This is a genomic window from Okeania sp. KiyG1, assembly GCF_014132355.1.
In the GTDB taxonomy this organism is placed as follows: domain Bacteria; phylum Cyanobacteriota; class Cyanobacteriia; order Cyanobacteriales; family Microcoleaceae; genus Okeania.
In genome coordinates this window covers 115,343-158,057 of sequence record NZ_BLZO01000025.1, presented here as the reverse complement: position 1 = coordinate 158,057, position 42,715 = coordinate 115,343, and the positions used below count along the sequence as shown (strand labels likewise).

46 protein-coding genes and 2 pseudogenes are annotated in these 42,715 nt (G+C 35.1%); 9 read left to right on the top strand and 39 right to left on the bottom strand.

Features of this window, described 5'->3' with window-relative positions:
• Positions 1-889 precede the first annotated feature (889 nt).
• Positions 890-1,048: a hypothetical protein gene (locus SAGCYANO_RS03430; protein ID WP_202218792.1), complete on the top strand. Its 159-nt coding sequence runs from the start codon at positions 890-892 to the stop codon at positions 1,046-1,048.
• A 465-nt stretch (positions 1,049-1,513) separates the two neighbouring features.
• Here SAGCYANO_RS03430 and SAGCYANO_RS03420 read toward each other — a convergent pair whose 3' ends face one another.
• The 18 genes from SAGCYANO_RS03420 to SAGCYANO_RS48975 form a co-directional block, all read right to left on the bottom strand.
• Entirely contained in the window at positions 1,514-2,758 is a 1,245-nt protein-coding gene (locus SAGCYANO_RS03420) for a transposase (protein ID WP_237395698.1), read from the bottom strand.
• Positions 2,759-3,628: 870 nt separating this feature from the next.
• On the bottom strand, positions 3,629-4,459 hold the full coding sequence (gene murI / locus SAGCYANO_RS03415; RefSeq protein WP_202218790.1) for a glutamate racemase: 831 nt from the start codon (positions 4,457-4,459) through the stop codon (positions 3,629-3,631).
• A 565-nt stretch (positions 4,460-5,024) separates the two neighbouring features.
• Positions 5,025-5,594 (bottom strand): peroxiredoxin, encoded by a 570-nt coding sequence (locus SAGCYANO_RS03410; RefSeq protein WP_202218789.1) that lies wholly within the window; start codon positions 5,592-5,594, stop codon positions 5,025-5,027.
• A 218-nt stretch (positions 5,595-5,812) separates the two neighbouring features.
• On the bottom strand, positions 5,813-6,322 hold the full coding sequence (locus SAGCYANO_RS49005) for a zinc ribbon domain-containing protein (RefSeq protein ID WP_307785816.1): 510 nt from the start codon (positions 6,320-6,322) through the stop codon (positions 5,813-5,815).
• Positions 6,241-6,480: a transposase gene (locus tag SAGCYANO_RS49000; protein ID WP_307785815.1), complete on the bottom strand. Its 240-nt coding sequence runs from the start codon at positions 6,478-6,480 to the stop codon at positions 6,241-6,243. The genes SAGCYANO_RS49005 and SAGCYANO_RS49000 overlap by 82 nt, the downstream gene beginning before the upstream one ends.
• Before the next feature lie 87 nt (positions 6,481-6,567).
• Positions 6,568-7,194: a transposase gene (locus tag SAGCYANO_RS48995; protein WP_307785814.1), complete on the bottom strand. Its 627-nt coding sequence runs from the start codon at positions 7,192-7,194 to the stop codon at positions 6,568-6,570.
• Positions 7,163-7,261 (bottom strand): helix-turn-helix domain-containing protein, encoded by a 99-nt coding sequence (locus SAGCYANO_RS48990; RefSeq protein WP_307785813.1) that lies wholly within the window; start codon positions 7,259-7,261, stop codon positions 7,163-7,165. The genes SAGCYANO_RS48995 and SAGCYANO_RS48990 overlap by 32 nt, the downstream gene beginning before the upstream one ends.
• Before the next feature lie 198 nt (positions 7,262-7,459).
• Positions 7,460-7,582: a hypothetical protein gene (locus tag SAGCYANO_RS47270; protein WP_255502448.1), complete on the bottom strand. Its 123-nt coding sequence runs from the start codon at positions 7,580-7,582 to the stop codon at positions 7,460-7,462.
• A gap of 529 nt (positions 7,583-8,111) precedes the next feature.
• Positions 8,112-8,726, bottom strand: a complete 615-nt coding sequence (locus SAGCYANO_RS03395) for a nucleoside triphosphate pyrophosphatase (protein WP_202218787.1) — start codon at positions 8,724-8,726, stop codon at positions 8,112-8,114.
• A 132-nt stretch (positions 8,727-8,858) separates the two neighbouring features.
• Complete coding sequence (gene psbP, locus SAGCYANO_RS03390; protein ID WP_202218786.1) at positions 8,859-9,401, bottom strand: photosystem II reaction center PsbP; 543 nt, start codon at positions 9,399-9,401, stop codon at positions 8,859-8,861.
• A gap of 970 nt (positions 9,402-10,371) precedes the next feature.
• On the bottom strand, positions 10,372-10,557 hold the full coding sequence (locus tag SAGCYANO_RS03375) for a hypothetical protein (RefSeq protein ID WP_202218783.1): 186 nt from the start codon (positions 10,555-10,557) through the stop codon (positions 10,372-10,374).
• Positions 10,558-10,593: 36 nt separating this feature from the next.
• On the bottom strand, positions 10,594-10,779 hold the full coding sequence (locus SAGCYANO_RS03370; RefSeq protein ID WP_202218782.1) for a hypothetical protein: 186 nt from the start codon (positions 10,777-10,779) through the stop codon (positions 10,594-10,596).
• 8 nt (positions 10,780-10,787) lie between these two features.
• Complete coding sequence (locus tag SAGCYANO_RS03365; RefSeq protein ID WP_202218781.1) at positions 10,788-10,973, bottom strand: hypothetical protein; 186 nt, start codon at positions 10,971-10,973, stop codon at positions 10,788-10,790.
• A gap of 22 nt (positions 10,974-10,995) precedes the next feature.
• Complete coding sequence (locus SAGCYANO_RS03360; RefSeq protein WP_202218780.1) at positions 10,996-11,181, bottom strand: hypothetical protein; 186 nt, start codon at positions 11,179-11,181, stop codon at positions 10,996-10,998.
• Positions 11,182-11,224: 43 nt separating this feature from the next.
• Complete coding sequence (locus SAGCYANO_RS03355; protein WP_202218779.1) at positions 11,225-11,431, bottom strand: hypothetical protein; 207 nt, start codon at positions 11,429-11,431, stop codon at positions 11,225-11,227.
• Between the two features lie 544 nt (positions 11,432-11,975).
• Positions 11,976-12,569 (bottom strand): MFS transporter, encoded by a 594-nt coding sequence (locus tag SAGCYANO_RS48985; protein WP_307785819.1) that lies wholly within the window; start codon positions 12,567-12,569, stop codon positions 11,976-11,978.
• Between the two features lie 82 nt (positions 12,570-12,651).
• Positions 12,652-13,098, bottom strand: a complete 447-nt coding sequence (locus SAGCYANO_RS48980) for an MFS transporter (RefSeq protein WP_307785818.1) — start codon at positions 13,096-13,098, stop codon at positions 12,652-12,654.
• Positions 13,089-13,265 carry a hypothetical protein gene (locus tag SAGCYANO_RS48975; protein WP_307785812.1) on the bottom strand — a complete coding sequence of 59 codons (177 nt, stop codon included), beginning with the start codon at positions 13,263-13,265 and terminating at the stop codon, positions 13,089-13,091. The genes SAGCYANO_RS48980 and SAGCYANO_RS48975 overlap by 10 nt, the downstream gene beginning before the upstream one ends.
• Before the next feature lie 1,596 nt (positions 13,266-14,861).
• Between SAGCYANO_RS48975 and ruvA the strand changes: the two genes are divergently transcribed.
• The 4 genes from ruvA (at position 14,862) to aroF (ending at position 18,431) form a co-directional block, all read left to right on the top strand.
• A complete protein-coding gene (gene ruvA / locus SAGCYANO_RS03345; protein WP_202218778.1) occupies positions 14,862-15,497 on the top strand; it encodes a Holliday junction branch migration protein RuvA in 636 nt (211 codons plus the stop codon).
• Between the two features lie 729 nt (positions 15,498-16,226).
• The gene (gene rpsO, locus SAGCYANO_RS03340; protein WP_202218777.1) at positions 16,227-16,496 is read left to right on the top strand and encodes a 30S ribosomal protein S15; all 270 of its coding nucleotides are present in this window, start codon (positions 16,227-16,229) and stop codon (positions 16,494-16,496) included.
• Positions 16,497-16,506: 10 nt separating this feature from the next.
• A complete protein-coding gene (locus SAGCYANO_RS03335) occupies positions 16,507-17,004 on the top strand; it encodes a PAM68 family protein (RefSeq protein ID WP_202218776.1) in 498 nt (165 codons plus the stop codon).
• Between the two features lie 365 nt (positions 17,005-17,369).
• Complete coding sequence (gene aroF, locus SAGCYANO_RS03330; protein WP_202218775.1) at positions 17,370-18,431, top strand: 3-deoxy-7-phosphoheptulonate synthase; 1,062 nt, start codon at positions 17,370-17,372, stop codon at positions 18,429-18,431.
• A 288-nt stretch (positions 18,432-18,719) separates the two neighbouring features.
• Here the strand turns inward: aroF and SAGCYANO_RS43915 are convergent, their stop codons facing one another.
• The 6 genes from SAGCYANO_RS43915 to SAGCYANO_RS03310 all read right to left on the bottom strand — a co-directional run bounded on the left by SAGCYANO_RS43915 (position 18,720) and on the right by SAGCYANO_RS03310 (position 23,233).
• The gene (locus SAGCYANO_RS43915; protein WP_237395696.1) at positions 18,720-18,986 is read right to left on the bottom strand and encodes a hypothetical protein; all 267 of its coding nucleotides are present in this window, start codon (positions 18,984-18,986) and stop codon (positions 18,720-18,722) included.
• 82 nt (positions 18,987-19,068) lie between these two features.
• Positions 19,069-19,791, bottom strand: a complete 723-nt coding sequence (locus tag SAGCYANO_RS03325) for a hypothetical protein (RefSeq protein ID WP_237395694.1) — start codon at positions 19,789-19,791, stop codon at positions 19,069-19,071.
• Between the two features lie 306 nt (positions 19,792-20,097).
• Positions 20,098-20,610 (bottom strand): RNA-guided endonuclease InsQ/TnpB family protein, encoded by a 513-nt coding sequence (locus tag SAGCYANO_RS49900; protein WP_375339859.1) that lies wholly within the window; start codon positions 20,608-20,610, stop codon positions 20,098-20,100.
• Positions 20,588-21,445 carry an RNA-guided endonuclease InsQ/TnpB family protein gene (locus SAGCYANO_RS03320; RefSeq protein WP_375339858.1) on the bottom strand — a complete coding sequence of 286 codons (858 nt, stop codon included), beginning with the start codon at positions 21,443-21,445 and terminating at the stop codon, positions 20,588-20,590. The genes SAGCYANO_RS49900 and SAGCYANO_RS03320 overlap by 23 nt, the downstream gene beginning before the upstream one ends.
• Before the next feature lie 174 nt (positions 21,446-21,619).
• Positions 21,620-22,750, bottom strand: coding sequence for a HetZ-related protein 2 (locus SAGCYANO_RS03315; protein ID WP_202218774.1), 1,131 nt, complete (start codon positions 22,748-22,750; stop codon positions 21,620-21,622).
• A 336-nt stretch (positions 22,751-23,086) separates the two neighbouring features.
• The gene (locus SAGCYANO_RS03310; RefSeq protein WP_202218773.1) at positions 23,087-23,233 is read right to left on the bottom strand and encodes a hypothetical protein; all 147 of its coding nucleotides are present in this window, start codon (positions 23,231-23,233) and stop codon (positions 23,087-23,089) included.
• A gap of 856 nt (positions 23,234-24,089) precedes the next feature.
• Between SAGCYANO_RS03310 and SAGCYANO_RS03305 the strand changes: the two genes are divergently transcribed.
• Positions 24,090-26,825 carry a COR domain-containing protein gene (locus SAGCYANO_RS03305; RefSeq protein ID WP_202218772.1) on the top strand — a complete coding sequence of 912 codons (2,736 nt, stop codon included), beginning with the start codon at positions 24,090-24,092 and terminating at the stop codon, positions 26,823-26,825.
• 642 nt (positions 26,826-27,467) lie between these two features.
• On the opposite strand, the gene SAGCYANO_RS03300 is transcribed toward SAGCYANO_RS03305, so the two are convergent.
• The 4 genes and pseudogenes from SAGCYANO_RS03300 to SAGCYANO_RS03285 all read right to left on the bottom strand — a co-directional run bounded on the left by SAGCYANO_RS03300 (position 27,468) and on the right by SAGCYANO_RS03285 (position 32,252).
• On the bottom strand, positions 27,468-28,340 hold the full coding sequence (locus tag SAGCYANO_RS03300; RefSeq protein WP_202218771.1) for a fructosamine kinase family protein: 873 nt from the start codon (positions 28,338-28,340) through the stop codon (positions 27,468-27,470).
• Between the two features lie 205 nt (positions 28,341-28,545).
• A pseudogene (locus tag SAGCYANO_RS03295) lies at positions 28,546-29,689 on the bottom strand (RNA-guided endonuclease InsQ/TnpB family protein).
• Between the two features lie 218 nt (positions 29,690-29,907).
• Positions 29,908-31,284 (bottom strand): cytochrome P450, encoded by a 1,377-nt coding sequence (locus SAGCYANO_RS03290; RefSeq protein WP_202218770.1) that lies wholly within the window; start codon positions 31,282-31,284, stop codon positions 29,908-29,910.
• Between the two features lie 476 nt (positions 31,285-31,760).
• Positions 31,761-32,252 carry a hypothetical protein gene (locus SAGCYANO_RS03285; RefSeq protein WP_202218769.1) on the bottom strand — a complete coding sequence of 164 codons (492 nt, stop codon included), beginning with the start codon at positions 32,250-32,252 and terminating at the stop codon, positions 31,761-31,763.
• Between the two features lie 117 nt (positions 32,253-32,369).
• On the opposite strand from SAGCYANO_RS03285, the gene SAGCYANO_RS47265 reads away from it, so the two are divergent.
• Positions 32,370-32,492, top strand: a complete 123-nt coding sequence (locus SAGCYANO_RS47265) for a hypothetical protein (RefSeq protein WP_255502447.1) — start codon at positions 32,370-32,372, stop codon at positions 32,490-32,492.
• Between the two features lie 595 nt (positions 32,493-33,087).
• Here SAGCYANO_RS47265 and SAGCYANO_RS03280 read toward each other — a convergent pair.
• Positions 33,088-33,579, bottom strand: a complete 492-nt coding sequence (locus SAGCYANO_RS03280) for a hypothetical protein (RefSeq protein ID WP_202218768.1) — start codon at positions 33,577-33,579, stop codon at positions 33,088-33,090.
• 442 nt (positions 33,580-34,021) lie between these two features.
• On the bottom strand, positions 34,022-35,098 hold the full coding sequence (leuB, locus tag SAGCYANO_RS03275) for a 3-isopropylmalate dehydrogenase (protein WP_202218767.1): 1,077 nt from the start codon (positions 35,096-35,098) through the stop codon (positions 34,022-34,024).
• A 631-nt stretch (positions 35,099-35,729) separates the two neighbouring features.
• Between leuB and SAGCYANO_RS03270 the strand changes: the two genes are divergently transcribed.
• On the top strand, positions 35,730-36,116 hold the full coding sequence (locus SAGCYANO_RS03270) for a hypothetical protein (RefSeq protein ID WP_202218766.1): 387 nt from the start codon (positions 35,730-35,732) through the stop codon (positions 36,114-36,116).
• Positions 36,117-36,446: 330 nt separating this feature from the next.
• Positions 36,447-36,824: an SH3 domain-containing protein gene (locus tag SAGCYANO_RS03265; RefSeq protein WP_202218765.1), complete on the top strand. Its 378-nt coding sequence runs from the start codon at positions 36,447-36,449 to the stop codon at positions 36,822-36,824.
• Between the two features lie 426 nt (positions 36,825-37,250).
• Here the strand turns inward: SAGCYANO_RS03265 and SAGCYANO_RS03260 are convergent, their stop codons facing one another.
• From SAGCYANO_RS03260 to SAGCYANO_RS03220, 9 genes and pseudogenes are all read right to left on the bottom strand, one after another.
• On the bottom strand, positions 37,251-37,565 hold the full coding sequence (locus tag SAGCYANO_RS03260) for a Uma2 family endonuclease (RefSeq protein WP_202218764.1): 315 nt from the start codon (positions 37,563-37,565) through the stop codon (positions 37,251-37,253).
• Positions 37,566-37,633: 68 nt separating this feature from the next.
• Positions 37,634-37,948, bottom strand: a complete 315-nt coding sequence (locus SAGCYANO_RS03255) for a Uma2 family endonuclease (RefSeq protein ID WP_202218762.1) — start codon at positions 37,946-37,948, stop codon at positions 37,634-37,636.
• A 209-nt stretch (positions 37,949-38,157) separates the two neighbouring features.
• Positions 38,158-38,472, bottom strand: a complete 315-nt coding sequence (locus SAGCYANO_RS03250; protein ID WP_202218763.1) for a Uma2 family endonuclease — start codon at positions 38,470-38,472, stop codon at positions 38,158-38,160.
• Positions 38,473-38,540: 68 nt separating this feature from the next.
• Positions 38,541-38,855, bottom strand: a complete 315-nt coding sequence (locus tag SAGCYANO_RS03245) for a Uma2 family endonuclease (RefSeq protein WP_202218762.1) — start codon at positions 38,853-38,855, stop codon at positions 38,541-38,543.
• Between the two features lie 209 nt (positions 38,856-39,064).
• Positions 39,065-39,379 carry a Uma2 family endonuclease gene (locus tag SAGCYANO_RS03240; RefSeq protein ID WP_202218763.1) on the bottom strand — a complete coding sequence of 105 codons (315 nt, stop codon included), beginning with the start codon at positions 39,377-39,379 and terminating at the stop codon, positions 39,065-39,067.
• Positions 39,380-39,447: 68 nt separating this feature from the next.
• Complete coding sequence (locus tag SAGCYANO_RS03235) at positions 39,448-39,762, bottom strand: Uma2 family endonuclease (protein ID WP_202218762.1); 315 nt, start codon at positions 39,760-39,762, stop codon at positions 39,448-39,450.
• A 135-nt stretch (positions 39,763-39,897) separates the two neighbouring features.
• On the bottom strand, positions 39,898-40,212 hold the full coding sequence (locus SAGCYANO_RS03230; protein ID WP_202218761.1) for a Uma2 family endonuclease: 315 nt from the start codon (positions 40,210-40,212) through the stop codon (positions 39,898-39,900).
• A 93-nt stretch (positions 40,213-40,305) separates the two neighbouring features.
• Positions 40,306-40,620, bottom strand: a complete 315-nt coding sequence (locus tag SAGCYANO_RS03225) for a Uma2 family endonuclease (RefSeq protein WP_202218760.1) — start codon at positions 40,618-40,620, stop codon at positions 40,306-40,308.
• Between the two features lie 739 nt (positions 40,621-41,359).
• Positions 41,360-41,935: pseudogene (locus SAGCYANO_RS03220) on the bottom strand (Uma2 family endonuclease).
• Between the last annotated feature and the right edge of the window lie 780 nt (positions 41,936-42,715).

Here is a 42,715-nt window from a genome sequence, read left to right as displayed (position 1 = left end):
TTGTCTCTCAATTTACCTAATTATCAAGGCTGGCTACGAATAGTAGAGAATAGTTTTTCACCATTCATTAAAGGTTGACTCAATCTACTATAAATATTTAGAGTAAAAAGAGATAATAGTTACATTTTGAATTCAACAGGTAAATAGACCAAAAATTCCTCAATAGTTAAAAGTTACCTATTGGTGAAGATAATAGTCAAAAACTTCTGAGCTGGAATACATATAATTTAGTCATCATCATATTCGACCAAAATTAACCTGAAAGTTTTTGCTATGTAGATTATATTAATTAAGCTATCAGGCGCTCTATCTAATTAATGATAATGAAGATAACTTAATAGCTGTATAGTTTGTCTGAGATATATTTACCAATGACTAAAGTACAGAAATTGAGTTAATTTAAGCTTCTAAAAATCTATGGGTTATTAGTTACTAAAACATAGTCCCGGGTTAAAATTTTAGATCGATAGATGATTGAATTAAGCAATACAATTGCTAAAAATTGCGATAAATTGATAGTATTCCAGGTAAGCAATCTTACTCAGTAATCATCAACAATTTAGAATCTGAATAACCTCTTCTCTAAAAATACATCTACATCTAGGATCTAAATTTAGAGACGACCTAAGCAGAAGGTAACTTAAAAATCAAAATATCTGCTACTTTGCATTACTATTTAATGCTACAACCTGATGAAGACAAAGAATTCAATACTTTGTCTATAAACTTCTTTTTCTCTAAAAATAAATTAAAGAATAATTGTTGTTATTAGTATTGATTTCAATTAATTACTAAGTAAATAATACTCAATTAATCTTTAAATTACTTAGCTTTTGAGCTAAGAAATACTTGCATAAAAACCCTCCTCACCATACCACCTAATAAAACTATGAACTACAATGACATTCCTGTAATTATTCCCATTCTAGCAACTGGTTATGTGTTTACTGTATATCTACTATTAACATTAGCCCAAAGGGGTGCAAAAATCACAAAAAATAAATCTTGGGAACAAGGTATTGCTAACTCAAGAACTAATTTGCATTAGTCATTTCAGTTAGCCTCCTGTGGTCGGAGCTACCCTAGCCTCTTTCAGAGGAACTACGTTATCAGTTAGCCAGTATCTTTAGCTGTTTGCGCAGCATGACCTAGGAAATCAAAATGAATTGAAATACGGAATTCTATTTTCTCTTGGTCGATTATGTAGATATGGCGAGGAAACCCGCTCTTATCAGAGCCACTCCACTTTTCGGTGCGGAATGCGCTCGCATTGATGTCAGCGACAGCCGTTAACGTAGTTATGCACCAGCAAAACGCCATATCTCGACCACTTTTTATTCCCTTAAAAGGGGAGGCTTTAAACCATGATTTTTCGGTAAAAAACAGCAGATAATATAGCAATGTGCGCTGGCATATTTACACATGATTTTTTGTAAACCTTTTCGCTTACTGCACTTTGAACTGGAAGTTGTAAATACCTGAGCGTTCATTGCTATACTATAGTTTATAGAAACTATAAATTATCTGCTTTGACATCCTCCCGACGCTGCACTTGCGTGACAGCGCGGGATTCCCTAGCATCACTGTTAGAGACTTTCTGTTTCTTAGCACCCGCCTTCCGAGATTTACTCTCCTCGGGTCTTACAGTCGCTCCACAGACTGACACTGCGAGTCCCGCAGCCAAAATGTTTATACTTGCGTTTATGTCCCTGTCATGGTGAGATGCACACTCTGGACAATCCCACTCTCTTACGCTTAGAGGTAATTTTTCTACTATATGTCCGCAATTAGAACAACGCTTAGAACTAGGAAAATATCTATCAATCTTGATTAATTCCCGTCCATACCAATCAGCCTTGTACTCTAATTGCCTGACTAATTCTCCCCAGTTGGCATCACTTATTGCTTTTGCTAACTTGTGGTTTTTGAGCATATTTTTTACTGCCAAGTCCTCAACTACTATCGTTTGGTTTTCTCTAATTAGTTGAGTTGTTAGCTTATGAGTATAGTCAAGCCTTGAATCTTTAATTTTTGCGTGTATCCTAGCTAAAATCAGCCTAGCTTTTTGATAGTTATTAGACCCCTTAGTTTTTCTCTTTAGAGACTTCTGAGCTAACCTCAGTTTCTTGTGTAATTTGTTTATATTTTTAGGGTTAGTGACTTTTTCTCCATCACTGGTAGTTAAAAGACTGGTGATACCTAAGTCAATACCTACTTGTTTGTTAGTTGGTTTGAGTCTCAAATCTCTGGTGTCATTGACTCTCAAAGATACAGACCATCTACCACTTGGGTCAAGTTTGACCGTAATTGTACTAGGTGTACAACCTGATGGTAGTTGCCTGCTCCACCTGATAGGTAATGGTTCAGCACATTTAGCTAGATAGACTTGACCATCTTTCCACTTAAATGCGGACTTTGTAAATTCTGCACTACCACCATTACGCTTTTTCTTAAAGTTGGGATATTTAGCACGTCCACTAAAAAAGTTAGTGAAAGCAGCTTGTAGATGTCTTAAACCTTGCTGTAATGGGACGCTACTGACTTGTGTGAGGAAATCTAAATCTTCCTGCTTTTTCCAGTGAGTCAGCATAGCAGAAGTTTGCTTATACCCTACTCGCTCTTTGTTCTCATACCAAGCTTGAGTTCTAGCAGCTAAAGCTCTGTTGTAGATCAGTCGAACGCAACCTAAAGTCCTCCTCAACAGGTTTTCCTGTTCTGGAGTAGGATAAAACCTAAACTTGTAAGACTTTTCAACCATTTACTGCTTGCTATTCGACTCTTACATCTTAACAGATTATGTGTGAACCGCAAAATTGATTGGCATTCATCCCGACGCTCCCTTGCAGGAGAGCGCGGGTATAAATGCCAACATTTAGATAAATTGACATCTCCAGGGGTTGAAACACCCTGGATTATGTGGCAAATCAACCGCAAATGGGACGGGACGAATAAATGTGCGGAATTTACTTCCGCACGCAGCCCCTCATAAATCCACATTTGCTTAAAGCCTGAAGGGTAGACTTCTAAACTCCTCGGCATAGATCATTGTATAGCTGTGAGCTTACCTTTTTTTTGTAGTTTTCACGAGTGGTTTTACTCTAGATATTGGAGCTATAAATCGCTGCTCTAGCTGCGTTACTTGCTTTTCGGTGCCGAATGCGGAGCTAACAGCCGTCGTAGGAAGCATCGTCCCCGTCTCCTGTCCACCAGAATTTCACCGCAAAGCGCGATCTTGTCATGGCGACAAACCTTGTTGTTACTCACTACTTCTAGTATAGCATAGTTTTACTCTGCTTTATTACCCGCGCGTCGTTATTCAACCAGGGGATAAATCTTCCGGGAACTTTTCTCCCGTCAGTTTTTATGTTTAAGAGAAGTTATCAAACTAGATTAGCATTTTAATTCGATCGCAAAAACTCTGTAAAATTTTTCGCTAATTATTATTAGATCGAGCATTTAATTTGATTTTTATATCTCAAACTTAGAGCTGATTTATAAAGTAAATATTAAGAGGATAAATGCTTTACAGTGTAAGGGTTTGACACTATCTAAGCCCCTAGGGCATAATTTTCCACAAACTCATGCTAGAAAGGAGTTTCAACTCAGTTTATAAATCAGCTCTTAAATTCTATGCCATAGAAATAGATTTTTCTAGAAAAGTAGAGAAAGAAACTGATTGTACAATTGGTTTATAACCAAGCCATTGTAATGATAATTCAGCAAATTTTTGAGGAGAACCGCTAACTACGAATTTTGTTGGTTTTGCCTTCTCATAGTTTTGCAAATTCATAATTTCTAGTTTTTTAGCAGCTACTTTAACTAGAGATACAGCAGGGTCTACAAAACTAACATTTCTAGGTAGAAAAGAACGCAATATTGGTTCTAAATAGGGATAGTGAGTACAACCATAAACCAATGTGTCAATTTTTTGCTGTATTAATGGCATCAAATATTCTTCTGCTATCTGATATGTGTAAGGATTATGTAGTTGATTTTGCTCTATTAAAGGTACGAAATAGGGACAGCCTACTTGCCACACTTTAGCAGAAGCATTTGCCTCTAGAATAGCAGTACGATAGGCATTACTAGCAGCAGTTGCGGGGGTAGCAATTACACCTATTCTTGTTCCTAATTCTACTGCAGCTTTTGCCCCTGGTACAATCAATCCTAGGATTGGAATATCAAATTTAGACTTAATTTTTTCTAAAGCAAGAGCTGAACTGGTATTACAAGCCATCAATACCATTTTAACTCCACTTTTGATTAACCACTCTATAATTTCATCTACAAACTGCACAATTTCTTTGCTAGTTCTTGTACCATAAGGTAATCTTGCTGTATCTCCAAAGTAAAGAATAGATTCACTAGGTAACTGTCTATATAGCTCTCTCAGAACAGTTAAACCTCCTATCCCACTATCAAAAATACCTATTCTTTTTTGTCTAGTTTCAACGATCATTCTTGATAGTCTATAAATATTATTCAAATCAAATCATTATCACTATAATGTATCGGTTGAACATCTATCTAATTTTTCCTATTTATTTTAGTTTGAATAGGGTGCATCTCAGTTTTGAAGAAAGTCAAAAATTTATCGCTTTTAGGTATGGAGGGAATAGGGAATAGGGAATAGGAAAAAAGTATTTTTGCACATAAGAGATGCACGCCAAAAATCAGGATGCTCTATAGTCTGAGTTTACCTGTAAATTCACCAAGTGTTTTGAGCATTCCCTCTTCTTGAGTATAATTACTTATCACTTAATTGAGATGCACCCTTTGAATAGATAAAAATTATATGATTATTTACCAACTGAAGTGAAGACAATGGAAATTGTCGAATATATTTTGGTTATTATTAGTTACTAAAATAGATTAACACTATATATAGCAATATGAAGATATCCTCATAGCGCAAAAAAATTATTGTTTAGGTTGAATTTTAGACGCTACAGTTCAAAAATCACATTTAATTGCTACATATAGTATTATTATTGTCCGTTTCAGCTCTATGTTAGAGAGGCAAACTAGCCAACAAACTCTAATCGAGCTGGTTTTTCTGCTGGTGGTTCTGTACCTTTTAGATAGGCTAATACCGTATCTGCGTCAGATGTCTCAAATGGATCGTCACCATAGTTGTCGCTAAAACCTTCTTCAACAAATATCTTTTCGATTTTACAGTCATTGACAACCATTGCATAGCGCCAGGAACGCATACCAAAACCGATATTGGACTTATCTACTAACATTCCCATTTTACGAGAGAATTCTCCATTGCCATCTGGTAATAGGAATACATTTTTGGCATTTTGCTGTTTACCCCATTGGAACATTACGAAGGCATCGTTTACTGATAGACAAATAATTTCGCCTATTCCTTGTGCTTTGAATTCATCGTATAGTTCTTCATAGCGAGGTAAGTGAGTAGATGAGCAAGTTGGTGTAAAAGCTCCAGGTAATGCAAATAATACTACGCGCTTGCCACCAAAAATATCTTGGGTAGTTTTGTCTTGCCAACGAAAAGGGTTAGGTCCTTCAACAGATTCATCACGGACACGGGTTTTGAATACTACATCAGGAACGCGCTCAATAACCATAACTTAACCTCAAAATGATTTAGTAACTTAGCAATTTAATCTGTATCAGCTTTTACTGCTGTAAATCAGAATAATTTTATTTAAGAATTTGTCAATGGTATTAAAGAAAAATTTTATTTTTGAGGTTTGCTTGTGAATGTATTGTAAAATAGGGTAAAATAAATATTTTATTTTTAGCGTTAAATATGCACTTTATAGATACAGCATATTTCGGATGTTTACTTCTCCCCCACTCCCTTACTCCCCTGCAATGCGAAAGAGAGTGTTTTTGACATCCTCCCCGGCCTAAAGGCGCGGGGATTCCTACCGCCGTAGCTCCTCGGTGGGTTGACGTTTTGCTTCGCATAGCTGCCGCTAACACAGGCTGCTGCTACTTTTGCAGTAGTCTTACGCTTGCCTCCACGTCCGTTTTTTGTCTCGGACTGCCCGCCCGCGACTAATATATTTATTGCTGCATTCTTGTCTCTATCGTGTTTTGCACCACAGTTAAGGCATTCCCACTCTCGCACTTGAAGGTCTAATTTGCCTCCACGAAAACCACAACAACTGCATTTTTGGCTGGTTGGCTCCCAACGATTAATTACTCTGAAATCGCGACCGTATTTTTCTGCTTTACCTTCTAGAAGTGTTCGGAATGTCCGCCAACCTAAATCTGATATTGCTCTGGATAATTTACGGTCTCTTGGTGCGCGTTCCGCAAGCGAGCTGGCGTCGTCGCGGGGTCGCACCGCTTTTTGACCATTCCAGAAACATTCAAATCCTCTAAAACAATTGTTTGGTTTTCACGAATTATTTCAGTGGACAATTTATGCAGAAAATCAGTCCTCATGTCTTTTACTTTGGCATGTTTGCGCAGCATTCCGTAGGAAAATTTAGCTACTCTCAATCTAGCTTTTTCATATTGTTTAGACCCAAAGGTTTTTTTTGATAATGATTTACTTAGCTTTCGTTAGCGCAGCTCCTCTGAAAGAGGCTACTTTTTAATCCGTTTTTTCAATGGTTTAGGTGCATCAACCTTCGTACCATCACTAAATGTAGCAAAGGTTTTAATGCCTAAGTCTATCCCCACTGAATTATCAGTACGAGGCAAGGTTTTGGCACAAGTTTCTACTACAAAACTTAAGAAATATCTATGTAGGGGCAAACGGCCGTTTGCCCCTACGTCTTTGATTACTGTTACTGATGATGGAGCAGCAGGTAACTCTCTAGACCAAACTATCTTGAGTTTTCCAACTTTGGCTAAATAAACTTTATGCTGACCAACTTTAAAACCTCCTCTTGTAAATCTAGCAGTTTGTTTTGACTTTCTACTTTTGAATTTAGGAGGTTTAACAGGTTTACCTTTTCTCTGGCCTTTTGTTGATTGAAAAAAGTTTTGATAAGCCTGGTTTAAATCATTCAAAGATTGCTGCAATGGTATGTTAGAAACTTCTTGAAGCCACTCTCTATTTTCAGTCTTTTTTGCTTGAGTAATAAACTGTTTTTGTAGTTGTGAGTTAGTGGGTTTCTTACCTCCTGATTTGTATTTTTCTTGACAACAAGCTAGGCTATCATTCCAAACAACACGTTCACGAAGTGTTGCGCCAGCAAACGCAACCAAATAGCTTTGCTAATTGATGCTTTTGTCCCGGTGTTGGATATATGCGATACTTAAATCTAGCTTTCATAATTCGATATTTAAACTAACAGTATTGTAACATATTAATTGAAACACTTAACAACTAAAAAGTCGCCCTAGAAGGGCGAGGCTTGGGACCCAATTTTTCGGTCAAATAAATATTAGATTGTATAGGGTGAGTTAATGAAATGTAATATCATGTTCGGATAATCAGTTATAAAAAAACTTTATCCCTTTTAACCTTTTCTTACCTTCTGCCTTCTGCCTTCTGCATAGCTGCCTTCCTTCCTCCAAAGTGTAAGTATTCAACCGAACATGATATAACGCACCATCCCACAGCAAGCAGTACATGAGATGTAACACCGACCATTATTCCAGAAATGGTAACTGTGCTGTCACACACCCTACTTAATCTTGTATTTACAAATAGCTTCTTAAAGTAAAAATCAATAAAATAAAATAAATTATTTTTATTGAATCCTATTTTTTTATATGAAGTAATTTTTAAATTATTAATTGTTCAAATATTATGCAAATTTAAATTATGAGTTAGCTATTAGCAATGCTTTTCTATTCTTGGATGTTGATGAATGATGATTTTATCTTTTCTTTTGCAGGTTTAATACTCCACCGTCAACGGGGGTGCTTAAAATTGTTTGGGTTTATAAGGCATGGAGTGGCTGGTCGTTGACTATCCATAAGCAATTTTTCCTTCTGCCTTCTGGCTTCTTCAAGAGCTATACAAGTTGAATTGCCTTAGTTACTTATAATATTAGTTGTTAAATAATTTTCTGAGCTTTCTTTAATTTTCAATCCTTATAGTTATAAGTAGGAAATAAGTTTGCTATTACTCTTCAATTTAAAAGAATTATCAGATTAAAAATAGGATATTTTATAATCTACCAAAAGTTGCTAACTTGATATCCTAAACTATTTAGCATAACTCTCAATAATGGTAGACTTAAACCAATTACATTAGTATGACAACCTTCTATTTTTTCAATAAATAAACCACCTTTACCTTCTATGGCAAAACAACCAGCACATTTTAAAGGTTCTCCAGTCGCAACATAAGCTTCTATTTCACGGTCGTTTACCAGAGCAAAATGAACTTTTGTCATTCTACAAAGTACGAGAGTTTGATTTTTAACTAGATCGATTAAAGCATGACCTGTGTACAATTGACCAACTCGACCGCGCATTTTTTGCCATCGAGCGATCGCCTCTTTATTATCAGCAGGTTTACCATAAATTTCGTCATCAATAACTAATACTGAATCACATCCTAAAATTAAATTTGATTGTGTTTCAGATAAGTTCTCTTTCATTAGAGACTTAGCTATTGTTTCTGCTTTAGCCTGGGCTAATGTTTCTACTAATTTTCGAGGTTCTATTAATTTAACTTTTGATTCATCAAAGTTACTAGGCATAACTATAGGATGAATACCAATAGTTTTCAACAAGCGAAGTCTCGCTGATGATGATGAAGCTAATATGAAGGTTGGAGTTTTCATATTTTCAAGCAAGCAAAAAAATATTCCATAAAACATTGATAATTTGTCAGGACTATAGCCTATATTTAACGATATTTTTTAAGATTGGAAAACTTAAAATTTGCTAGTCCTGACTAATATAAAAAATTCTCACTAATATATAGAGAAAGAGTTAATAACTTGCTCAAACTTATCATGTAGTTTTTGCCAGCGTGCTTCAGTAGTTGAAATATTCATAGTCAACAGTTTACCTCGACTAACTCCTACACTTGCTAAATTATGACGCTTTCTCCCATCAGCTAATTTAACAGCATATTCCAGTTGATAATATGTTTTAGCTTTATATTCTCGTGCTTCTGCACTTACTAATTCTGCTTCCCGACCAGAGTCTGTTGGTGCAATGGCATTTTTGCTCAGTTTATATCCTACTTCAGTAGGAGTACCCAAGTCAGCCAGAGTTTTATCTCCGACTACGGGACTAATAACGACACTAACATTCTCAGTGGCCTCAACTAGGTCATGGAATACTACATCCGGGCCATCAGATACTTTGACTTCGAGCCAACCGTTAGGATAAAGGAATTCATAACCATCAGTTGTATCCACGAAGCTTTGTAGTCCACCGCCAATAGAAACACAACCTGTTAGTACCAGAGCGATCGCTACTAAACATAAAGCTACAATTTTTTTGAACATTTTCTCTTTTTGGTATTCTATATGGTGAGAGTGGGGTTGAATGAAATTGTTCAGTCCCGACACTCAAGTACAATGTATTGTATGTATTGTCTCATTAAATCTTGATTAATTTAACAGGTTTGTGAATTTAATCAACTTAAAGAATTGATTTTTGTCAATCAGGAGCCAAAATAATTTACATTTAAGGTATTTGTTTTCCACTGGGTAATATTTGGATATTGAGATTGAGTTTAGTGTGATGTTTTGAGCGAGAAATAATTCTGAGTTATGAGTTTAATTTTGAACTACTGGCAAATTTAGTTGGCAATTCCGGTAAAAGTATAATTAATTTTAATACCCTACAAAATCTGATAATTTAGTCGTCTTTAATTGTTGGAGGTTCTAAATCTCTCATCAACTAATTCTTGATTCTGAATTCTGAAATATTTATGTCATTAATTACTTTCTGTATTTGCCAATTTTTCACTCCTAAATCTGCGGTCATTTCAGTTATCAGTTATCAGTTATCAGTTATCAGTTATCAGTTAACAGTACCTCTGCCTGTTTGCGCAGCATTCCGCAGGAAATTCAGAGCCTTGAAATAATGATGTTCTGACTAAATATCTAATATTAATAGCTGAATAATTCTTGATTCTGAATACTAAAATATTTATGTCATTAATTACTTTCTGTATTTGCCAATTTTTCACTCCTAAATCTGCGTTCATTTCAGTTATCAATTATCAGTTATCAGTTATCAGTTAGCCTCTTCCGGAGGAACTGCGCCCTTCAGTACCTCTGACTGTTTGCGCAGCATTCCGCAGGAAATTCAGAGCCTTGAAATAATGATGTTCTGACTAAATATCTAATATTAATAGCTGAATAATTCTTGATTCTGAATACTAAAATATTTCTGCCATTAATTACTTTCTTTATTTGCCAAATTTTCACTCCTAAATCTGCGGTCATTTCAGTTATCAGTTATCAGTTATCAGTTAACAGTACCTCTGCCTGTTTGCGCAGCATTCCGCAGGAAATTCAGAGCCTTGAAATAATGATGTCTGACTAAACATCTAATATTAATAGCTGAATAATTATTGATTCTGAATACTAAAATATTTCTGCCATTAATTACTTTCTTTATTTGCCAAATTTTCACTCCTAAATCTGCGGTCATTTCAGTTATCAGTTATCAGTTATCAGTTATCAGTTATCAGTTATCAGTACCTCTGCCTGTTTGCGCAGCATTCCGCAGGAAATTCAGAGCCTTGAAATAATGATGTCTGACTAAACATCTAATATTAATAGCTGAATAATTCTTGATTCTGAATACTAAAATATTTCTGCCATTAATTACTTTCTTTATTTGCCAAATTTTCACTCCTAAATCTGCGGTCATTTCAGTTATCAGTTAACAGTACCTCTGCCTGTTTGCACAGCATTCCGCAGGAAATTCAGAGCCTTGAAATAATGATGTCTGACTAAACATCTAATATTAATAGCTGAATAATTATTGATTCTGAATACTAAAATATTTCTGCCATTAATTACTTTCTTTATTTGCCAAATTTTCACTCCTAAATCTGCGGTCATTTCAGTTATCAATTATCAGTTATCAGTTAACAGTACCTCTGCCTGTTTGCGCAGCATTCCGCAGGAAATTCAGAGCCTTGAAATAATGATGTCTGACTAAACATCTAATATTAATAGCTGAATAATTATTGATTCTGAATACTAAAATATTTCTGCCATTAATTACTTTCTTTATTTGCCAAATTTTCACTCCTAAATCTACCTTCATTTCAGTTATCAGTTAGCCTCCTCCGGAGGAACTGCGTTAACAGTTAGCCTCCTCCGGAGGAACTGCGCCCTTCAGTACCTCTGCCTGTTTGCACAGCATTCCGCAGGAAAGTTAGAGCCTTGAAATAATGATGTCTGACTAAATATTTAATATTAATAGCTGAATAATTATTGATTCTGAATACTAAAATATTTCTGCCATTAATTACTTTCTTTATTTGCCAAATTTTCACTCCTAAATCTGCGTTCATTTCAGTTATCAGTTAGCCTCCTCCGGAGGAACTGCGCCCTTCAGCACCTCTGCCTGTTTGCGCAGCATTCCGCAGGAAAGTCAGAGCCTTGAAATAATGATGGTCTGACTAAATATCTAATATTAATAGCTGAATAATTATTGATTCTGACTACTGAAATATTTCTGCCATGAGACATCTCCAATAATAAAAATCAAATCAATTATCCAAAATAAATCATCAATTATTTCTCCCTACTCCCTACTCCCTACTCCCTATTCTTTATTAACCAAATTTTTACTCATCAATCTGTGGTCAAGACACTGTAAAATACCAACAGTAATTTCTACAGTTATTACCATTGCTAACCAAAAATTTTTCACCACAATTTGTGTTCGTTCTAATACCCATATCCCTAACCCTAATAGTAATAGTAGTTCTATTAAATATTCAATAACTCAACAATAAATATTAATAACTGAATAATTCTTTATTCTAACTACTAAAATATTTTTGCGATTAGAAATCTTGGTATTATTCCAAAGAAATAATCAATTATTTTCCCCTACTCTTTACTCCCTACTCCCTCTCTATTAACCAAATTTTTACTCATCAATTTGCGGTCAAGATACTGCAAAACACTAACAGTAATTCCCACAGTTATTACCATTGATAACCAAAATATTCTTACCACAATTTGTGTTCGATCTAATACCCATCCTCCTAATAGCGGTCCGATTAAAAATCCAATCGCCCAACACTGAGCATTAATTGCTAAATAAATACCACGCAAAGATTCTGGTGCTAAGTCCGCTACTAAAGCTGAAGCAGAAGGAGTATAAGAAATAATAGCAATAGCAAATAAACTTAAAGCTAAAGTAGTCAATAAAATATTACCTATTTCTACTATTCCAGCAATACCAATGACGAAAAATCCTAACCCCCATAATATTGCTGAAATTATTAATGCTTGAGCATGACTGAAATTGCGTAATTTTCTCGCAACTGGTAATTGGAATATAACAGTCAAAGCAGTATGTCCTGTAAATATAGCACTGATAATTAGTGGTGAAAAATTTCCGGAAACAAAGTTGTTTAAATATAAAGGTATTGTGCTGTGAATTTGAGAAATGTAGAAAGTAAAAAAAACATTCACCATCACAAAAATAATTAGAGTTCTATCGCTAAAAGCTAATAGCCAACCATTAGTATTTTTTTCCTATCTGTTTCAATTTTAAGCTTTAATTTAACTGGTTTATAAGTTTCCTTAAGCCATAAATATACAATTCCTGCAAAATCAAGAATGAAATAGAATCAACTATAAATAATGATCTATAAGCACCTGTAAAATTCACAACTATTCCACCAGAAATAATTCCCAACTGCAAACCAAAATTATCTGCTAATCTCGTAATAGCATAAGCCTCTTTACGTTCGGTTGGTACTGCTAAATCTGCCACAATAGTTTCAATTGCCGGCCAATATAATCCTGTACCTAATCCTAGTAATAAATTACCGATAACTACAACAGAAAAATTATTAGCTATTGCCATTACTATTGAAGCTAGTGCCGAAATAATTAATGATAATAATAGAGTTATCCGACGACCAAAAAATTGAGAGTCACTTAAAGAACCTCCAAGAAAACGAGCAATTACGCCAGAAATTTGAGCGCTACTTAAAGCAATACCAACTGAAGTTGTAGATAAACCAACTTGATTGACAAAAAAATTGGTACATAAAATAAAGTAAATCCTGTACCAATTTGAGATAATAATCTACCCATTGCCAGAATTAAAATTTGTCGGTCTAAGTTAGGAAATAATTGAGATAGATTAAACTTTGGCAATGACATAAAAATTACCCTAATTTTTAGAATGAGCAGATACAGTTTAATCTTAATATCTAAGCATTCAGCCGTCAGCCAGCCTCCTATGGTCGGAACTGCGGACTTCAGCTATCAGCTATTGCTTTTAGTTTAGGATAAAAGCAATATTTAATTGTCTTACTACAAAAGTTGCCTCCCTTGCCTTTAAAGTCAGTTGTTAATTTAAACACTTTCCCATAAGATAGAATCTTGTTGCTGATAGCTGACAGCTAATAGCTGAATTCTTACATTAATCTTTGTTCTTTATTACCAAAAGCTCTAAAAATTAATATCTCATCAAGTCAAAACTTTTGTAAGTTCAATGATAGTTCAGTAGTTGTTAATATTTGACTTCTCTCTTGGTTAAAATGCAAGAGATTCTAAATCGATGCTACGCAATACAATAAATTCACATTGCTTCGCGTTTTATTGGTTTAGAGTTCCAGGCTGTATCTCTATTTTTGATTTAGCTGTGTCTCTATTTTTCTTAAAATATTAGCAGCTCCATTCAGGTCACTATTAATTAATCTACCTATTTGAGTTTGATATAAACCGCATTTGACTCTTTTAATACCAAGCGTGATAAATGTTTGTTACAAATGGTAGGGACGTTGCATAAGGGCGTCCGTACGAAAAAAGGAAGAGGAAAGAAGGAAGAAGGGATAAATATTGAAAAAAGGGAAAAACAATATAAATAACTATCTAAAATGAACTGGAATAGCTATTTTTCCGCATATTCTAGTAAGGTCTACCTTTTTATAGCATTCTTTTTCAAATTGGTATAAGCGAATAATTAAGGTTTAAAGCTTCTCCTTTCAAGGAGAAACAAAAAATTTTTCTTTGAGTTAATCCTCTTCTTTTCCAGGAGAATTCATTAATTGATAATTGACAATGGATAATTAATAATTACCTCTGGTTAAGACCGTTACGGAATTGAATATCAGGAAATATTATTTCTTCTCTTGGTCGATGATCGGACAGCGAGGAGACCTGCTCTTATCAGAGCCACTCCGAAGATCGACCGCTTTTTCCCCTTTTAAGGGGATAATAAAGAAAAATTTTCATGAATTTGTCAATCCTCTTCTTTCAAGGAGAGGTAATTATTCATTATTCATTATTCATTATTAATTGTTGAACGATTTAGGTAGAAAATTATGCTCTTATTTAGATGATTGAGAAGTATAGTTTTCTTCAATTTGTCTGATTTTTTTAGGCAGCTTTGGAGTAGATTGATTGATAGTATTTGTTGGTTTTCTCTTATTGTAATGAATCATATTTTACGATAATTTATGTGTTTTTCAATAGCGTTCATAACCATAATAGATACCATAATTAGTTGATTCATTAGATTATTAGCAGATAAAATATCAGACAGCTTTGAGTTGTTCATTGGGTTTAATTAAAACTTATTGGCAACCATACATCACCATAATTGAATACTTTATACAATTACATATAGTATAGTTGAGAATAAAACACTACAGGTTAAGACTTATCTGATGGTTTATGCCTGGCTTGAAAGACAAACGTTTTCGCGTTTATGCTACTTATAGTAATTTTGTAATAACTTTAAAATGAATTTTTATGATTAATTATCTGAAAGGAAAAATAGCTGATATTCAAAAAGGTAGTGGTATTCGTGTGACTCTAATTTTAGAAGTTAATCAAGTAGGTTATGAACTACAAATTCTGCCGAGGTTAACTCAAAATTTACAACAAGGAGAAGAAATACAAGTTTTTACTCACCAACAAATACGAGAAGACCAAATGTTATTGTACGGTTTTGGTATCTCTGCAGAAAGAGATTTATTTCGCCAGTTAGTAAGTGTTAGTGGTATTGGGACACAATTAGCGATCGCTTTGTTAAATACTTTAGAATTACCAGATTTAGTCCAAGCTATTGTTGGGGGAAATACTCGTGTCTTAGCCAAAACTCCAGGGGTAGGCCCGAAAACAGCAGAACGTATTGCTTTAGAATTAAAAAATAAATTGGCCGAGTGGCGACATGATGCTGGCTTAACTACATCAGTACCTGTGGGAGTTACCCCCGCTATTCAAGAAGAAGTAGAAATGACTTTGTTAGCTTTGGGATATACAGGTCAAGAGGTAATACAGGCATTGCAAGCTGTTAGTCAAAATGCTAAAATTTCCAAAAATACAAATCCAGAAGATTGGATCAGGGAAGCTATTAGTTGGTTGAGTCGCCCTACTCAACTTTGAAAAAGGCACAGTTAAACAATTTTGTGGTGGTACATAGTAATAGTAGAGACAGTGTGAGGACTGTGGGAAGAAATTAAAAAATGTATATCTTTACCATTATGCGAGCAGGACAACCTATTTTTTTTTCAGCGTGGAGCTATTAAACCAAATTTTAAAAAAATATATAAGTGAAGATACTAAATAGCTGGGCAGAAATAAATATAATACTGCATCCAAGGGGAGAAAAGTCGGCAGAGCTGTAGTATAGTAATGAGGATGGCTTCGTCGTTCCTCCTCGCAATGACGAGATTTTACACCCGTCTACCTAGCAAGAGATTCACCTTTGAAAAACCTAGCCAATCCTAGACATTTTTAGGAATTGTCTCTCAAAGGTTGCAGATTAAGTCTTAACTGACTACGTTGGCTGGTCACGACCACCATAAGTGAACTCCAGCTTATATGCTGGTCGCTCTAAATTAAGGACAGCGTTAAAGTGCGCCAATCGGAAGTAGACTCCTGATAATTGAAATCTTATCTTCTTCTATTAGACATAGGCGTGATAATCAAAAATCAAATCAATTATCGCGCAAAAATCATCAATTCTTTCCCCTACTCTGTAGGGACGTTGCATACAACGTCCCTTACTCCTTACTCCCTCTTTTCCGGAGAGGTCTATTGTCCAGAACAGATATATGATGATATAGTTAATGATTGTAGTAATTTTGAGAAAGATTAGTAGAAGTTAAATATATGGCTCTCAAGCAACAACGTAAACAAGAAATTATTGGTGAATACCAAACCCATGAAACGGATACAGGTTCAGCAGATGTCCAAGTAGCTATGCTGACTGAAAAAATTAGCAAATTAAGTGCTCATTTAAAAAATAATAAGCAAGATTATTCATCCCAAAGAGGTCTATTAAAAATGATTGGTAAACGTAAGCGTTTACTATCATATATCCAGAAACAAAGCCAAGAACGTTATAAAACATTAATTACTCGCCTTGGTATTAGAGGTTAGAAGCTGAATTATGCCCTCAGAATCATCACGTCAACCTTTACCTTTTGAGCCTGCTAAAAATCGTAAAAAACAAGGTAAGAAATCATCTCCCTCACCTAAAACAAAAACAGTAGAGGAACAACAATCTTCCAATGTAAAAAATCAGCCGAAAAACATTAGTAATCAAAAACGCCAACAACTCAAAGAAGACAATTCTATCCCAGAAGTAGTTAGTCGGCGGATGATAAGTCGTATGGTGTTATTCTCTGGTACACCTCTAATATTGGCTTTATTAACCTTTGTTATTAGCTACTTTATCATTACAAATGATATTTTAGTACTACCAAACCAAGCAGTTTTGCTAGTTAGTATGGGCTTTTTTGGTTTAAGTGTTATTGGTTTGAGTTATGGTCTTTTTTCCGCTTCTTGGGATGAAGATAGAAAAGGTAGTTTATTGGGTTGGCAAGAACTAAAAACTAACTTTCAACGGGTTAAAGAAGCCAGAAAAGAAGCTAAATCAAAAAGCTAATTTCTATCTATGATTAATAGAGATGAGAAAACCTCGTCTCTAGTATTTTATTAATCTTCCCAAACAATTTATTTATAGATTGATATAGCAATCCTAAATAGGTTACGGGTAATCAAAAAGTAGATAAAAAAACTGAAACTCCCGCCTGTTCCCTGTTCCCTGTTCCCTGTCCCCTAAAAGCGGTAAGATTTTTATACACAAATAAAATAGGATTGCTATAGATTGAGATGTGAAAACATTGCATCCACAGAGCAAACTTGAAATTATATTGGATTTGTTAAGAAACAAGTAAAAGTCAACCTTGGCAAGTTATTGTCGAAATAACCGTAGTTTAACTCACATCTAAATTTAACTGCAAAAGAAAAATGATTATAGTAACAAAAGTTGGTTCTCCAGAAGCTGAAATAGACCGTCTTTGTAATGACCTTCAAACTAATTGGGGTCTGACACCAGAAAAAATTGTTGGACGCTATAAAGTTGTCATAGGTTTAGTAGGAGATACTTCAGACCTCGATCCATTGCAACTACAAGAACTAAGTCCTTGGATCGAACAGGTAATGCGGGTTGAACGTCCTTATAAGCGAGCAAGTTTAGAATATCGCCATGGAGAAGCAAGTGATGTAGTAGTATCTACTCCGGATGGACCTGTAACTTTCGGTCTTCATCACCCCTTAGTTGTCGTTGCAGGTCCTTGTTCCGTAGAAAATGAGGAGATGATTATAGAAACAGCCCAACGAGTTAAAGCTGCGGGTGCTAGGTTTTTGCGCGGAGGAGCTTATAAACCTCGTACCTCTCCTTACTCTTTTCAGGGACATGGTGAAAGTGCTCTAGGTCTACTAGCTGCAGCTAAAGAAAAAACTGGTCTGGGTATCATCACAGAAGTAATGGATGCTGCTGACTTACCAAAATTAATTGAAGTTGCTGATGTGCTACAAGTGGGTGCCCGTAATATGCAAAACTTCTCTCTATTAAAAAAGGTAGGTGCCCAAGACAAACCTGTACTTTTGAAGCGGGGAATGGCTGCAACTATCGAAGACTGGTTAATGGCTGCAGAATATATTCTAGCTGCGGGAAATCCAAATGTAATTCTCTGTGAACGAGGTATTCGTACATTTGACCGTCAGTATGCTCGTAATACCTTGGACCTCTCAGCAATACCAGTATTGCGATCGCTGACTCATTTACCAATTATGATTGACCCTAGTCATGGTACTGGTCGAGCTGAATATGTACCGGCAATGGCAATGGCTGCTATTGCAGCAGGGACAGATTCTCTGATGATTGAAGTCCATCCAAATCCAGCAAAAGCTTTATCTGATGGCCCTCAATCCCTGACACCTGAAAAATTCGACCGATTAATGCAGGAAATGGCAGTAATTGGCAAAACAGTGAATCGGTGGCCGCTAGAGGAACCTGTTCTAGTATAGTATGGGTTACTGGGGGTTAGGACACGGAGACGCACCAGACGCGGGGAAGTGGAGATGGGTTGAACAGGCAATGGTTTCAGCCATTTTATGTGAAGAAATTTTCTTGAATTTCATTAGATAATTGAATAATTAATTAAATCTACCCGCTCTATTCATTAAAGAGAACTCCCGTCCACTCAAATCCGCGCCTTCCTTTCTCCGCGTCTCCGTGTCTCCCCCTCCCCGCGTCCTCTCCACTCAAGTTGGAAAAATTTACCCTTGTAAGCTACTCCCTACTCCCTGTCATATTTATAAATTTTGATTATTTTGTTGAGAAATAATACATTCAACCTGATGCTCAACATTATCCAGTAACTTCTGTAAAGTTAACAAGCTATCTAGTTGAAATGGAGCTAGATGTTGACGGCAATAAATTTGATTGATTTTTATCTGTAATTGTTTGCCTAATTTCAAGGTATCTTGACTCAATAAAGATAACTTTTGCTGTTGATAAAATTTTAAAGCAGCTCCTCTTAATACCTGTAGTGTTGCTTCTTCTCCATAAGCTCCTGGCATCACTCTCAAACGTAATAGTAAATGATTCTTTTGATAAATTCTTTCAATTTCTACTTGCCGAGGTTTTTAATGGGAATTGAACTCATTTTGTCAGAATTTTAAGTTCGTTAATAACACCTTCAATTTTTTCTCGTTCTAGGTTTTCAACTACAGATTGTAGAACTCCATCTTGACTCCACAAAATTTTTCCTTGTGATTCTTGTTGCTCAAAATAAAGTCTACCAATTCCTGATTCTAAAACTCTTACCATTAGTTCTTTCAATAGCTGTTGAGGCTCTAAAATAGCCATAGATTCTAAAGATATAGATTGTTGAGAATTAGGTAGAAATAATTCTAAAACATCACATAAATAATTTTGTGGATGTTGAATTTTAGTTTCAAGTGTTTGTTGTTGTGAGCCTTGAGATTGTTTAATTAAATATTCTTGATTTGCGGTCTTTTTTTGCTCAGAAAATTGCTGATTTTTTCCTTTTTTAGGAGATTGAGGATTATCAATTTGTTGATTATTATGGGGTAATTTAGGTTGAGAAGAACTAGAAGTGGCAGATTTTTGATGACCAATATAGTTTAAATAGGATGATAATATTGACCTCTGAGTTTCAGAGGAAATTTCTTCCATTACCAGCGAACAATTTAAATAAGATAATAATCGGCGAGCATAATTTATAGCAGAAGAATCTTTGATGTCAACTACACCAAGTCTAACTCGGCTACCTTCTATAGATAAAGGTAAAATTTGATAGTGTAGACAGGCTTCAAATGGTAATATATTGTCAATTAGAGCAAATATCTGGGGATGATCCATTTGCTTTTCCCCATTATTTTTGTTGTGTGCGGGCATTATTGAGTTGTTAGTTTGAAACTAAATAATCTATTTAACGATCGGGATTAAAATAGGCAACAACCGTCTTCACTAGAGCTATTGAGGCTGATTCAACAATTAATAATTACCTCTCCTTGAAAAGAAAAGAATATTCCCTATATCAAATATAAGGCTTTCCTAGGGAATGCTGCGCAAACAGCTAGAAGTACTGATATAGTCATTTAACTTTAGATTGAAACAAAGCTTTCTTGCTATGAGAGAGTTTCAGACAAAAAAACATCTCATTTTTTAAGTTAAACTACTATAACTGATAACTGAAATGACCATCTGCAAAAGATTTGTGACATACTCCCACACGCTTGCTGGCGCTATAGTGTGGGCTTCTCGTTTCGTAGCCCCGGTATCCCGTCGAGCTCCACGAGCTTTAAGAACGGAATGCCCTACCGCCCTATTTTTTATATTTATCGCTGCATTTCCTAGGTCATGCTGCGCAAACAAGTCGTGGTCTATTGCTATGCCACAGTGCGGACAAGAATGGGTTCTTTGAGATAATTCTTTGGGAACTTTTTTTCCACAGTTTGAGCAGTCTTGGCTGGTATTTTTGGGGTTCACTCCTATAGTTTTCTGTCCAGCATTTCCGGCTTTGACAGTTAAAATAGACAGGAATTGGCCCCATCCAGCATCGTTAATTGATTTACTCAAACGAGTCTTTGCTAGTCCTTTGATATTTAAGTTTGCCTCCGGCACGCCGCGCTCCGCGTCTACATGGGCTATAACTTCAGATGAGTGATAACAATTCATTGGCTGTTTTGAAATGAAAGTCTTTACGTTTATCAGCCACTTTTTTATGTTGTTTGGCTACAGCTTTAACAGTTTTTAACCATCTTTTGCTTCCTTTCTTTTTACGGGATAAGCGTTTTTGTAGAGTCTTTAATCGCTGCTGAGATTTTCGATAGTATTGAGGGATGGGGATAGATTCTCCTTCACTTGTTACTAATAATTCTTTCAGCCCCATATCGATTCCCAGAGTGTTTTTTAATGTAGGTTCAACTTTAGTTGTTAAAGCTGGAACTGATTTGTATTCTAGGGATAAAGTCACATAATAACCATCAGCTTTACGACTAATAGTCACTGTTTTAATTGTCAATCCTTCTGGTATTTGACGATGCTGAATTAACTTTACCTTTCCAATTTTGGGCAAATTAATTTGATTTTCTTCAATACAGTTTTGTTTGATTTGAGGATAAGTAAAACTGCGATAACGACTTGTTTTCTTAAACCTTGGTTTCCCTAATTTATATCCACTTTGATCTGCCTTAAACCATCTATCAAAGGCAAGTTTTACCCGTTTTATGCAATCCTGTAAAACCTGAGAATGAATCAGCTTATACTCAGGAAACTTGTCTTTGGTATTGACCAAATCTTTTTTTTGAGAGTAATAATCTGGATTATCTCTTAATTGAGGAATGGGCTTGACCAAGGGACAAGCATTAACCGGACAGCGATTTTCTTTCCACCACGAGAAGCGTTCGCCTAACCGATAGTTGTACTGCCGACGCAACAATTCTAACCACAATCCTATTGTGGCTATTTGTTCTTTGTTGGGCCTTAATTTATATTGGTAGGCAGTGCGCATAGTGGAAAATTTCCGGGGTTATAGGCAACATCATAAATACAAGTTTTTCAACTAGGGCGAAAGCTTCTGGTGGGATGGTTGCAAATTGAATGGGCATCGAACTTATTCAATTGGCCGCCGATTCATCTCACACTCCTCTTAAAAATTATGGTGTGAGGCTCAAGGGCGGTCTAGCTAAGAACTATTTCGTAATGATTGAGCAGATAAGTATAATTTTGTCCATTCGCTAATAACTTGGTTACTTCTCAAGTTTAACTGTTTAGCAATTTCCTCCACACTAGCACCTGATTTTAACCCTTCAATTAAATGACGTTGTTGAGGATTGAGATTTTGCCAATATTTTTGCCATTGATTAGAAGTCAAACCTAAACCATGCTCATTCAGAGAAATTTCTAACCAACTAGCTACTAATTCTGGTTGTTGTTTAACTGCAAAAACACGAATTGCATGATAACTGACTTTTTCTCGTAACCTATATATTTGCTTGATAGGCATATCTAAAGCTTGAGCAATTTCCTCTTGAGTATTGCCTCGAAGATAAAGTTTCAACCATTCTGCTGCCTTTGAATCAACTTTTTCCGCCAAATATTTCTCAAATTCTTCCTGGACTTTAGAGCGGAGCAAATGTTGTTGCTCCATTTCTTCAGTATCTTGATACCCTGAAGTCACTACGGCATCCAACAAACTCACTTGGTCTTCCGTATCACCAGGACTAATATCTTCTGAGATTAATTTAACCCATTCTTTTACAGGTACTTGAGTTAGGCCACCTCTTTGAGTTCGACGTAGATAATTAACAAATCTATATACCAGTAGAGGCTGATTGCGAATCGGTCTAATACAATATTCTTCTACACTGGCCAATAATAGAGAGTTGCGGAGATTAGGATTTTTTGTACATTCACTGATTTTGGCCATTTGTTGCTGGAGGTAGCGATCGCTATTTAGCATCTCTTGGATCACTTCCTGGAGGACATCAATTACACTTCGTTGGCGATCGCGACTGGTATTTACCCATGCTCGTATTTTCTGTCGCAGCATTACTAGGCCACTTAAGCGTTGCAGTAAGTTTCGATAAGCTCGCTCTGGTGGAATGTCCAAATATCTTTGTTTTAGAATTCGATAAAGAAACTCCCTGCCTTTAGATGCCATTTGCTTTTGAGTAGGAGTCAGCTCGTCTAAGCGACTAGGGTTATTTCCCAATAGCCAGCAAATAATACTATTGTGGACATCTGAGCTATGGTTTGGGTAGTCTTCCTGAAGCTTGGTTTTCCACTCTTGTTCCAGTGCTTGCGCCAAAGTCATGAGATTTTTAATTCTATATATTTAATTCTAGCTTTTGCCAGAATCTACCTCTGCCAGATTTTATTCAAAAGCTATATTTTCAGTCATTCTAGCAATATTTCTGACTACTGATTTAATATGCAGGTGAAGTTCTCTCCTGTTAAATCGGAGATTTTAACGAAGTCAGAAGTCAGAAGTAGGGGCGTTAACGATAGTTATGCGAAGCAAACGGCCGTTTGCTGGCGCAAAGCTCCGAATGGCGCCCGTACAGAAGTTAACCCACCCTAACCCTCCCAGGAGGGGAAGTAGGGGATTTGAGAAAAGCTCCAAAAATATTTCGCCTTAAAAGGCGGGGTTTTAGACCCATGTTATTTTGGTCAAAAAAGTGTTTGGATAAGAGTGGAGCGATCGCTCATCAGCTATAATTGTTCTTTTTTCTCCCGCATACCACAAATTTGTCAATCTATCAAACTGCGGAAAAGTTAGAAGAGAAAAATTTGTCATTTCTGGTTGAGGAAAACAAGACTATTTGTCTCTGAAAGAACGAAATAATCAGTATTTGCAGCGTCAAAATTCTCTTCAGCAATAATTAGCTTCAGATTTTACTACAATTCATAATACTACACAATTGAGAAAAACAGCTAAAAATTTTGAAACTTCGTTAGTTTTCTCAGAAAATTTTTTTTCTTTTTGTCATAAAATCCTGACAAAATTAAAAATATTCAAAGGAAAATACTGAAATTGATAAGTAAAAGTTAAGTGTTCAACTGATTTTGAGATATAGAAGCTTTTGAAGCGTTGGCGGAGTAAGTGCGGCAGCTATATCGCTTTATTAAGACGTAAGCATTCAGCGGTCAGCAGTCAGCAGTCAGCTATTAGGTATGAGTTATAAGTCATTATCTTGGAAGAAGGAATTAGCTGAATGCTAATAGTTGTTTGCGCAGCATTCAGCAGGAAATGCTTACCAAAGGAAATGGTTCATTAATGGATAATGGATAATTACCTTTCCCTAAAAAGGAGAGGATTGACCAATATGGATAATTATTGTTCTACTGATTAATTGTCAAAGCCTTTATATGTAAATATTTGAGGATTTTTAGAGTGAAAAAAGGTGCAAGGTTTTCCGTCTAAAAAGCTAAAAAGTTAGAATTCTGAGTAGATAAGGATAGAAAAATTAAGGGATATTTCTTCCTCCTAACTCCTCTAAATTCTGATAAATTCTGAATTCTATTTGCGGAGCATTCCGTAGGAAATTCAGAATTCTGTTTGTGGAGCATTCCGTAGGAAATTCTATTCTCCTGTCTCCTACCCTCACCCATAAGACTTCCATAAGCAAACCCTAAATAGTTATGGAAAATCAATGTTTGTCTTTGTAGGTATTATAGTGAGCGTAAAAATATTTTATGGAATTATGACTTCTCCTAAAATAAATAAACAGAATCAGATACCAGAAAGTGTTCAAAAAAAAATACAGATAGCTAAGGATAACAAACTTAAGAAGTTAGATTTAAGTGATAATAAATTAACAACATTACCGGAATCAATTTCTAAACTCACCAATTTAACTAGGCTTTATTTAGGAAGTAATAAATTAACAACATTACCGGAATCAATTTCTAAACTCACTAACTTAACTACCCTTGATTTAAGTAAAAATAAACTAACAAAATTACCGGAATCAATTTCTAAACTCACTAACTTAACCACCCTTGATTTAAGTAAAAATAAATTAACAAAATTGCCGGAATCAATCAGTAAACTCATCAACTTAACTACGTTTTATTTAGATTATAATAAATTAACAACATTACCGGAATCAATTTCTAAACTAACCAACTTAACTACGCTTTATTTAGGTTATAATCAATTAACTAAATTACCGGGATCAATCAGTAAACTCACTAACTTAACTACGCTTTATTTAAGACATAATCAATTAACAACATTATCGGAATCAATCAGTAAACTTACTAACTTAACTACGCTTTATTTAGAATATAATAAATTAACAACATTACCGGAATCAATTTCTAAACTAACCAACTTAACTACGCTTTATTTAGAATATAATAAATTAACAACATTACCGGAATCAATTTCTAAACTAACCAACTTAACTACGTTTTATTTAGATTATAATAAATTAACAACATTACCGGAATCAATTTCTAAACTAACCAACTTAACTACGCTTTATTTAAGATATAATCCTCTAGAAACTCCACCAATAGAAATTGCTACAAAAGGCATAAAAGCAATTAGAGAATATTTCCAACAAATAGAAAAGGAAGGAATAGATTATCTCTATGAAGCAAAATTAATAATTATTGGAGAAGGTGGCGCTGGTAAAACTACACTAGCTAACAAAATTCAAAACCCAGACTATCAACTCCGAGATGAAGATACCACCAAAGGAATTGAAGTTCATCAGTGGAATTTTCCCACAAAAAATCAACATGAATTTCAGATGAATATTTGGGATTTTGGCGGACAAGAAATTTATCATGCTACTCACCAGTTTTTTCTGACCAAACGCTCCCTATATATTCTTGTAGCTGATACTCGTAAAGAAGATACAGATTTTTATTATTGGCTGAATATAGCAGAATTATTGAGCGATAATAGTCCTTTATTAATTATCAAAAATGAGAAACAGGAACGTAAACGGGAAATTAATCAACGGGCATTGCAAAGTCAATTTTCTAATATCAAAGAAATCTTAGCCACTAATCTTGCTACTAACCAAGGATTAGAAAAAATTAGAACACAAATCCAACATTACATCAGTAATTTATCTCATATTGGCAGCGCCCTTCCTAAGACTTGGAAAAAAGTCCGTGAAGTATTAGAAAAAGATAGTCGTAACTATATTAGTTTGACAGAATATTTATCCATTTGTGAAGAGAATGGCTTTAAGAAACGAGAGGATAAATTACAATTAAGTGGTTACTTACATGACTTAGGAGTTTGTCTTCATTTTCAAGATGACCCTTTGTTAAATAAAACAGTTATTCTCAAACCAGAATGGGGAACAGCCGCAGTTTATAAAGTTCTAGATAATCCACAAGTTTATGATAATTTTGGCAAATTTACCAAAGACGATTTAGTCAATATTTGGCATGAAGATAAATATGCCAATATGCACGATGAGTTACTGCAATTAATGATTAAATTTAAACTCTGCTATAAAATTCCTGGTACTTCTCAAACTTATATTGCCCCTCAACTTCTAACAGAAGCTCAACCAGAATATGACTGGGATGAAAGTAATAATTTGATTTTACGTTACACCTACGAATTTATGCCTAAAGGAATAATTACTCAGTTTATTGTGGCGATGCACAAGAATATTGAGAAGCAAAAATATGTATGGAAAAGTGGAGTTATTCTCAAGAAAAATCAAACCAGAGCAGAAGTAATTGAATATTACAGTAAGAGAGAAATAAAAATTAGAATTTCTGGGCAACAAAAACGGGATTTAATCACTATTGTTACTCACGAATTAGATAAAATTCATAGCTCCTACAATAATCGACTCAAATATAATCAATTAATTCCTTGTAATTGTAGAACTTGTAAAAATACTCAGAATCCTCACTTCTACAAATTTGAGAAATTAAAAGAACGGCTTAATAATGGCAAAATGACAATTGAATGCGGTAATTCCCCCTATTATGAAGTTAATATCCGGAGTTTAATTGATGATGCAATAGATAGTCATAATTATGAAAAAATTTCACAACTTAGACATCCTCATAATATACATATAGGTGGAGACGTTATTGTTAATAGCCCTAAAATTAACAATAAAAATGGAAATGTTGTGGATAATATATTTGGTAATAATAATATTAAAAATGAAGTAACAGGAAATTCTCCTCAACCAAAAAGAGAGGACACTAAAAATCCAAGTTTTTTAGATTTCTTGGCTTGGATGCAGAATGGGCAAATTCTTTTTATCTTAATCTCTTCTATTATTGGCATTATTTTACTAATTATTTATCCTAAGTTATATCCAGATGGATTACCAGAATGGGTAAAGCCAATTCAAGACATAATTCCAGCTCCACAAAAAGAAAATAAATCCGATGAGTGATATTTTTAAATTAGAGTATTTCTATTAGAGAAAATATCCAAAAATTACTGTTTAATGAGAGGATATCTGAAAAGTTTTTTGATACTGAATTTTGCCCCCGAGCAAGCCAACTTTGGGGGGAACAAGAGTCAATTTGCTTACTCTAGTCCCCCAATTTTGGGGGATTTAGGGGGCGAGCGATGCAGCAAATGGGACTTCTCAGACAACCTCTGAGTAGAAAACTTATGATAGAGCTTGCTGATTAAATCTAAAAGCATTGACATATAAAGACAAATGCTTTTTTGGAGTCGAATTGCAGTGCACCTGTTTCAGTCTAAAACACTCAAAAAATTAGTATTTTAGGCTCATAGTTGGGCAGAAAAATCATTCTGACAATTGTTACCGAATAATTAAGGTTTAAAGCCTCTCCTTTAAACAAGAAACAAGCGGTCGTTTTGCTTCGCATAACTACGTTAACGGCTGTCGCCGACATGAAAAGCGCAGCTTCCCGAAGGGTGGGATGGCGTTTTGCTCCGCAACATATAAAGCGGAGCGGCTCACCTCAAGAGCGGGTCTCCTCGCCATATCCAATCGACCAAGAGAGAAAAAATTTTCCTTTGAGTCAATCAATTCCGTTTTAACTATCCAAGTAATTATTAATTATTAATTATTAATTATTAATTGCTGAATCATACGTTCTGCCTGAGAACCATAACCACCACCGAAGAGATTAAAGTGATTGAGAATATGATACAAATTATAAAGACTTTTACGTTGTTGATAACCATCATCTAAAGGCCAGGCTTGATTATAACCACGATAAAAAGCACTGGGAAAACTACCAAATAATTCAGTCATAGCAATATCAACTTCGCGATCGCCCCAATAAGTGGCCGGGTCGAAAATTACTGGCTCCCCATCCACAGTTACTCCAGCATTTCCCCCCCATAAGTCACCGTGAACCAGAGAAGGTTGTGGTTGATGACCTGCCAATAATTCTGGAATGATTTTTAGTAGGCGATCGCTCTGACGAAAAGTGCCACCCCGACGTTTTGCTAACTTAAGTTGATAACCGATGCGGTTTTCTGCCCAAAATTCTGCCCAGTCTCCATTCCAAGTATTAATCTGGGGTGTGGAACCGATAGTATTGTTGATGTCCCAACCAAATTCACTTTTACCCTGATAGTGATGTAAAGCTGCTAAATTACGTCCCATCTCTTCCCAAGATTTATCCTGACCGCGACCACCTAAGTCTAGCCATTCCAAGACAATATAAGAATTATTTCCTTCGATGCCATAGCAAATTGATTTTGGCACGAGAATAGTCTGGGTTTCAGACATTTGCTTTAACCCTAAAGCTTCTGCTTCAAACATTGCTATCTGCGAAGCTTGATTAAGTTTGACAAAATAGTTGCGACTGCCATTAGTTATTTTATAACCACTGTTAATACAACCTCCACCAACTGAAGAATGGTTAGTAACTTCAAAATGTTCGGCCGTTACTTGAGTGATATGTTCAGCAATTTTTTTCCACATATATATCTAGATTCAATAATTTATTTTTAAAAAGCTAAAAATTAGCTATTGTGCCATAGGCAATAGTATAAGGTCATTCCTTGGCAGTTATTTATTTTTATCTTTTTAAAAACGGAAAAAATATTTATTGTGCTATACGCAATAGTAGAGACTCAACTGCTTCATAAAACCGATATAAAACGTCACAATTGCGACATTTTAATGTTTACTTCCTGCTTCCACCGGAACTGTCGGCAGCACTCCGTCCACAGGCATTAACGGTCAAGCCGACCGCATCTCTCAAGTTTATACTTGCGTTTAAATCCCGGTCTATAGATATCCCACAACACTCACACTCATAAGTCCTGAGATTTAATGGCATCTCTTGAACATGACTACAGTTAGAACAAGTTTTTGTTGATGGGAAAAATCTATCTACTACTACCAACTCAGAACCATACCATTGACACTTATATTCTAACTGTCGTCTAAATTCATAAAAGCACTGTCTGCTAATTGATTTTGCTAGTTTGTGGTTTTTGAGCATTCCACTAACGTTCAAGTCTTCTACGACAACAGTGCCGTGGTTTTTGGCTAAATATGTTGTTGATTTATGAACTGTATCTTTGCGGATGTTGGCTACCCGTCTATGTAGTCTAGCTATCTTTAATTGTGATTTTTTCCAATTAGCTGAACCAATTATTTTATTGCGGTTGATGTATTGTTTTCTAGAAAGTTTGGCTTCAAATTTATGAAGTGGTTTTACGCTTTTAAATATTTTACCATCACTTAAACTTGCTAAGGTTTTTATTCCTAAATCTACACCTATGGCATTGGTTGTTTTGGGTGTGGGAGTAGGAGTAGATTCATTCGTAGGGGCGAACGGCCGTTCGCCCCTACAGCTTATATACCAATCACCTGCTTGTCTGCTTATGGTTATTTTTTTAGTAGTTGCTTCAATGGGTTCATAAGTTTTGACCATACCAATAAAAGGTAATTTGTGATTCCATCCGTTTAATTCTATTGGTTTTCCACTGGTTTTCTATTGTAAAAGAATCAGACTTACCTTTTTTCTTAAATCTTGGATATTTGCCTAATCCTTTAAAGAATCTTTTAAATGCCTCACCCAAGTTAATAAAAGCATATTGATAAACTTTAGATGATAAGTTTTTCATCCAAGGATAAAGTGGTTTTGTGTGATTGGTAAAAACCTCTCTAAGCTTACGGATGTTTGGCTTATAACCATCAATATATGCAGCATTCCACAGACTCAAGCCCCAGTTATAGCACCAGCGTGAGTAGCCAGCGTGTTGAGCCATTAGAGTTTTCTGCTTATTATTAAGTTTGAGCTTGGTTCTAGTGGATTTCATCTATGGGTGAGTGTGGTTGGTCTTAAAGTATGGTTAGTTCAGAGACCATATTATACGTTATTCTCTGATTAAGTCAATGCTTCTCTGAGAAGCTGAAACGGCAAATAATCAATTACCGTAATTGAAAAACAATTCAATAGCAAAAGGAACTCCGGCAATTCCCTAATCTACACATCCAAAATTCCTAAATCATCCTGTAAATATGCAATGCAAAAAACTTATATGAGACTTTTTTTAACCGACATTTTTACCCCACCACTAGGAGTAAAAGTAATACCTCGACGTAAAGGTTTAAGCGGATGCCGATCCAATAATTCAAGTTCTACTTGGGATAAAATAGTTGCTAATACCAACTTCATCTCAAACAGAGCAAAAGCATATCCCAAACAGCGACGGTTTCCACCACCAAAAGGTAAATATTCATAAGGGGAAAATTGTCTTTCTAGAAAGCGTTCAGGTTTAAAATTTTTCGGTTCGGGATAGATATCTTCTCGATGATGAGTTAAATAAATAGAAGGTAAAATAGACGTTCCAGCTTCAAAGTTATATCCCAAAATTTCCAAGGGTGCTTTTAACTGGCGACCAACAAAAACTACAACCGGATAAATTCTCAAAGTTTCTGAAACTATCGCACTTAAATAAGGTAGTTTAGCAATAAAATTGCTATCTGCATTCTGAGGCAGAGAATTTAATTCAGCCATAAGTTTTTCGCCAACTTCAGGCAGATAATGAATCCAATAAAAAGCCCAAGCCAAACTATTAGCAGTTGTTTCGTGACCAGCAAATAACATAGTCATTAATTCATCTCGTATTTCTGCATCGCTCATTGGTTTACCAGCTTCATCTCTAGCAGAAAGTATTAAACTAAGGATATCTTCACCTAAAGTATCTGGGTTGTTTCTTCTACGATAAATTTCCGTCTGCAAAATTTCGTGAATTAGTTGCTGTTGCTTGACAAACTTTCCCCAAGGAGTCAAAAAACCTAAATCTTTTTGCAATACTGGAAAAAACAAGAAAAATGATTTTAACGGAGAGTTGAAAGTCTCTAACCAAGAAATCAAAACTTGTCTAAGTTGCTCATATCTTTCTCCCTCATCTAAACCAAAAATAGTCCGTAAGATAACTCGCAGAGAAATTTCTTGGGTATAGTCGCGGATGAAAAAAGGCTTACCTATTTGCCACGAACTAATAACTTGTTTTGTTACTTCAACAATTGTATTACCGTAACTTTTCATCCTTTCTCCATGGAAAGGAGGCATTAATAATTTACGAGACTTTTGATGTTGAATACCATCCATCAAAACTAGAGAATTATCTCCCAATAAAACTCTGATTGGAAGAGTAGTTTGTTTTCCCACTTCAAATAATTCTGGAGGAGCAGTAAAGACTTGTTCAATTGCTTCAGGATTACTCAAAATTACGATTGGTGGAAATCCAAAAGATTTAGGTGTATAGAAAATATCTCCATATTTTTGATAGGCTCTTTCTAACAAGCCAAACTGATCTAATAGAGCTTTAATTGTTTGGATAAAGACTGGTGTTTTTGGTCCGTTTGGTAGTTTTGTTTGAGGTTGAGATGAGGATAAAGGATTCATGATTAAATTTTTTGATTTGTTGAATAGTTAGAGTTATGTTTTCAAGGAAATGTAGAGGTTCATTAATGGATAATGGATAATGGATAATGGATAATTAGCTCTGGTTAAAACCGCTACGGAATTGAATATAAGGAAATATTGTTTCTTCTCTTGGTTGATTAGATATGGCGAGGAGACCCGTTCTTGCAGACCCGCTCCGAAGATCGCCATCCCACCCTACGGTCCGCTCCGCTAACCACCGCTGTCTTGGTCGATTGGATATGGCTAGGTTTCCTCAGCATACCTCGACCGCTTTTTCCCCTTAAAAGGGAAGGCTTTAAACCGAAATTATTTAATTATTAATTATTAATTATTCGGTAAATATCCTAACCTATTTGCGTAGTGCTATGGACTTGCAAATATGAATTGTTTGAATTAATAAAGCAGGCTTTTCCTAAAAACCTGCTGTCTGAAATACTGGCTAATAATTGTACTAACTATAATGTTTCAGTATGAATTAGCGCTTTCAGCAAACTCTCAACTTTTTCTTCCATTTCTACTAATATATTTAAAGATAGGGTAATATCATCTTCAACTCCTAACAATTTAGCCGCTTTTTTGACAGCTTCTTTCTCTTGTTTTGCGTAATCTTTATCAGCACGAGCCATTTTAATGGCGTTATACAGCAATATTCTTGGTGTTGACAAGCCAGGAACATCTGATTTTATCTTGGGCAACAAGTCTTCTAACTTGGCATTCTTGTAGTCAAATTCTTTGTATTTTTCTATAGCTTCTTCAGGAGCGCCAATCATTCGTTGATGATTTATTAACCAGTTCATCTCTGCCTCTGGCACATCCCCATCAGCTCCAGCAATAGCGAGCAACGCATACCCAAAATTAAGATATGCTTCAAACGGAGCAGAAGAAACACCCTGAGTCCTTTTGAGGTATTCTGAGCCTCCTATCATTTGCTCTTCATTTGTTGTCATAATTTGTTTCCTTTTCCTATTTGTTCAAGTTGAGTTTACCGAAAAATTGGGTTTAAAGCCTCGCCCTTGTAGGGCGACTTTTTATTTTTATGTTAAGTGAATTGAATATATGCTATAGTGTTATTAGTTGCCGGGGGGCACTCGGAAACTCTAAACGGACGTGGAGGCAAGCGTCAGACTACTGCCAAAGTAGCAGCAGCCTGTGAGACGTCAACCCACCGAGGAGCTAAGGCTCGGTAGGAATCCCCGTGCCTTTAGGCCGGGGAGGATGTCAATGTACTGACAATTTTTTAGTGTCACAGTCAGTAGAAGAAAGCCAGTACACTTAGCTATTCAGCTTGCCTTACTTGTGGTAATTATATAGCGCTATAGTAGAAAACTATCTCCATAAATTATCAATTACTTCCCTCCTGGGAGGGGTTAGGGGTGGGTTCCCTGTTCCCTATTACCTCTTTTATTGGAGATATCTAGTGTATATCAACTTGCAAATATTAATTATTTGAATTAATAAAGCAGGCTTTTCCTAAAAACCTGCTGTCTGGAATACTGGTACTTTTCAATGGTTTGAGAATTAATCAGCAAGCCCTAATTATTAATTATTAATTATTAATTATTAATTATTAATTGTTGAATATATCTTTGCCTAACTCAAAACTTTCAACAACACTTCCATAAATTATTAATTATTTTTCCCTGTTCCCTATTTCCTATTCCCTATTCCCTCTTTTATGGAGATATCTAGTGTATATCAACTTGCAAATACAAAGTTTGAATTAATCAAGCAGGCTTTTCCTAAAAACCTGCTTTATTGAACACTAGCTAATAATTTTACTAACTATAAAGTTTCAGTATGGATCAGCGCCTTCAGCATACTCTCAACTTTTTCTTCCATCTCTACTAATATATTTAGAGATAGGGTAATATCATCTTCAACTCCCAACAATTTAGCCGCTTTTTTTACAGCTTCTTCCTCTTGCTTTGCGTAATCTTTATCAGCCCGAGACATTTTAATAGCATGATAAAGTAATGTTCTTGGTGCTGACCAGTTAGGAACATCTGTTTTTATATTGGGCAACAAGTCTTCCAACTTGGCATTCTTGTAGTCAAATTCTTTGTATTTTTTGATCGCTTCTTCAGGAGCGCCAACTATCCGTTGATGATTTATTAACCAGTTCATCTCTGCTTCTGGCACATCCCCATCAGCTCCAGCAATAGCGAGTAACGCATACCCATAATTAAGATATGCTTCAAAAGGAGCTGAAGAAATACCTATAGTTCTTTTCAGGTATTCCGAACCTTCTATCATTTGCTCTTCATTTGTTGCCATAATTTGTTTCCTTTTCCTATTTGTTCAAGTGGAGTTGACTGTACTGATAATTTTTGAGCTTCACTTTCAGTACAGAAAAGAAATTGCCGTTAGCTATTGAGCTTGGGTTACTCCTGGTCAGTATATAGCGGTCAGAAGTCAAAGGTCAAAAGTAATTTCTAATTGAGTTTGACCATTAATAAATTTCCGCACACTACTTGATTAAATTCTTTAAATCGTGACATACTCCCACACGCTCGCTGGCGCGCATTGTGTAAGCTCTCTCGTTTCGTAGCCCTGCCATTGCATCGGGCAAGCGCGTGCTTTAAGGACGTCTGGGCCCTACCGCCCTATTAAGGAGAAACAAGAAATAATTTTCCTTTGAGTTAATCCTGTCCGTTTTCAAGGAGAGGTAATTATTAATTATTAATTATTAATTATTAATTGTTGAACATATCTTTGCTTAACTCAAAACTTTCAACAATACTTCTGCCATTTCTTTACATCCGACTTGTTTCATTCCTTCGGACATAATATCCCCAGTCCGATAACCCAAATCTAATACTTGCAACACCGCTTCTTCAATTTTATCTGCTGCGGCAGGTTGCTCTAGAGCATAACGTAACATCATTGCCACACTCAGGACTTGTGCCAAAGGGTTCGCCTTATCCTGACCCGCAATATCTGGAGCAGAACCATGAACTGGTTCAAATACTCCCGGTCCAGAAGCACCGAGACTCGCCGAAGGTAACATCCCAATACTACCTGTTAACATCGCAGCAGCATCAGAGAGAATATCGCCAAATAAATTTCCTGTGACAATCGTATCAAATTGTTTTGGCCAACGAACAAGCTGCATGGCAGCATTATCTACATATAGATGAGATAACTCCACATTTGGAAATTCCGAGGACATTTGAGTAATGCGATCGCGCCAAAACTGAGACACTTCCAAAACATTCGCCTTATCTACCGAACACAACTTACCGCCACGTTTTTGAGCTGTCTCAAATCCCACTTTAGCAATACGGTCAATTTCTGACTCAGTATAGGCCATCGTATTAACACCGCGTTTTTCTCCTGTCTCTGTCTCAAATACACCCTTGGGCGTGCCAAAATATATTCCACCTGTTAATTCTCGTACCACCATAATGTCCACGCCTTCCACAATTTCTCGTTTGAGGCTAGAAGCATCTATTAATTGGGGCAAAATTTTTGCTGGCCGTAAATTAGCAAATAATCCTAATCCTGCCCGTAATCCTAATAATCCAGTTTCTGGCCGTTGATGGCGTGGTAAATTATCCCACTTATAACCGCCGATCGCTGCTAAGAGTACTGCATCACTATTACGACATTTTTCGAGAGTTTCTTTCGGTAGGGGTTCCCCTGTAGCATCAATGGCAACTCCACCGATAGGAGCTTCTTGAAATTCAAAGTTAAGGTTAAATTGCTTACTAATGACTTTTAGGACATCTACCGCCACTGTCATAATTTCAGGGCCAATGCCGTCACCAGGGAGTAGAGTAATGCGGTAGTTCATAATGTTCTATTTTTTAGTTTTCTATGAGTGAGTTTTTGACAAATCATTTAAGACTACTATGTATCGCCATCCTATTTCAATTGCAGGTAAAAATATCTTTAAATTTAGGGAACAGGGAATAGTGGGTAAAAGTCTTAAAGTTTTTATCTATGCGGAGATTTTTTACAAATCATTTGGGATTGCTATATCATAACTTCAGTTATTATTGTTTGTTAAGTAATCGTAAGTATTTCCTGCGGAATGCTGCGCAAACAGCCTTCAGCTATTAGCTATCAGCTAATTTTGGGGAAGGTAAAAGCAACCTTTGAAATTGAGTTTGAATAAAAAGTTACTGACATAGGTCCCCTTGCAAAGCCTGAGAAGTAATGAATAATTACTAATTGCTGTTTGCGTAGCATCCCGCAGGGAAGCGCTGACTGGGAGCTAGCTAAATGCTTACAAGTAATCTCAATTATCATAACTTTACTTTCATCTATAAAGGACATTTTTTTTGACGGAGTAAGCATTTTTAATCAACCATTAAATTTGCTGTTTCTTCAAAATTAAAATTCTCATACTCTGGTCAGCAATCATCAATTTTAAGTTAGGAAAAGTATAATATAAATTATCCAGTCAAATTAAGTTGATTAAAATGAATAAATCGTTATTTTTTCTACATAAGTTAATCACAACTTTAACATTTTGTGTAATTTTAGTTGGCTTTACTGCTCCTAAGAGTATCGCTGAGTCAAAGACTGAACAAAGGCGTGCTGCTTGTGTCCTAATTGATTTTGATGGTAGAGTTCGGTCTACAGGACGTTGTAATGTCAATGTAGTTACAAGCAACTCTGGTGTAAAGTTTGATATTGAATGGGATGGTTCTCTTAGTACTCAGTTCTCTCTAAATAAATATCCTACTGATGGAACTTATCGTATCAATACTAATAATGGAAATGCTACTATGCAAGTTGAAAAACAAGGTACTGTATTTATCTTTAGAAGCGATCGTGGCTTTAGAGGTAGAATAATATTTCCATAAAACTATATTCAACAATTAATAATTAATAATTAATTATTACTTCTCCCTGAAAAGAAGAGGATTGATGCGGAGCGTGAAAATTTTTTCTTGTTTCTCCTTTAAAGGAGATGTTTTACATATTAACTATTCGGTAATTTAAGGAACAGGAATAAACATTTCAGAGTTTTTATGTATCCTTAGATTTTTGACAAATAATTTGGGATTGCTATAGAAAGAGTACAAATAAAATTAACACAAGTAGATTAATTACTTGTTGAATTTATTCAGACTATAGTTTTTATTTATGTTATTATTTATTCTATAACTTGAGTTAGATAACTTTAACTAAAAATGAATATTAAGCAACTATCTTTAACTATAATTCCCCTAATTTTATTCTCGATTTTAGGTGTGAAAGTTCTACCTATTAATACATCCCCCGCTTTGGCTAAATCACAAATAGCAAATCAAGTTTTAACTGAAAAAACCGATAAATTTTTATTAGCTGCTGTTGATAGTTGTGAAGTTTCAATGCCAAGTTCTTCTACAAATGAACGTCTTGTTCTGAATGTCCGAGAAGTACCTAATGGTAATGTTGTTGGTACAGTTGATGATGGAGATACAGTAGAGTTAGAAACTGCGGATGGAATCGAAGGTTTGTTTTGGGTCAAGATTATTGAGCCAGTTACAGGATATGTTTGGACAGAATATCTGACAAATTGTAATTGAAGAAGTCAGAAGGCAGAAGGCAGAAGGCAGAAGGGAAAATTGCTTATGGATAGTTTTGTACACACCACTTAGGTAAGCATTCAGCCGTCAGCCATCAGCTAGCCTCCTATGGTCGTAACTGCGGACTTCAGCTATTGCTTTTAGTTTAGGATCAAAGCAATATTTAATTGTCTTACTACAAAAGTTGCCTCCCTTACCCTTAAAGTCAGTTGTTAATTTCAATACTGTCCTATATGAGAGAGTCTTGTTGCTGATAGCTGACAGCGAGCTAGCTGAATGCTTACCCACTTAGTGTCTACAAACCTCAAACAATTTCTAAGATGGTGGTGTATTAAACCAGCTACAGAAAAGATAATTTTTTTGTGATAAATATATTAATAAATATCTGACTCAGCCAAGATGATTTATTTTTAAGCTGAGTTATTTTTATTGCTGAAATTTTTCCATTAACCAACTTCCAACTAAGCGTTGATTCATATTTCGACTATGTTGAAGCGCTTCGTCAAGTAGAGCAATTTTTAATCCTGGTAAAACAAGAGATTCTCTAATTTGTTTACTACCTCCATCCACCACGGACAATGCAATAATTTTCACATTTTGTACATCAACTATCCAATATTCTACCACTCCGATATTTTCATATAAAATAAGTTTTTCTCCTTGAGCATCAGAAAGCGAACTATTAGCAACTTCTATTACTAAGTCTGGTGCTGGATATTTTTCTAAGTCAATAATATTCATTATCTATACTTTCTAGCACTTGTAAATATTCTGACCAAGTTGCAGTTATCTAAGTAGCTGAGTTATTTTTATTGTTGAAATTTTTCCATTAACCAAGCTCCAACTAACCGTTGATTCATATTCCTACTAAGTTGAAGTGCTTCATCAAGTAGGGAAATTTTTAATTCTGGTAAAACAAGAGATTCTTGAATTTGTTTACTACCTCTATCTGCTACAGCAAATGCAATTACTTGCACATTTTGTACATCAACAATCCAATATTCTCCCACTCCGATATTTTCATATAAAATAAGTTTTTCTCCTTGAGCATCAGAAAGCGAACTATTAGCAACTTCTATTACTAAGTCTGGTGCTGGATATTTTTCTAAGTCAATAATATTCATTATCTATACTTTCTAGCACTTGTAAATATTCTGACCAAGTTGCAGTTATCTAAGTATCAGCTAAAATTTTGGTTTGTAAGTTACTCATTATTTATCTACTTCTTTCAACAAATTTATTGGCAAGCTGAGTTATTTTTATTGTTGAAATTTTTCCATTAACCAAGCTCCAACTAACCGTTGATTCATATTCCTACTAAGCTGAGTTATTTTTATTGTTGAAATTTTTCCATTAACCAAGCTCCAACTAACCGTTGATTCATATTCCTACTAAGTTGAAGTGCTTCATCAAGTAGGGAAATTTTTAATTCTGGTAAAACAAGAGATTCTTGAATTTGTTTACTACCTCTATCTGCTACAGCAAATGCAATTACTTGCACATTTTGTACATCAACTATCCAATATTCTACCACTCCGATATTTTCATATAAAATAAGTTTTTCTCCTTGAGCATCAGAAAGCGAACTATTAGCAACTTCTATTACTAAGTCTGGTGCTGGATATTTTTCTAAGTCAATAATATTCATTATCTATACTTTCTAGCACTTGTAAATATTCTGACCAAGTTGCAGTTATCTAAGTAGCTGAGTTATTTTTATTGTTGAAATTTTTCCATTAACCAAGCTCCAACTAACCGTTGATTCATATTCCTACTAAGTTGAAGTGCTTCATCAAGTAGGGAAATTTTTAATTCTGGTAAAACAAGAGATTCTTGAATTTGTTTACTACCTCTATCTGCTACAGCAAATGCAATTACTTGCACATTTTGTACATCAACAATCCAATATTCTCCCACTCCGATATTTTCATATAAAATAAGTTTTTCTCCTTGAGCATCAGAAAGCGAACTATTAGCAACTTCTATTACTAAGTCTGGTGCTGGATATTTTTCTAAGTCAATAATATTCATTATCTATACTTTCTAGCACTTGTAAATATTCTGACCAAGTTGCAGTTATCTAAGTATCAGCTAAAATTTTGGTTTGTAAGTTACTCATTATTTATCTACTTCTTTCAACAAATTTATTGGCAAGCTGAGTTATTTTTATTGCTGAAATTTTTCCATTAACCAAGCTCCAACTAACCGTTGATTCATATTCCTACTAAGCTGAGTTATTTTTATTGTTGAAATTTTTCCATTAACCAAGCTCCAACTAACCGTTGATTCATATTCCTACTAAGTTGAAGTGCTTCATCAAGTAGGGAAATTTTTAATTCTGGTAAAACAAGAGATTCTTGAATTTGTTTACTACCTCTATCTGCTACAGCAAATGCAATTACTTGCACATTTTGTACATCAACTATCCAATATTCTACCACTCCGATATTTTCATATAAAATAAGTTTTTCTCCTTGAGCATCAGAAAGCGAACTATTAGCAACTTCTATTACTAAGTCTGGTGCTGGATATTTTTCTAAGTCAATAATATTCATTATCTATACTTTCTAGCACTTGTAAATATTCTGACCAAGTTGCAGTTATCTAAGTAGCTGAGTTATTTTTATTGTTGAAATTTTTCCATTAACCAAGCTCCAACTAACCGTTGATTCATATTCCTACTAAGTTGAAGTGCTTCATCAAGTAGGGAAATTTTTAATTCTGGTAAAACAAGAGATTCTTGAATTTGTTTACTACCTCTATCTGCTACAGCAAATGCAATTACTTGCACATTTTGTACATCAACAATCCAATATTCTCCCACTCCGATATTTTCATATAAAATAAGTTTTTCTCCTTGAGCATCAGAAAGCGAACTATTAGCAACTTCTATTACTAAGTCTGGTGCTGGATATTTTTCTAAGTCAATAATATTCATTATCTATACTTTCTAGCACTTGTAAATATTCTGACCAAGTTGCAGTTATCTAAGTATCAGCTAAAATTTTGGTTTGTAAGTTACTCATTATTTATCTACTTCTTTCAACAAATTTATTGGCAAGCTGAGTTATTTTTATTGCTGAAATTTTTCCATTAACCAAGCTCCAACTAACCGTTGATTCATATTCCTACTAAGTTGAAGTGCTTCATCAAGTAGGGAAATTTTTAATTCTGGTAAAACAAGAGATTCTTGAATTTGTTTACTACCTCTATCTGCTACAGCAAATGCAATTACTTGCACATTTTGTACATCAACTATCCAATATTCTCCCACTCCGATATTTTCATATAAAATACGTTTTTCTCCTTGAGCATCAGAAAGCGAACTATTAGCAACTTCTATTACTAAGTCTGGTGCTGGATATTTTTCTAAGTCAATAATATTCATTATCTATACTTTGTATCAGTTAAAATTTTGGTTTGTAAGTTACTCATTATTTATCTACTTTTTCAACAAATTTATTGGCAAGCTGAGTTATTTTTATTGCTGAAATTTTTCCATTAACCAAGCTCCAACTAACCGTTGATTCATATTCCTACTAAGTTGAAGTGCTTCATCAAGTAGGGAAATTTTTAATTCTGGTAAAACAAGAGATTCTTGAATTTGTTTACTACCTCTATCTGCTACAGCAAATGCAATTACTTGCACATTTTGTACATCAATTATCCAATATTCTCCCACTCCGATATTTTCATATAAAATAAGTTTTTCTCCTTGAGCATCAGAAAGCGAACTATTAGCAACTTCTATTACTAAGTCTGGTGCTGGATATTTTTCTAAGTCAATAATATTCATTATCTATACTTTCTAGCACTTGTAAATATTCTGACCAAGTTGCAGTTATCTAAGTATCAGCTAAAATTTTGGTTTGTAAGTTACTCATTATTTATCTACTTTTTCAACAAATTTATTGGCAAGCTGAGTTATTTTTATAGCAATTCTCAATAGCAATTCCCACAGTGGTGAGGTACAAAATTCGTTGGTTTTAGGGAAAAGGGAAAAGAATAGAATAGAAATAAAAATAGGTGTACCTCATTAGTCTGAAAAACGCTATATCAGGACTTACGCAAAGGCACTACATATAGTAGATAAAAACTATAGCACTATGGTATATATAGTGTTTTTGTCGGAAAAATGCGTAATTCCTGTATATGTTTGAAATTGTTCTATTAACCAAGTGCTATCTAACCGTTAATTCATGTTTCGACTAAGCACTACATATAGTAGATAAAAACTATAGCACTATGGTATATATGGTGTTTTTGCCGGAAAAATGCGTAAGTCCTGTATATGTTTGAAATTGTTCCATTAACCAAGTGCTATCTAACCGTTAATTCATGTTTCGACTAAGTTCCAATGCTTGATTTAGTAGAGAAATTTTTAATTCTGGTAAAACTATAGCGTTTCTCAAATTAATGAATTTTATGCGTCACTCAGAGATGGGAATTGCTATAGAGATTTTCTAAATTTTTCCCAAAATAATTAATTTTCTATTCCCTACTCCCTACTCCCTACTCACTACTGTTCCTACTTCCTACTCCTCAAATTCAACTTCTTCGTAAATATCCTGTAAAGATATTCCAGATTCAACAGAACTTAAATACAAATTATCTTCTAAATTACTAAATTCTGATAATAACCATTTCCCCTCTTCAGTCTTGCTAAATTGTTCTACATGATTCCTATATTGGTCAATCAAAATATATTCTTGAAAACTACTCATACTTCGGTAATACTCAATTTTTTTTCCTCGGTAATAGCTTTCTGTAGAATTTGATAATACTTCTGCAATTATTAGAGGATTAGTAATAGTGTCCCGTCTATTTTCAGCATAGACTAAAGGAATAGCAACAACCATTACATCTGGATAAGTATAAAGTCTAGATTCAGGTATCCATAAACGTAAATCAGTCATAAATACTCAATATGGTTTACCTTTTAGTGCATACTTCAGTGCAGCATAAAAGTTACCATAAATTAAATTGTGATTTGGTGTACATCCAACCATTTGAATTATTTCCCCCTGACGATATTCACTTCTAAATTCTGCTGCTTCTTCCAGTTCTAAATACTCTTCGGTAGAGTAATATTTTTGCTCAGTTGCCAGCATAATTTTCTCCTTTTTGTTTTTGAATTTTTACTTAATTAGGGTTTGCTGAAAAAGTATCTATGGTAGAGGTAGGAGTCAGGAGTCAGGAGTCAGAAGTCAGGAGTAACGGGAAATTTAGAGGAGGTAGTCGGATATTTTATCCCTCGATTTTTCTGCCATAGTCAGCCCAAAATCCTAACTTTTTGGTCTTTCAAGCTGAAAAAGTTGCACTTTTTTTCACTCTGAAAAGGCTAAAACTTTTATCTGTTAATGCTTTGATATTTAATCAGCAAGCCCTAATTATACCAAATTAAAAGAAGATAATTACAGGATAATGACAGTCATTTCAGTTATCAGTTATCAGTTAACAGTTAACAGTACCTCTGCAATAAGGAGGCTTGACATAAGGAATATGCTCTTTTCTCTTGGTTGATTGGATATGGCGAGGAGAGCCGCTCTTATCAGAGTCGCTCCGCTTTATATGTCGGCGACAGCCGTTAACGTAGTTATGCGCCAGCAAAACGCCATCCCTCAACCGCTTTTTATCCCCTTATATCAATTACCAAAAGTAATACTATACTTAGGTAAAACTTCAGTTATTAAGTAATTAAACTATCCTCATAAACTTTTTGCTAATTTGAGTCAATTTAATATTAATTATTATTATTTTTATTTCTCCCTCCTGGGAGGGGTTAGGGGTGGGTTCCCTACTCAAGAAAATGTAGAAAAGTTTTTGAGAAATGGTATTAAAAGGGGAGGCTTTAGACCACAATTTTTCGGTAAAAGAGTCAAATACTACCT

Coding starts and splice junctions, on each gene's coding strand:
- SAGCYANO_RS03430 (WP_202218792.1), top strand. CDS start 890: ATGAACTACAATGACATTCCTGTAATTATTCCCATTCTAGCAACTGGT.
- SAGCYANO_RS03420 (WP_237395698.1), bottom strand. CDS start 2,758: ATGGTTGAAAAGTCTTACAAGTTTAGGTTTTATCCTACTCCAGAACAG.
- murI (WP_202218790.1), bottom strand. CDS start 4,459: ATGATCGTTGAAACTAGACAAAAAAGAATAGGTATTTTTGATAGTGGG.
- SAGCYANO_RS03410 (WP_202218789.1), bottom strand. CDS start 5,594: ATGGTTATTGAGCGCGTTCCTGATGTAGTATTCAAAACCCGTGTCCGT.
- SAGCYANO_RS48990 (WP_307785813.1), bottom strand. CDS start 7,261: ATGAAAGCTAGATTTAAGTATCGCATATATCCAACACCGGGACAAAAG.
- SAGCYANO_RS47270 (WP_255502448.1), bottom strand. CDS start 7,582: ATGGTCGGTGTTACATCTCATGTACTGCTTGCTGTGGGATGGTGCGTT.
- SAGCYANO_RS03395 (WP_202218787.1), bottom strand. CDS start 8,726: ATGAAAACTCCAACCTTCATATTAGCTTCATCATCATCAGCGAGACTT.
- psbP (WP_202218786.1), bottom strand. CDS start 9,401: ATGTTCAAAAAAATTGTAGCTTTATGTTTAGTAGCGATCGCTCTGGTA.
- SAGCYANO_RS03375 (WP_202218783.1), bottom strand. CDS start 10,557: ATGACCGCAGATTTAGGAGTGAAAATTTGGCAAATAAAGAAAGTAATT.
- SAGCYANO_RS03370 (WP_202218782.1), bottom strand. CDS start 10,779: ATGACCGCAGATTTAGGAGTGAAAATTTGGCAAATAAAGAAAGTAATT.
- SAGCYANO_RS03365 (WP_202218781.1), bottom strand. CDS start 10,973: ATGACCGCAGATTTAGGAGTGAAAATTTGGCAAATAAAGAAAGTAATT.
- SAGCYANO_RS03360 (WP_202218780.1), bottom strand. CDS start 11,181: ATGAAGGTAGATTTAGGAGTGAAAATTTGGCAAATAAAGAAAGTAATT.
- SAGCYANO_RS03355 (WP_202218779.1), bottom strand. CDS start 11,431: ATGAACGCAGATTTAGGAGTGAAAATTTGGCAAATAAAGAAAGTAATT.
- SAGCYANO_RS48985 (WP_307785819.1), bottom strand. CDS start 12,569: ATGGTGAATGTTTTTTTTACTTTCTACATTTCTCAAATTCACAGCACA.
- SAGCYANO_RS48975 (WP_307785812.1), bottom strand. CDS start 13,265: ATGTCATTGCCAAAGTTTAATCTATCTCAATTATTTCCTAACTTAGAC.
- ruvA (WP_202218778.1), top strand. CDS start 14,862: ATGATTAATTATCTGAAAGGAAAAATAGCTGATATTCAAAAAGGTAGT.
- rpsO (WP_202218777.1), top strand. CDS start 16,227: ATGGCTCTCAAGCAACAACGTAAACAAGAAATTATTGGTGAATACCAA.
- SAGCYANO_RS03335 (WP_202218776.1), top strand. CDS start 16,507: ATGCCCTCAGAATCATCACGTCAACCTTTACCTTTTGAGCCTGCTAAA.
- aroF (WP_202218775.1), top strand. CDS start 17,370: ATGATTATAGTAACAAAAGTTGGTTCTCCAGAAGCTGAAATAGACCGT.
- SAGCYANO_RS43915 (WP_237395696.1), bottom strand. CDS start 18,986: ATGCCAGGAGCTTATGGAGAAGAAGCAACACTACAGGTATTAAGAGGA.
- SAGCYANO_RS03325 (WP_237395694.1), bottom strand. CDS start 19,791: ATGGATCATCCCCAGATATTTGCTCTAATTGACAATATATTACCATTT.
- SAGCYANO_RS49900 (WP_375339859.1), bottom strand. CDS start 20,610: ATGAATTGTTATCACTCATCTGAAGTTATAGCCCATGTAGACGCGGAG.
- SAGCYANO_RS03320 (WP_375339858.1), bottom strand. CDS start 21,445: ATGCGCACTGCCTACCAATATAAATTAAGGCCCAACAAAGAACAAATA.
- SAGCYANO_RS03315 (WP_202218774.1), bottom strand. CDS start 22,750: ATGACTTTGGCGCAAGCACTGGAACAAGAGTGGAAAACCAAGCTTCAG.
- SAGCYANO_RS03310 (WP_202218773.1), bottom strand. CDS start 23,233: ATGACAAATTTTTCTCTTCTAACTTTTCCGCAGTTTGATAGATTGACA.
- SAGCYANO_RS03305 (WP_202218772.1), top strand. CDS start 24,090: ATGTTTGTCTTTGTAGGTATTATAGTGAGCGTAAAAATATTTTATGGA.
- SAGCYANO_RS03300 (WP_202218771.1), bottom strand. CDS start 28,340: ATGTGGAAAAAAATTGCTGAACATATCACTCAAGTAACGGCCGAACAT.
- SAGCYANO_RS03290 (WP_202218770.1), bottom strand. CDS start 31,284: ATGAATCCTTTATCCTCATCTCAACCTCAAACAAAACTACCAAACGGA.
- SAGCYANO_RS03285 (WP_202218769.1), bottom strand. CDS start 32,252: ATGACAACAAATGAAGAGCAAATGATAGGAGGCTCAGAATACCTCAAA.
- SAGCYANO_RS03280 (WP_202218768.1), bottom strand. CDS start 33,579: ATGGCAACAAATGAAGAGCAAATGATAGAAGGTTCGGAATACCTGAAA.
- leuB (WP_202218767.1), bottom strand. CDS start 35,098: ATGAACTACCGCATTACTCTACTCCCTGGTGACGGCATTGGCCCTGAA.
- SAGCYANO_RS03270 (WP_202218766.1), top strand. CDS start 35,730: ATGAATAAATCGTTATTTTTTCTACATAAGTTAATCACAACTTTAACA.
- SAGCYANO_RS03265 (WP_202218765.1), top strand. CDS start 36,447: ATGAATATTAAGCAACTATCTTTAACTATAATTCCCCTAATTTTATTC.
- SAGCYANO_RS03260 (WP_202218764.1), bottom strand. CDS start 37,565: ATGAATATTATTGACTTAGAAAAATATCCAGCACCAGACTTAGTAATA.
- SAGCYANO_RS03255 (WP_202218762.1), bottom strand. CDS start 37,948: ATGAATATTATTGACTTAGAAAAATATCCAGCACCAGACTTAGTAATA.
- SAGCYANO_RS03250 (WP_202218763.1), bottom strand. CDS start 38,472: ATGAATATTATTGACTTAGAAAAATATCCAGCACCAGACTTAGTAATA.
- SAGCYANO_RS03245 (WP_202218762.1), bottom strand. CDS start 38,855: ATGAATATTATTGACTTAGAAAAATATCCAGCACCAGACTTAGTAATA.
- SAGCYANO_RS03240 (WP_202218763.1), bottom strand. CDS start 39,379: ATGAATATTATTGACTTAGAAAAATATCCAGCACCAGACTTAGTAATA.
- SAGCYANO_RS03235 (WP_202218762.1), bottom strand. CDS start 39,762: ATGAATATTATTGACTTAGAAAAATATCCAGCACCAGACTTAGTAATA.
- SAGCYANO_RS03230 (WP_202218761.1), bottom strand. CDS start 40,212: ATGAATATTATTGACTTAGAAAAATATCCAGCACCAGACTTAGTAATA.
- SAGCYANO_RS03225 (WP_202218760.1), bottom strand. CDS start 40,620: ATGAATATTATTGACTTAGAAAAATATCCAGCACCAGACTTAGTAATA.